The organism is Hathewaya proteolytica DSM 3090 (assembly GCF_900142225.1).
GTDB classification, from domain to species: Bacteria; Bacillota; Clostridia; order Clostridiales; family Clostridiaceae; genus Hathewaya; species Hathewaya proteolytica.
The window spans coordinates 1-57,671 of the sequence record NZ_FRAD01000006.1; the positions used below are offsets into that span (position 1 = coordinate 1).

General features: G+C 31.9%; 46 protein-coding genes and 1 pseudogene (1 of these 47 running past the window's edge). 4 read left to right on the forward strand and 43 right to left on the reverse strand.

The window, feature by feature from the left end; genetic code table 11:
- Nucleotides 1–254, forward strand: a pseudogene (locus BUA73_RS14015) (ISLre2 family transposase); the annotation flags it as partial.
- Between the two features lie 126 nt (nucleotides 255–380).
- Here the strand turns inward: BUA73_RS14015 and BUA73_RS03815 are convergent.
- The 9 genes from BUA73_RS03815 to BUA73_RS03855 all read right to left on the reverse strand — a co-directional run bounded on the left by BUA73_RS03815 (nucleotide 381) and on the right by BUA73_RS03855 (nucleotide 7,883).
- Nucleotides 381–1,028 (reverse strand): uroporphyrinogen decarboxylase family protein, encoded by a 648-nt coding sequence (locus BUA73_RS03815; RefSeq protein ID WP_072902551.1) that lies wholly within the window; start codon nucleotides 1,026–1,028, stop codon nucleotides 381–383.
- A gap of 437 nt (nucleotides 1,029–1,465) precedes the next feature.
- On the reverse strand, nucleotides 1,466–2,365 hold the full coding sequence (locus BUA73_RS03820; RefSeq protein ID WP_072902553.1) for a zf-HC2 domain-containing protein: 900 nt from the start codon (nucleotides 2,363–2,365) through the stop codon (nucleotides 1,466–1,468).
- A complete protein-coding gene (locus BUA73_RS03825; RefSeq protein WP_072902555.1) occupies nucleotides 2,355–2,867 on the reverse strand; it encodes an RNA polymerase sigma factor in 513 nt (170 codons plus the stop codon). The genes BUA73_RS03820 and BUA73_RS03825 overlap by 11 nt, the downstream gene beginning before the upstream one ends.
- A gap of 355 nt (nucleotides 2,868–3,222) precedes the next feature.
- Nucleotides 3,223–3,963, reverse strand: a complete 741-nt coding sequence (locus BUA73_RS03830) for a DUF169 domain-containing protein (protein ID WP_072902557.1) — start codon at nucleotides 3,961–3,963, stop codon at nucleotides 3,223–3,225.
- A 426-nt stretch (nucleotides 3,964–4,389) separates the two neighbouring features.
- Nucleotides 4,390–5,106 (reverse strand): Fic/DOC family protein, encoded by a 717-nt coding sequence (locus tag BUA73_RS03835; RefSeq protein WP_072902559.1) that lies wholly within the window; start codon nucleotides 5,104–5,106, stop codon nucleotides 4,390–4,392.
- 1 nt (nucleotide 5,107) lies between these two features.
- The gene (locus BUA73_RS03840; protein WP_072902561.1) at nucleotides 5,108–5,632 is read right to left on the reverse strand and encodes a DUF6788 family protein; all 525 of its coding nucleotides are present in this window, start codon (nucleotides 5,630–5,632) and stop codon (nucleotides 5,108–5,110) included.
- A gap of 102 nt (nucleotides 5,633–5,734) precedes the next feature.
- On the reverse strand, nucleotides 5,735–6,142 hold the full coding sequence (locus BUA73_RS03845) for a hypothetical protein (protein WP_072902564.1): 408 nt from the start codon (nucleotides 6,140–6,142) through the stop codon (nucleotides 5,735–5,737).
- Nucleotides 6,143–6,588: 446 nt separating this feature from the next.
- Entirely contained in the window at nucleotides 6,589–7,512 is a 924-nt protein-coding gene (locus BUA73_RS03850; RefSeq protein WP_072902566.1) for a recombinase family protein, read from the reverse strand.
- Nucleotides 7,513–7,559: 47 nt separating this feature from the next.
- Nucleotides 7,560–7,883, reverse strand: coding sequence for a multidrug transporter (locus tag BUA73_RS03855; protein WP_072902569.1), 324 nt, complete (start codon nucleotides 7,881–7,883; stop codon nucleotides 7,560–7,562).
- A gap of 103 nt (nucleotides 7,884–7,986) precedes the next feature.
- Here BUA73_RS03855 and BUA73_RS03860 point away from each other — a divergent pair, with 103 nt between their 5' ends.
- Complete coding sequence (locus BUA73_RS03860; RefSeq protein WP_072902572.1) at nucleotides 7,987–8,382, forward strand: hypothetical protein; 396 nt, start codon at nucleotides 7,987–7,989, stop codon at nucleotides 8,380–8,382.
- A 652-nt stretch (nucleotides 8,383–9,034) separates the two neighbouring features.
- Here BUA73_RS03860 and BUA73_RS03865 read toward each other — a convergent pair.
- From BUA73_RS03865 to BUA73_RS03925, 15 genes are all read right to left on the reverse strand, one after another.
- The gene (locus tag BUA73_RS03865) at nucleotides 9,035–9,973 is read right to left on the reverse strand and encodes a hypothetical protein (RefSeq protein WP_072902574.1); all 939 of its coding nucleotides are present in this window, start codon (nucleotides 9,971–9,973) and stop codon (nucleotides 9,035–9,037) included.
- Nucleotides 9,974–10,054: 81 nt separating this feature from the next.
- Entirely contained in the window at nucleotides 10,055–13,279 is a 3,225-nt protein-coding gene (locus BUA73_RS03870) for a hypothetical protein (protein ID WP_072902576.1), read from the reverse strand.
- 306 nt (nucleotides 13,280–13,585) lie between these two features.
- Nucleotides 13,586–13,708, reverse strand: coding sequence for a hypothetical protein (locus BUA73_RS14485; protein WP_278319399.1), 123 nt, complete (start codon nucleotides 13,706–13,708; stop codon nucleotides 13,586–13,588).
- A 149-nt stretch (nucleotides 13,709–13,857) separates the two neighbouring features.
- Nucleotides 13,858–14,166, reverse strand: a complete 309-nt coding sequence (locus tag BUA73_RS03875; protein WP_072902578.1) for a DUF6508 domain-containing protein — start codon at nucleotides 14,164–14,166, stop codon at nucleotides 13,858–13,860.
- Between the two features lie 18 nt (nucleotides 14,167–14,184).
- Nucleotides 14,185–15,015: a GIY-YIG nuclease family protein gene (locus tag BUA73_RS14290; RefSeq protein ID WP_072902580.1), complete on the reverse strand. Its 831-nt coding sequence runs from the start codon at nucleotides 15,013–15,015 to the stop codon at nucleotides 14,185–14,187.
- Between the two features lie 73 nt (nucleotides 15,016–15,088).
- The gene (locus BUA73_RS14295; RefSeq protein WP_242942324.1) at nucleotides 15,089–16,087 is read right to left on the reverse strand and encodes a hypothetical protein; all 999 of its coding nucleotides are present in this window, start codon (nucleotides 16,085–16,087) and stop codon (nucleotides 15,089–15,091) included.
- Nucleotides 16,088–16,117: 30 nt separating this feature from the next.
- Entirely contained in the window at nucleotides 16,118–16,357 is a 240-nt protein-coding gene (locus tag BUA73_RS03890) for a single-stranded DNA-binding protein (protein WP_072902582.1), read from the reverse strand.
- 229 nt (nucleotides 16,358–16,586) lie between these two features.
- Nucleotides 16,587–18,065 (reverse strand): hypothetical protein, encoded by a 1,479-nt coding sequence (locus tag BUA73_RS03895; RefSeq protein ID WP_072902584.1) that lies wholly within the window; start codon nucleotides 18,063–18,065, stop codon nucleotides 16,587–16,589.
- Between the two features lie 36 nt (nucleotides 18,066–18,101).
- A complete protein-coding gene (locus BUA73_RS03900; protein ID WP_072902586.1) occupies nucleotides 18,102–19,157 on the reverse strand; it encodes a nucleoid-associated protein in 1,056 nt (351 codons plus the stop codon).
- 880 nt (nucleotides 19,158–20,037) lie between these two features.
- Entirely contained in the window at nucleotides 20,038–21,699 is a 1,662-nt protein-coding gene (locus BUA73_RS03905; RefSeq protein ID WP_072902588.1) for a recombinase family protein, read from the reverse strand.
- 2 nt (nucleotides 21,700–21,701) lie between these two features.
- On the reverse strand, nucleotides 21,702–22,622 hold the full coding sequence (locus BUA73_RS03910; protein WP_072902590.1) for a recombinase family protein: 921 nt from the start codon (nucleotides 22,620–22,622) through the stop codon (nucleotides 21,702–21,704).
- A 10-nt stretch (nucleotides 22,623–22,632) separates the two neighbouring features.
- Nucleotides 22,633–24,222 (reverse strand): recombinase family protein, encoded by a 1,590-nt coding sequence (locus tag BUA73_RS03915; RefSeq protein ID WP_072902592.1) that lies wholly within the window; start codon nucleotides 24,220–24,222, stop codon nucleotides 22,633–22,635.
- Nucleotides 24,223–24,302: 80 nt separating this feature from the next.
- Nucleotides 24,303–24,464, reverse strand: a complete 162-nt coding sequence (locus tag BUA73_RS14020; RefSeq protein ID WP_178139218.1) for an SHOCT domain-containing protein — start codon at nucleotides 24,462–24,464, stop codon at nucleotides 24,303–24,305.
- 665 nt (nucleotides 24,465–25,129) lie between these two features.
- A complete protein-coding gene (locus tag BUA73_RS13865) occupies nucleotides 25,130–25,702 on the reverse strand; it encodes a sigma factor-like helix-turn-helix DNA-binding protein (protein ID WP_143146969.1) in 573 nt (190 codons plus the stop codon).
- 251 nt (nucleotides 25,703–25,953) lie between these two features.
- Entirely contained in the window at nucleotides 25,954–26,523 is a 570-nt protein-coding gene (locus tag BUA73_RS03925) for a hypothetical protein (protein WP_072902594.1), read from the reverse strand.
- 206 nt (nucleotides 26,524–26,729) lie between these two features.
- Between BUA73_RS03925 and BUA73_RS03930 the strand changes: the two genes are divergently transcribed.
- Both BUA73_RS03930 and BUA73_RS03935 read left to right on the forward strand, forming a co-directional pair.
- A complete protein-coding gene (locus BUA73_RS03930) occupies nucleotides 26,730–27,152 on the forward strand; it encodes a helix-turn-helix transcriptional regulator (protein WP_072902597.1) in 423 nt (140 codons plus the stop codon).
- Nucleotides 27,153–27,210: 58 nt separating this feature from the next.
- Entirely contained in the window at nucleotides 27,211–27,729 is a 519-nt protein-coding gene (locus tag BUA73_RS03935) for an ImmA/IrrE family metallo-endopeptidase (protein WP_072902599.1), read from the forward strand.
- Nucleotides 27,730–27,960: 231 nt separating this feature from the next.
- Here BUA73_RS03935 and BUA73_RS14490 read toward each other — a convergent pair whose 3' ends face one another.
- From BUA73_RS14490 to BUA73_RS04025, 19 genes are all read right to left on the reverse strand, one after another.
- Entirely contained in the window at nucleotides 27,961–28,083 is a 123-nt protein-coding gene (locus BUA73_RS14490; protein WP_278319400.1) for a hypothetical protein, read from the reverse strand.
- Nucleotides 28,084–28,120: 37 nt separating this feature from the next.
- Entirely contained in the window at nucleotides 28,121–29,263 is a 1,143-nt protein-coding gene (locus BUA73_RS14300; RefSeq protein WP_242942325.1) for an HNH endonuclease domain-containing protein, read from the reverse strand.
- Nucleotides 29,264–29,290: 27 nt separating this feature from the next.
- Nucleotides 29,291–30,442: a cysteine desulfurase family protein gene (locus BUA73_RS03945; protein ID WP_072902602.1), complete on the reverse strand. Its 1,152-nt coding sequence runs from the start codon at nucleotides 30,440–30,442 to the stop codon at nucleotides 29,291–29,293.
- 3 nt (nucleotides 30,443–30,445) lie between these two features.
- Nucleotides 30,446–30,829 (reverse strand): DNA sulfur modification protein DndE, encoded by a 384-nt coding sequence (gene dndE / locus BUA73_RS03950; protein ID WP_072902604.1) that lies wholly within the window; start codon nucleotides 30,827–30,829, stop codon nucleotides 30,446–30,448.
- The gene (gene dndD, locus BUA73_RS03955) at nucleotides 30,823–32,778 is read right to left on the reverse strand and encodes a DNA sulfur modification protein DndD (protein WP_072902607.1); all 1,956 of its coding nucleotides are present in this window, start codon (nucleotides 32,776–32,778) and stop codon (nucleotides 30,823–30,825) included. Before dndD ends, dndE begins: the two co-directional genes overlap by 7 nt.
- The gene (gene dndC, locus BUA73_RS03960; RefSeq protein ID WP_084672036.1) at nucleotides 32,778–34,313 is read right to left on the reverse strand and encodes a DNA phosphorothioation system sulfurtransferase DndC; all 1,536 of its coding nucleotides are present in this window, start codon (nucleotides 34,311–34,313) and stop codon (nucleotides 32,778–32,780) included. The genes dndD and dndC overlap by 1 nt, the downstream gene beginning before the upstream one ends.
- A gap of 2 nt (nucleotides 34,314–34,315) precedes the next feature.
- Nucleotides 34,316–35,392, reverse strand: a complete 1,077-nt coding sequence (gene dndB, locus BUA73_RS03965) for a DNA sulfur modification protein DndB (protein ID WP_072902611.1) — start codon at nucleotides 35,390–35,392, stop codon at nucleotides 34,316–34,318.
- Nucleotides 35,393–35,469: 77 nt separating this feature from the next.
- Complete coding sequence (locus tag BUA73_RS03970) at nucleotides 35,470–36,126, reverse strand: hypothetical protein (RefSeq protein WP_072902613.1); 657 nt, start codon at nucleotides 36,124–36,126, stop codon at nucleotides 35,470–35,472.
- A 1-nt stretch (nucleotide 36,127) separates the two neighbouring features.
- Nucleotides 36,128–39,307: a hypothetical protein gene (locus BUA73_RS03975; RefSeq protein WP_072902616.1), complete on the reverse strand. Its 3,180-nt coding sequence runs from the start codon at nucleotides 39,305–39,307 to the stop codon at nucleotides 36,128–36,130.
- Nucleotides 39,304–40,119: a hypothetical protein gene (locus BUA73_RS03980; RefSeq protein ID WP_072902618.1), complete on the reverse strand. Its 816-nt coding sequence runs from the start codon at nucleotides 40,117–40,119 to the stop codon at nucleotides 39,304–39,306. The genes BUA73_RS03975 and BUA73_RS03980 overlap by 4 nt, the downstream gene beginning before the upstream one ends.
- Nucleotides 40,120–40,142: 23 nt before the next feature.
- Nucleotides 40,143–42,572: a DEAD/DEAH box helicase gene (locus BUA73_RS03985; RefSeq protein ID WP_072902621.1), complete on the reverse strand. Its 2,430-nt coding sequence runs from the start codon at nucleotides 42,570–42,572 to the stop codon at nucleotides 40,143–40,145.
- Nucleotides 42,565–45,822 (reverse strand): SNF2-related protein, encoded by a 3,258-nt coding sequence (locus BUA73_RS03990; protein ID WP_072902623.1) that lies wholly within the window; start codon nucleotides 45,820–45,822, stop codon nucleotides 42,565–42,567. The genes BUA73_RS03985 and BUA73_RS03990 overlap by 8 nt, the downstream gene beginning before the upstream one ends.
- A 2-nt stretch (nucleotides 45,823–45,824) precedes the next feature.
- On the reverse strand, nucleotides 45,825–48,461 hold the full coding sequence (locus BUA73_RS03995; RefSeq protein WP_072902625.1) for a hypothetical protein: 2,637 nt from the start codon (nucleotides 48,459–48,461) through the stop codon (nucleotides 45,825–45,827).
- A 1-nt stretch (nucleotide 48,462) separates the two neighbouring features.
- Complete coding sequence (locus BUA73_RS04000; protein WP_072902627.1) at nucleotides 48,463–51,576, reverse strand: UvrD-helicase domain-containing protein; 3,114 nt, start codon at nucleotides 51,574–51,576, stop codon at nucleotides 48,463–48,465.
- Between the two features lie 6 nt (nucleotides 51,577–51,582).
- Entirely contained in the window at nucleotides 51,583–51,828 is a 246-nt protein-coding gene (locus tag BUA73_RS04005) for a helix-turn-helix domain-containing protein (protein WP_072902629.1), read from the reverse strand.
- Between the two features lie 395 nt (nucleotides 51,829–52,223).
- Complete coding sequence (locus BUA73_RS04010; protein WP_072902631.1) at nucleotides 52,224–52,484, reverse strand: helix-turn-helix domain-containing protein; 261 nt, start codon at nucleotides 52,482–52,484, stop codon at nucleotides 52,224–52,226.
- Nucleotides 52,485–52,496: 12 nt separating this feature from the next.
- Nucleotides 52,497–54,344, reverse strand: a complete 1,848-nt coding sequence (locus BUA73_RS04015) for a VirD4-like conjugal transfer protein, CD1115 family (protein ID WP_072902633.1) — start codon at nucleotides 54,342–54,344, stop codon at nucleotides 52,497–52,499.
- 56 nt (nucleotides 54,345–54,400) lie between these two features.
- The gene (locus BUA73_RS04020) at nucleotides 54,401–55,810 is read right to left on the reverse strand and encodes a DUF3991 and toprim domain-containing protein (protein ID WP_072902635.1); all 1,410 of its coding nucleotides are present in this window, start codon (nucleotides 55,808–55,810) and stop codon (nucleotides 54,401–54,403) included.
- Between the two features lie 406 nt (nucleotides 55,811–56,216).
- On the reverse strand, nucleotides 56,217–57,671 hold the 3' portion of the coding sequence (locus BUA73_RS04025; RefSeq protein WP_084672038.1) for a DUF4365 domain-containing protein. It continues 417 nt past the right edge of the window; the window shows 1,455 of its 1,872 coding nt (coding positions 418–1,872); the start codon falls outside the window, past its right edge; the stop codon is at nucleotides 56,217–56,219.

A 57,671-nucleotide genomic window follows, 5' to 3' on the forward strand; every position in this document is an offset into this window, starting at 1 on the left:
AAAAAGCAAGTAAAAGAATATACAATTTAATAAATGAAGTATGCTCAGGCATTGTTACAAATGAGAAACTAGAAACAATAACAGAGATGATTACTTTAACGGCGTCAGATGTAAATAAGAAGGTAAAGAAAAGTAAGTATTATCCTATACAACAAGCAAGAATACCATTTACAGGCTACGCCATAACTAATGGACGAAAAGCTATACAAGATTTTTTTAAGGAAAGAAGTTTTAGTGAGCTTATTTATAGATAGTATGAGAATTTTAGCTAAAAATTGACGGGATAAGTGTTCCCCTTTTAGGCTTCAATCGAAACTCTTCGGGGGTAAAAATTTAACTGAACTTATAATGGGGAAATTAGGAATACAAAATTGCCCACTTTAACTTGACACAAACTTCTTTCCCACTAAACTTGATGAAGTAACAGGATCAGCTATTGAAACTCCAACGCCCAAATTAGCTAATTCTTTTATGTACCTATTATTAGATTCAGTCACTAGCTCCATGAGTTGCTTTACTTTTTCAGGATATTTAATAATCCACCTTAATAAATTTTCAGCACCTACCAAACATGTAGCAACGCTAAAAGGACCAGCGATTCCCCCACCAACACTCACTTCATTGCCAATGGCATCCATAGTCATCCTTAAAGCTTTTAGACACAAAGGTAATCTGCCATCTTTCTGTGGATCAGCTATTTTTAACTTATCTATATCATTAATCTCTTTAACTGCTGGTTCCTCAACATATGGAATAGAATTTTTAGGATACTTGATTTTAGAACCCATGGCTTCCCCCATTCCACGTAACGTTGTAGCTATGGATTCAGAATCCGAACCAAATTCTCTAAAAGAGTTAATTGCTACATTTGCCATTATCTCAGCTGAATTGCTGTATTCATCTAAACCATATCCAAATGAAGGTGCTATTGCTTCACCTAGCGAAAGAGAAATAGGAATTCTGTCAATTTTTTCGCCTTTGCTAAATGCAATCATTCTCTCTTTGTGTGTCATTTGATCTTTAAACATTTTTACTCCCCCTTTAAACTTTTTAACTTTACTCCTTGTAGCTTTAGCTACCTATAAATCGATAGCTTGTATCAATAAAATAAAATTAAATTAGACAAAATTAAATCAGTCTTAAAGATTTCATTAAGTTATATTTCTAGTATTTTATTCAATATTTTGTCATTTTACTAGTATATCATTTAAACTTATGGTAGTCCAATCGATTATATCTATTGTTATTTGTAAAGCTATATTTTTTTGTAATTTATAATTGGGTATATAAATTGTAAAGTACACTCAGTTAAGTTAGGCAAAGAAGGTTTAACCAAGGATTCATAGTGACAAAACCTTTATGAATAATCATATCTATACACTGAAACACCTCAAAAAAGGTGCTTTGTTTAAACATTGGCGCTTTAAATTATCTACTGTACTTCATCCTTATTATATTGACTACCCTATTTTTTAGGATTTCTCCTTTTGGCTTTGTAAAGAATTTCTCCTGTCAACATAGCAAAATAAAATACTATAGCCACAAGCATGATAATACAAAAATCCCGTTGAGATGAATAAGTCGTAAAGTCAATTCCTTTTATGCAAAGATGAGCTGCCATGTAGGAAATTGGAAACAATATAGTTCTATCAATCCACACAATTATAACTGACTTATTTTTCAATAAGAATCGTGCCATTGCCAGTACAACAAAGGCAAGAAAGGCTAATATAAAATACGGCATTAAAATTAGTCTTGGCAATGTTACAGTATTCTCACCAGCATTTTCATTCACCCCATAAATTAGTACATCTTCGGAACCATCGTTTTGAGCATAGAAAATTTGGATTTTATTTTCACTGCTAAAAGGTATAACCATATTTTGTTTTCCATGATTAGATGAATATAAGTCCCAAGTTGTAGTCCATGCATTTATGCGATAAACCTCTGTTTCTGTCTCACTATTAAACTCTTTGATACAGCTATAGCCTGTCACCTTATCATCAAAGCCTATGATAATCTTTCCCTTATGGTTATCAATAATATCCAATAAACTATTAGAATAAGGGAAAAATTTAGGTGTTGTCAAAACTCCAAAAACGACGACTACTATAGAACACACTAGCGTTACTGTAAAAAAAATAGTCTGTAGGAGTTTGATAAATAACTCCTTTTTTATTCTCTTTAACGGAGCAATGTCAGTATCAGGGATAAATTCTGTAGTTTTTCTCATATGCTCAAATTCCTCATGACATTCTTCACAATGTTCAAGATGATCACTGACGAATTCTCGTGTCTCCGCACTTACCATGTCTTCTACATAAAGTGGAAGGATGTCTTTAATTAAATTACATTTATTGCTCATCATGGTCCTCCATTTGTTTTAATATTTTATTTCTTGCTCGGTGATAAGTGACGCAAGCCCAGTTCTCTGTTTTTTGAAAAATATCTGCAATTTGTTTGAAACTTAACTCCCCAAAAACCCGCAGCATAAAAATTTCTTTATATGGTTCAGCTAAGTTATGCAGCAATGTATGTATTTCTATAGCATCATATTGATTTAATATTTGTTCTTCAATATTATCTTTATGTTCTGGAAAATCAATAACATCAAGATCATCAATGTCCACAATGCGCTGCTGCTTTTTCAAATAAGAAAAGCAACAGTTTTTTGCAATTTGGCAAAGCCAAACCCGTATATCTGCTTCACCACGAAAATTATCTATTGAACGCATCGCTTTGAAAAAAGTTTCGCTTGTAATCTCCTCTGCAATGCCTTCATCTTTTGACAGCTTTTTGAGAAAAAGAAATACATCATTAAAGTATCTTATATAAATCTTCTCAAATTCTTTTCCGAACTCTGCCACCTTCTCACCCCCTCACCTATAAGACGTCCTTCCTTTAATAATCTTACAAGTTTTTTTATTTTCTTTTTTCTACCTCTATATAATCAAATATATCTAGGCATTCTGTAATTACTAATATATATATTATAGACCTTTGAGACAATAATAGTTGGTGCGTAAATATAAACTTTAAATCCCTTTAACTTAGCCGCCTTGTTAGGTGGATATATAAAAATACTAGAATAAAAAAAGCCGCTTACTCCTTTTATAGAAGAGTAAGTGGCTTAGTTATCGTGCCTTAAGTGTATTAAATTTTTACTCTATTTAAAGATGCATTTATGGCATTGAAAATATGTCCAACCTCATAGGTATTAATTTATTTTTTTAGATAATATGCAGTTCCAAAAGTTATTTCTGTATCCTCAATAATATTTGAACCATTCTTTTTAATTATTGTTTTCTTCATGTCATCCGGTTCAATGGTATTTATTGTTTTAATAAGCCCTTCTAAAATAGCGTCTGATATTTCCCACGATATTCCACACATCATCTCATTTTTTTCCCATTTAGCACTATGTCTAGTTCCTGCACAAAGCATACTTAAATCCATACTTTTCGTCATAATTGGCTTAGCTGTTGACTCATAACAAACAGCTTGGTTACCTGCTATGTCATAGTTCTGTTTTAATCCAAATTCATAAGAATAAGCCTGAGATAACCTCATAGCGTAATACGGTTCACAAACAATTATAATAACATCAGGATTTTCACCAACAAATTTGTTTAATGGTTTAGCGACTACACCATAGGTTTTCTCTTCAAATACTAGCATATCATTCATAACCTCTTTAGAAATCTCCATGCTTTTATGAAGACCAAATGTATATACCCACTCTCCATCATAAAATCCTTCTGGCAAATCATGATATCTAAAAGTAGTCCCTGAACCAGAACAAGCAAAATTTTCTCCTCTAATCTTTAATGATTTTCCTGTCATAGCAGATTTAATGAATACGCAATATATCATGTCTTTTTTTATATCTTGTGCATCTTGTTTTAAATACTCTTCCTCAGTCTTTAAGAACTTTACCCCTATTATCTCCCTGTTTAGAGACAAAACAGTATTCCATAAATCATATCTCTTTTATTAATTTTTCCCGAGATAGAACCAGTATATAAACTCACTGGACTGAGGGGAGGCTACTTATTCAAATCAAAATGCTGTATAACAGTATCAGAAAAACTTGTAGACACCCATTTGTCTACTTCCTCTGGTGTGTTAAACTCCCTAAACTCTTCCAAAAGCACAACTCCTCAAATTTAATTTTTATATATCTTTATTATACAACAAATTTCATTATATTTCCAATAGATTATGCATTATTATATAAGACACGAACTAATTTGACAGTTGATTTAACTTTATATCAAAAAATTAAATTTTCATGTCCCTATCTTTATAGCACAAAATACTGCATTGGTAAAAAGGCTAAGTTATGGATCATTAATTGACCTACAACTTAGCCTTCATACTATTACATATTTACTTCTCTTTCACATACTCATGTGGGCGCTCCACATAATCTTTAACCTTATACTCTCCAATGCTTTCATAGTTTCCAGCGACAGTAGTGGAAACATCATCCTCATTAAGGCTGTCGCCTAATATTGCATCGGAAAAGATTCTTTCAAGATATTCGTGTTTTGAGTACATTCCTTGAGATGCCCACACCAAGGCATTTCTCACATAAGCTGAATGAGTTTTAAAGAGCTCATGGTTTACCTCAAATCCGAGGTGTTTTGCCAGTAGCACAGCAAATACAATACAAGTTCTAGTGTTACCCTCTCTAAAAGGGTGTATCTGCCAGATTGTTGCTATAATTCTCTCTAAGCGAAACACGATATCCTTATCATTGCTGTCTGTTCTTTTCAGTTTCTTTACTTCCTTCATTACAGCATCAAGCTCTTTCTTAATCTGTTTCGGGAAAGTATATCTAACCGTATCTCCTCCCAGTACATCTTCATATTTAGCAATTTGAATTGTACGGAACTCACCAGCCCAATCGTATATTTGTCCAAAAATATTTGAGTGAATATCTTGCAATGTTTTTGTATCAAAAACTTTATAAGATTGGTTATAGACGGCAAGCATAGATAAGTTTGTTATATCTGCCTCGGCTCTACTTAATAAATCATGGTCTTTGATATTGGCGAGATTTTTTAATATATCTACATCATCATATAAATAAGGATCCCTCATCTTACACCTCCGCTGTAAAGCCGTACATATTTAATGTGGATTGAAATATAGAAATGAAGGATTCATCGCCAACCTTCCATTTAGCAATATTCCGCTCTGTAGTTTCACTAGCATATACACCCTCAATGGCATTTAGTGCGTTGGCAAAAGATGCACTACGTTCTTTTTGCACATCATTTAGTGAATCCATTCCACAAGATAATTTAAGGAGGGTAAGGTGTCTGGCAATATTTTTATCAATCAATTTGGCTGCCTGTTCCAGCTGTTTTAAGCGTGCTTCAATTTTAGGAAGTTCAGCTTTATATTTCTGGCAAAGCTCAACTTGTTCTTTTATAGTATCAACTTCATTTTCTTTTAGATACTTGCTTACTATTTTTCCATTTACTCTATTTTGTATATAGTAATATTGTTTTTCTTTAATGGTTTTCGTAGAAATATATCCCTCAGGAAGAGAAGGGAGTGTTTTCTCAATTTCATTTTTCTTTAATAAAAGCTCTTGGTATTCATTTATAATAATAGCTGACATTCCTTATCACCTCACTATTTAGTATAATTATTATATCATATATTAACCTAATTATCAACATTGTATTCATTTGTAGGTTAACCAGTGCGTGATATTTTTTAGCTACGACTGGGAAATAATATTGCCATTTTTAATTAGAATACAATCTTTAATACAATAAGTAGGAATACCACTTTTAAAAATCGATTTTTCAATACTATCGATAGTATCTTCATATCTATCCAAATCGCTTTTAGATTTACAGATAAGTAAATCAAGCTTATCTTGGTTATGCAAATCAAAGATTTTTCTCATTCTATGACTTCCTCTTTGAAAACTTTTTTCGTTTGTAAAGAAACCAACTAAATCGAAAAACTTCATTCGACTTAGAACCTTATCTGTGGAATGTATGACGAGATTACTGAAGTTGTTTGGGATAAAAAATGCTACTTTAATGTTTCTTCTTTTTATCCCAAGGCTACTTTGAAATTTAAACACCGTGGGAATAACAGTTATACTTTTGCAGCTCATAGTAACCCTCCTTGCTATGCTCATATTTTTTTATAAAAAGACTTGATATTTTAAAACTAACATTTGTGAAATATCTAGGCAGAAAAAATAGTCAGAGGATCATTATAGAATCCGCTGACTATTTGACTATTTCCTATTCAGTTTTATGGGTGAAATCTCGAAAGTTACCTATGTCATCTATATTTTTGCTTAATTTTAGCCCTCAAACAGATGACATTTTCACCCGTTTTTTCGCTCCAAAATCGGTCGAAAACCACTATATATTGTGGTATAACCCTCGTTTTTTGCCTTGTCACCACAATACGTCATCATTATTATCGCTTCCACGTGAAATTGTTAGGCTATTTCACACTTTTATAAAATACAGAAAAAACCTAGTGTTGTTAAGGTTTTAAGTCCATATTATCTACTCGACCTACTCTTTTTGATTAGGCTATTTTGAAAATTCACTGTTTCGAACTATATTTTTTACTTTTTCTCTGTAATCCATTTTCGCCTTTAATGACATTGCTTCTTTTAGTTTTTTCTATCTGCACAGCTTGAAATGTTTCCTTAGAAATAATTGCTGGGTTGTTATCCTCACTTAAATAAACCGCTTCATGTTTTCCATTATCTAACAATTTTACACTATCCGTATATTTTTCGTTGCTAAGCATCACATCAATTGTACGCTTGCTCCACTTATCTTTTCCAGTAGGAGATTTAACACCCAAATATTCCAACTCAGTAACTATATCAATAACACTTTTACCATGGAGGTACATCTCAAATATTTTCGTTACATTTTTAGCCTCATCGTCTTTAATAATCAGGTTGCCTTCTTTATCATGTACATATCCATAACATTTTCTGTTATATAGCTTTGAGGTACCTTGTGCGGCACGTTGTTTTATTCCCCATTTAATGTTTTCACTTCTAGATTCATTTTCTGCCTGTGCAATAGCTTCAATAATAGATACCATAAGATCAGTGTCAGTATCGGCAGTATCCAGACTCTCCTGTTCAAATATAACACGAACACCTAATGTCTTTAATTGATTCAAGGCACCAAGCGTATCAACCGTATCCCTACCAAATCTACTAATACTCTTGGTGAGTATTATTTCTAGATTATGGAACTTACAATCGTCCAGCATCCTTTCAAACTCTCTACGAGAAGAACCTGTTTTACTTGATGCAATATCCATATATACATCTACTAATAACCACTGCGGTGTAGCCGCTGTTAATCTTGTTAGTGCTGATACTTGTGCTGTTAGGCTTTTTAATTGGTCTACGCTATTTGTACTTACACAGCAATAAATACCAACCCGTTTTTCTCTTTTTAGAGGTTTCGCTGGTATGTAATTAACTTTTTTATTCTCTGACACATTGCACATCCTAAATAATTCTAATCCAAAACTTAATTTAATTTATACTATCTCTCTATAAATCTATTTACAGTTTCCTTCAGCTCATCACTGAACTCTTCGAGATTCTCAAAACTAATCGCACTATCACTTATAAGAGAAATAATGTTATTAATAAGGTTTGAACGACTAATTTCTAATTGAACACCAGTCTTTTTCCTATCTTCCTTTATTCTCTTATCCAGCTTCCAAAACTTTTCTGATGGATTAGTATCTTCACTTAGTAAGTTTATATACTCTTTATTTAGCCTATCCATATATGATTCTTGCCAATCAGCAACTTTGTTTTTAAAAAGTGTCCAGTCTCTTTTTGTAAATCCCTGCTCTTGCAAAACCCAAAACCTCCCTTTAAATTCCTACTTAGTTGTTCAATATACATCTTGATAATATCGGTCTTTAGAGTTAATATGTGACACTACCAAAGGAGGTATCATCATGAATAAAAAACTAATATTACACGTTTCCATTTGCTTTGAAAGTTGTTCATCAGTAGTAAGGAAAGAACTAAAAAAGCAATTAGCCAATTATGCTCAGCAACAAGATCGACGCATCACTTATGCAGATATTTGCATTGATGCTCTTCATTTTCAGGAAGAAAAAAGATTGCAACAGGAAATGCTTTATGATGCTGTCGTAACAAGTGAAATCATAAGAACATTAGCTAATGCTAAGCAAATATATACCTTCGCCGCCCTACTAATCAGCCTTACTTTACAGCGATTATATAAAGATAACCCCGATTATAAAAGCGAAGATTGGATGTTGATATCTTTTACTCCATCAAAAGAGAATCCAAATATCTATAACATTGGGTGTTCAATCGGTCTGTAATTCCTTCAAGACTAATCATCATTTTGATGATTTTATTATATGATAATTAGCCTATTTTTACAACATTTCTGTCTACTCAACCCGCCCAAAAGTAATCTTGTCAACTCAACTATCCGTCTTTTTGTCGTTGGATATATTCCCACAGAGTAGCCATTTTACAAAGGGTTCTGCCATTCTGAAAATCATCAAAACACGCAGAACCCCTTATTTTCTATACTTTCAAGCCTTCTATTTTTCTTTTCTTGACATCTTTTTTAATCAGTGTTTTGTTCTAAGCCTCAGCAGTAGTTTGCGCCAATCACCTTTCGCTTTGCTCGGGTTCTTGAGCAAACCTTGCATGGGTGGTTGTATATCTGCTCTCACTTCGCTACACTCGTGACAGCAGAACAACCGCCTCAACATGCCTTGAGAGTACAATAATGATGTCGTAAGGAGATGGTACCCCCTTGGTGGAAGGGCATATTTCTAAAAGGACATAGTAACATCCTGCCTTACTAGCATACATTCCATCAAATTATAATAAAAACTATCATCTTAATTTGAATCAAAATAATAGTTGAGTACTATTTACCTGTGAGATAAATTGAACCCAATAAAGCTTTCAAATAATTGTGCCTTATTTGAAAGCTTTATTCGGCACAATTATATTTTGTTATTGTTCTTCTATAGTAATATCTACATTAATAATATCTTCTTGAGTACATGCAAAGTGATCCAAACTCGCAATATTTATATAGTTTATCTTGTCTGTTTCTTTTATAGTCCCTAATACAAAACAGTGTGTTTTCTTATCTAAAAATCGCTCTATCATATTTAATCCACCTGTACGACTATGTGTATTGTCTATAACTTCTTGCTTGATTACACATTTAACACTTTTGGTTGATTCTTTAAACATGCTATTAAAATTTATCCAATATTCTCCGCTATTACCTTTGCTTATAATTGCCTGTCCATAATATACTTTTGTTTTCCAGCTTAAGTCATCAGTATATTTTATTTCTTTTATATCTAGGAAAAGTGTTTTTATTGAATACTGATATGGTTTGCCTGAAATCGCTAAAGTTATCGTTGTGCACTCTATCCTTTTTTCTTTTATACTTCTTATGTATTTTGACACCAGTGTACTTAACAGAAATAAGTTGGACTTTCTTGCACCAGACATCTTCTTTTCTGCTGAATTATTTTTTCCTCTTTCTTTTTTTTCGCTACCATTATCATCATAGGTTTCTTCCACTTTATCAACTTCATTATGCTTTTTAGGTCGAGTCATATTAAATGTTATATCTTCTCCAATTTCAGGTGCACTTTTTGCATTTTCTTCTGTTTTTTTCTTAGCAACATTGTTATAATTCATTATTTCTTTGCATTCTTTACTGTGCTCTCCAAACACTTTAAAATGCTCTCTCATTTTCATTTGATGTTGCTGTTTATCCATATTGACACATGTTATTTGTGCATTGCAATTTTTATCTATGCACTCGAAAGCAGTTTTGTCATGTAAATCTCCAATTATCCAAGATTCATGTGCTTCGGATGCTGTTAATTCTCGCTTCTGTTCTAAACTCCAAGCATAATCAATTTTCGCCATAAATATCCATCCCTAACTCATATTATTTGCGCCGTATTTCCAAGTTCCAATTCTAATCATATATAACTCATACCAATGTTTCTATATTTTTTGTTTTTCTTTAATTAATTTCTCAGCATACAATTCTTTGCCTGTATTATTTAATGGTTTATCAAAAGGTGTTAAACCATTAATAATAAATCCATCATTTTCTTCAATTTCTTTTATATCTTTAATTATAATACTATTGCTCTTTTTAATAAGTGATAATTCAGTTCTGAGTTTTTGAGTCTTTAAATCTTTCACTAAAATCGGTAAAAAATTAAATGTTTTGTGTTTTGAAATAACTTGCTTTATTAAATTTATATTAAAATGATCTTTTGCTTGCATGGTATGTAGCCTTGTCATCTGATTAATAATTTCTGGATCACTATCTCTTTTATTAAAGTTAGTATTAAGCATATTCTCGCCTATAACAATTCTATACCAATAAGGATTATACTTATTAATTCCTGTGATAATACCAATAGTAACTTTATCAGCTTTAGATTCCATTTTCCACTTCTTAAAAATATCCAATCCTTCTTTGTTATCAAATATTAACCCTACATAAGGTGGATATTCAAAATCTTGGTCTGCCCAAACAAAAAGTCCTTTCCATCCCGCCTTGTCCCATAATGGCAGATAAATAACATCACTTATTTGAATTTTATTATGATGTACTTTTGAAAAATCAATTTCTTTTGGTAATCCTCCGTAATGTATTTTTCTAATACCATCCATACTTACATGATTTGTTTGAGTTTTTGATTCTTTATGCTGAGAGATACTTTCATTCCTAATATTCTTATACGCTTTTGCTTCCTTTGTTATTGTATCCTTAAAAGAAATATCTTCCTCAAAAACAACAAAAGTATCCAAAGTACTAGAGCAATTAAGCGTTCTAAACATAGCCTCTTCTTCTTCAATAGATTTTTTTATTTTTACTAATTCATTTGAAAAAGGTACCATTTGAGAAATAAACATTGCCATAACAATATTTAGTTTTTCTGAAACTAGGCCTCTATTTATATATTCAGTTAATTCTGCAATTTTTGAAACATAAATATAAATTGTATTATCGTTTTGTATAACTTCAATATCAAATTGACTTTCTTCAATTTCTTCTATGTTAACAGTAAAATCTGAAAGCATGGGAATAATTTGATTTGAAATTGATGTAGCAAATATGTTCTCAAACATTGCTAATATAGTTGCTCCTAGCTCTCTTTGAAAACTATTTCTGCTTGTGTTGACGATTACATTACAACCAACAATTTTTGTTTTTAGTTTTATTTTTTCATCTAAAAGATCTACATTTAATATTTCCTGAAAATCATTTGAAGCAGGTTGTTTAAATAAGTCTTTCATAAAGACATCTAATGCTTCTTCCGATCCCATTGCCTGAACATAATCTTCATCATAATAACCCAAACTATACTTTAATGCTGCAGATGACGTCTCTAATCCTTTTTCTTTTAAATAATCTGGGAATCTTTCAAATTGCTCATTATTATTCCTTGTTAAACTTAATAATACAATTGCTAGTAAAGCATCATAATGTAAATATTTTTCCCATTCCTCTTCTTCATCAGTAATATATGGATATAAATTTAATCCTAATAATTCTAATTCATTAAATCGTAGTGAATGGTCAATTCGTCCTAAACGTAATTCTAAATACTTAAGTGATCTCATTGATAAAAACAAACCTGGAATTGCATTTCCTTCATCAAAATATAAATTGAGTGAATCCATAAATGCTCTTATATAGTAACTCCTAGCACTCCAAAACAATCCAATTTGCTCAAAAGTTCCACCTAGTTTCATTAAAGTTTTTATTAAATCAATTTTCGAGTTTTCATTATACAATTTAGTTAATGCTCTACTATAAAATTTAATAGATTTATATACATTAATCTCTAGGTAGTCATCACCTCTATTTAATAGTAATTGTGATGATTCAATATTTCTGGATTGTTCACCTAATAAATTAATCAGAAGTTCAAACAACTCATCATATTTGGGACATTTTTTCAAAATGGGAAGTTCCATTATTCTTTTCAATTGATATAAATCGATATCATTATTAAAATGCATATCTTTAAGTATTTCAAGATATATTTTAACTACATCATTCCACATCTCAGGATCTTGTAATCTCATCATTTGATAATCATATTTAGCTAATTTTGCTCTCCTTGGATTTTCGTGGTCTTGAATAAATTTATCGAATGAATCTATTAACAATTGTGTATGAGTCTTCATATTTGCAATCACCTTTTTTCCTTGATTGTGATTGGAATATAGAGTAATCCAGAGAGTACTCAAATCTTTTAAAATTGGGTAATTATTGGTATTTTCTTTATAAAGATTTTCAACTTTAACATACATCTCATAGTATATGTCACGATCCTCATACCACCATATCATTGTCCAACAGTAGTCATATAAGGCATCTGCATAATTTTTTATATCACCATATTTTTTAGCGAATCTAATGTTTCTTTCCAAGGCATTAATAATTGTTGATTTATCAACTTCTAATTCTCTTAATAATTCTATATATTCTTTTGATATTTTTACAATTCTTGCAGGTTTTAATTGTTCTAAATTTTGTAATTCCATCTCAATTTCATCTAGCAACTTTTTACGCTCTTTATCTTTTGAACCTTCATCAATTACATCAATTAATTCATCTGACATATTGAAAGCACTAATTGCAAGTTTCTGATTATCATTTTTATATGTATTGTCCAGTAGCCAAGTCCTATCTAAAATACGTATATCTAATTTATATTCTTTTCTTAATTCATCTTCTGCTTCTGCCCTTTTTTTATCGGAAACAAATTGATTTGTAATAAAAAAAATCCTTGTGTATCCCCTATTACTTTCTTCATTAGTTGCAACAATCTTTTTAACATCAGATTTTAACTTTGGTTTCCAGTCTTTCTTTGCACTAATAGCAAAAGCCCATCTTTCATTATGAGCAGCATCATTATATCCATATAGCCAGCTTTCTGCTATTGTTTCAGAAACTGGAAAAGTTTCTGAATCTACTTTGCTATCACCACCTCCAGTTGGTCCTGTTTGAGGAAGTAAATTAGGGCAAATAGTTGTTTCAACTATACTACGGCAAAAATTTTCAAATTCTTTCTCTCTGCTCTGACTTGTCAATGAGTCTAAAAAATAAGAAAAAAATTCCATTGAAAGTTTCCCTGTTTTAACAATTTTAGAATCTGAGAATAAATTGGGATGGATTTTTTTATAAAATGTTTTTTCACTCATTTGAGATCTTGCCTCCCTTTGGTGTTTTTTCATTACCTAAAAAGTTTAAAAAGATAAAATTGATAACTTAGCCTATATGAGACTCTCTAACAATTTTATAAGGTAAAAATATTTCCTTGCTAGCATCATAGCTTCCTTTATAAAGCGATTGTATGCATTACCTTTTTATCCATAAATATCCAACTATTACTGTGATGCATTTTATTTGTTGAACTTTTATTTTCGCCTTAGTAGATATAATTTTGACTTGACCATTATAAAGAATCGCGTCTAATTGAGTGAGTGAGCGATTCATAATTCTTGTTTTCAATATAGCATATTCGCTTTGGAAGAACCCCCAGAGATGCTTAGACTAATAAATCCAAATTTAATTGAAATACCTGAAATACAAATATTTTTTATAAGTTCTTTCATGCCTTTTTTAATCATGAGACATCCCTCCTTTAAAACATCGACTGGGTTTGGCTGGTGGTTCTGCCAAGGACCGCAAGGGTAGTCTTTCCAAAACGAATATGTTGATTTAAAATCTATATATCGGTTATTTTACAACAAGTATTCTTTACTATATGGCTCATTTCTTAGAGTAATTCTATCATACGTTCCACAATGGCGGTGACTTGCCCATCTCGATATCTTCTTTCAAATGCTCCATTGCTAAAATGGTCTTCTCTTAAAAGCATGGTTAGAAATGCTACACACAAATCATAATCTGCACCCGATAAACGCTTTAACTCTGTTTCCACATCTATTGGAGCTGTTGTCATATAGTCATTATAATTTGTTTTAAGATCATCCATTTCTTCCAAACAAGTATAATAAGATTCTTCTCTTCCTGTATTCTTTGCCAATAGGATTTGAAGTTTTTCCTTCTTTTCAATATTAGTCATTGAGCTTCCTCCACTGGTTTAATTGCTGTTATATCCATACTTTCTTGTCTGCAAGGTTTCTTTCCACCATGACTCTCTTTCTAAGATAATATGGTCATCAACCCTTGCATTATAGTTCTCAAGGATAGAATATTGGAAATTAACTTTTATATACTCATATCCTTTTTCATTAACTATCTCAACTAATTCTTTATTCCCACCGTGTCCATTTGCAACATAACTTCTCCATCTTTGAAGTAGCATTCCATAGTCACTTGTTGCAGAACCAACATACATCTTTCCATTCTCTTTATCGGTAATTAAATATACTGCTTTTTGATTCTCAAGAGCTGCAATCCAATCTCTCTTCCCACGATTTAATACCGACTCTAACTGTATATACGAAAGTCTGACTTTATCATATCCAGGAAAATCATCTCCATCAAATACTGTTGGGAGTATTTGTTGCACCTCTAAGTCATCACATATTTCACCATAATATCTACCTTGTTGCTGAAAGGTCTTATGGTACTTAATAACAACTCGTCCAAAGTAAGATTTATACTGTTCTAATTCCTCACCTTCGTAATTGATACCATCATAAACATTAAGTTCTTTAGTAACCTTTTTAATTGTGGTAAGCAACCATGTATCATATGATAATTTTAAGAAGCATATAGCTATTTGTCCTACATAAAAATAACGTTGCTTACTTCTCCAAAACAGCCATTGATTATTAACAATATCTGGATTACCTTGATATAATTCCATAGGATCTTCATAACCATTTGATTGGTTAAATTTTATTTTGATATTCCCATAATCCGCTTGATTAAAATGGAGCAAGTTATTCAAATATATCTTTTCCATAAGCCACCTCTTTTACATTATCTTTTGTTCCAATATTAATCGCACCCTACTTCTAACAACTAATCAATACAAATCAATACTTTTTGGGGAATTTTTCTTTTCCTAGTTGCCATAAATATTTATCAATATCTTTAAGGTTATAAGTTGTAAGAGAATAGAAACTACCAAATTCTAATAATATATTTTTGAATTTTACATAATTCTTTAGGTCATCATTACTGAACTTATAAAAACCATCTACATCCCTGAAATATCGGAGCAACTTGTCCACATAACTGTCATAGATAGGGAAATCAATAGGTTTATGATGACTACAATATTTTGTTGCAAAAGAATAAAAGTTTTTCACCTTCCCATTGTCCATAGTTACTTTGGCTATATCATTTACTAACGTAACATCTCCAGCTTGGAGTCTATCATCTATATCTAAATTAATGATATGCTTTGCTACCTGAAAAGGAGAAAAAATATTTGTACTATAGAAGTCATTTAAAGCTGATACCTTTATGAGAACATCGTCAATATCATTGTTCAGAGGATAAGCCCTATAAAACAACTTATCTAATGCACTTTCTTGTAATGCATAGTTTTCCAATTGATCCCACGACAATAGATAATTAGCAACTTCATCAGAACATGGCCTTGGAACATCCAGTCTTGATTCTTTCTTTTTTCTTTTAATTGTAGTTTCTCTTTTAATGGCAACATATTCAAGTTCTTTTGGCTTATTTGTTAAAGCATACTCTACGTATTCTGCCACACCTCCATAGGTGTTATCAAGAAAACTCTTAAATATCTTAAAGGTACGCATATAACCATAGGAATTTCTTTTAGGATCTTTATGAGACTTCTCATTTATAAACCTAATTTCTAATAACTGACGAGCCTTTCTTAAAGAGTCTTCATCAATAAACACATCCCAAAATTCAATTCCTATATCATTTCGATAAGGATAAAAGGCATCACTAAAAATAACACCTTTATCTTTCAAATGACTGTAATTAACATTGAGGAATTGTTTGAATTGCTCCTTAAGAGCTTTTATATGTAAATCATTGATTTTATCAATCATTAGTACCTCCTCCTGCTCATGGTTTATAAATTAATAATTTTCCTTCTTATATTTCTGCTGTCCTGATGATGTCTTTTCAATCGGAACGATTCCTATATCAGTTGATTTAATATAATTGATGAATAAGGTGCCAAGCAACAATCGGTTACTCATAGATATTCTATTCCACTCATAACCTTTGAATAAATCACGTACTAAAAATATTTCTTCAGAATTTAAGTTTTTTAGTTCTTCCTTTGCAATTTCCAACAATTCATTTGTATTTAACACTTTTATTCCTCCCAATGAGAACAATCATATAAACAACATTGTTGTAATAATTGTATCTCTAAGAGAGCTTTTTTACAAGATAATTGTGTATAATATTCCAAATTTTTACATCAACCAATTAACGTAATATAATTCTCAACTACCATCACTATCTGCCAACAATAAAATCCTCAACTTATTTGAGGATTTTAATCTTAGCAGTTTTTTCTTCAGTCTTACTCATAACCGCCTATGGGACAGGTGGTTGCGGAATTACAACATTCACTTGTCCCGCATGGTTAACAAAACAATAAATAACAATCAGGAAACCAATCCATACAACACCAATCACAACAGCTGCAGTAATTATCTTAGTTTTAGCTTCTTTTATCACTTTGTCCTGCTCAAATGCATTCTCCATGTCCCTTTTATCGAGGATTTCCTTATAATTGGACTTTAACTGATTATAACTCATTCTAAAGAACCACCATTTAACAATCATAGCTACAAACGTAACTAGAAGATACGCCACAGATGCTGTAATGAATATCTTGGTTACAAACATCAAGTCTTGACTCAAACTTCCAGTTTTCAGAAAGTCATCCCAATCAACAGAATCCGTAAGAATGATTGTGATTAGGAACATAATAACCGCTATAAAATTATTTTTTAAACCGTCAATTAAATCATGTATCATTTCTTGTAATTGTTTTGAAGAATCAATAATGAATGTTGAAATCTGGTTTTTCATTTCAATATACTGTTCCGTCGTTTTCCTCTGATACAACACATAATTCGATTTTATTGAACTCCAGATATCTTCACCAATTGCAGAAATTTGATCTGATTTTTTGCAGTTGAGGCAAATAACATTTCTAGTAATACCCGCACGCTCTACTGTATTATCACCTTCAAACGCCCATTTAAAGAGTTGACAAATATGTCGATTATCAATAATTGTATTTATTTCATAATCAAACCCACCTTGTTCAGGTGAAAATTGAAGAACCATCTTACCATTTACAACATATGAGCTGTTTGCTAAATAAAGATATGAAAACATCGTTTCTAGCTTATTAAAAAGCAATACCGTTTTCTGATCCTTATCTTCAACATCTCCAAGAAGTTCAAAATCATATGGTGTCAGAGGTAGTTCAATGCGGTTCAGAAACAAACTGGCATTCTCGCACTTTTTTAGATACTCTTGTCTGGCAATATCTAATTGAGGCCAACACTCATCCTCTTGGCAAAAACCAATGCTGTGTGTGTAAAGTCCAACTACTTTATCTAAAACCTCAAAGCGTAAATAGGAGTGATTAGAAAAGGCAGATACAAAAAACTTCAATAACTCATCTACAGGCAAACCTCTATAGTATTTCATAAATTCATCAAAGCAATAAATTGACAGAGCATTATTTTCATCATATTTTTTTTCAATGTGGATGCTAATTTCAACCTCATCTTCTGCATCCCCATCAGAAAGGAATTTATTGTATGCATCTTGCCATACCAATTTATCTTGTGATCGGTAAGTAAAATCTGTACACGCCCTCATAGTAATTTCAATGTCATCACGTTCTTTAAAATTTTCGAGGTAGGCATCAAAACAATTCTCATCGGGTAACGCATCAATTATTGCTGTAAATTCAGCATTAACTTCAGCAGCAGCTTCATAATATGACTTTAATGTTCCTATCACTTGTTTAGAACTACTCAAAAAATCAAACACTACTGCCACCTCCCTTAAATTAATATTAAAATATGATTAATTCCTTTCGCGAAACAACTCGTATGTACTATTCTCACGACATGCAATTTGAAGATATCTAGCTCCGTGCTCATCAGTCTTTGCAGTAATGGAATCTCGATAATTTTCTGTATCCTCAGAAATACTTAATTCGATTCCCGTGGTTATAGGGAATTTCAATCTACGTCGCTTCTTAATAGCATCAGGAACCGTATTGAATTGCCGATCAAAATTCTTTTTCTCCGGCAACTCAAGTAATGCAGTTTGCAACTGTGCCATGTTAAGAACAGGCTCATCAGGCTGGTAAGCACCTACCAATGTATTAACAAACTCTGGATAATTAACTTGTTGAGGTGTCTTCATGCTATGAATCAGAGTATTTCTTAAATTATAGTAATCTCTTTCGGAATGTTTTTTTACCTTCCTCTTTAGTTCCATTTCTATTGCATTAAATGCAGCACTAGTGTTGGTTTGGTCGCTACGCTCCGCAGTAAGTTCAAGGAACTGAACCGCCCAATACTTTGCATCATTATCAGTATATACTCGTACTGTATCAAATGTAACCTCATCATCTATGAAAAGAGGGAACACAGCCGATTTCCATACATTTTTCTTCTCGCTTGGAAATCCAAAATTCTTTTGTAAACTCTCTCCATCATACCATTCAGAATGCTCGACCTTTGCTATGATGTACATATATTCATCCGCATCGTTCTTAATAAATGCCTGAATCAAACTGCCTTTCTTAATTTGTTTACCAGTAGCCGCAATTCGCTCTTGAGCCTGCTGTTCTTCTCTCAACAGTTTATTCGCAATACTATGTGAATATGAATCCAACTCACCCTCTTGTTCTTCAGTCAGTGCATCAGAACTGAGTGTGATATTAACAATTCTATCGATACAGTTAACTACAGTCGTATTAATATCAGGTATCGTATACAATTTGATACTATCATTCTGAGTAGCAAACCGAATGTATTCATCCACAAACGTATTAAAATCCTCTGGCATCTCCTTACGAATTAGCATACCACTGCCAACATCAATATTATGAAATGACTTATAAATTATCATTTATTTTACCCTCCCCTGGTATAATGGTGTATCAATAAAATGGTAATTGGTCAATATAGATAGTTTAATACCATTTTAAGATTTTTGCATCTGAAAGTACCCTATTACTCTTATTTAATAAAATTTAGCTGATCTTTTTTTATAATAGAATTATAGATTCCATATGTGTTATTGCCGTAATTCTGATGATCACCGCACTCATTGCTCTCTTGACACCAAGATATATTTTTAATTAAGATATAAAACATAATCTCTTATTATTCTTTTGAATCTTCACTTTAAACAAAACATGAATATGTAAAAAGCGCCACAGGTTGTGAAACCTTTTACTCCAGCTCCTTCTCAATTTCTTAAATCTTTTTCTTCATCCCACGTTACATGAAACTTTTTATTTTATTTCAAATTAATAATGTTAGTTGCTATTTTTCCGAATGTACGTTCTTTTATTGTACTATGATTTGAAAAATTATGCAATGTGAAATATAAGAAAGCAACGTAAGAAAATTAAGCTTTATCTTACTTCATTTTTTATAATTATTTGTTCATAGAAATTTTCGTATATTTTTAATGCAATTAATTACTACCATTCATTCTCCAATAACTCATTTGCATTTAACACTTTTATTCCTCCCAATGAGAACAATCATATAAACAACATTGTTATAACAATTGTATCTCTAAGAGAGCTTTTTTACAAGATAATTGTGTATAATATTCTAAATTTTGACACCTTCCGATTTACGGAATTATAATCTCAACCCTCATCACTATCTACCAACAATAAAACCCTCAGCTTTCTGAGGATTTTAGTCTTAACAGATTCTCCTTATACTAAGAGCAGTAACCCCTTTATCTATCCTAGCTACTGCTCCTACTCTTTCTAATCATAGTAATCTACCAACTGCTCCATCACTATGCCTGATTCAAACTGTATTTCCAGTCTCTCACCCTTATTCACTTTAATGGTCTTTATTAATCTTCTGACTAAGTCCTCATCAAACTCTCTTACCTGTGGTCTTACAGTCTTTAGGGTACTGTCCATTTCCGTTAGTTTCTGTTTATAGTTCTCAGCCTGTTTCTTCTCCCTTACAAGCTTTAATTTTGCCTGTTTAAGCTCATTTATGTGTTCAGATATCCTTTTGTACTCATTATCAAAATCTTCTGCTACAGCTCCTTGTTTTGCATTTTCTTCGATTAAGGCTAGCATCTCCTTTTGCAGGGATTCGATCTGCCCATCATATTCAGTAGGTATATCTTTAGTGGAGTATCCTCCAATGACTCTAATGACATTTTCTCTGAAAGCTCCTATAAAATCCCCATTGTTTTCTACCACATTATTAATAGCTGTCATAATGGCATTATGTAGTGGTTCTTCCTTTAGCGTAGGTGAGTGCTTGCAAGATGCCTTTGTACCATTCTTTAACCTGTTCTCGCATCTCCATACTGCACTTTTCTGTCCGTATTTTGACCATGTCTGCCTACGATATGGATGTCCACATTCGGCACATACTAAGATTTCAGTTAGTGCGTATTTGGAGCTAAATTTGCTCTTTTCCTTTTTTAGCTTATTTGCCTTTCTTGTAACTGCAGCTTTATTCAGGCTGGCTCTCCTAGCCTTTTCTTCCTGTACCTTATAAAATAATTCCTTTGGAATAATGGCCTCATGGTTATCTTCTATATAATACTGAGGTACAATTCCGTTATTCTTCACTCGTTTCTTTGTCAGGAAGTCTACGGTATATGTCTTCTGCATCAGGGCATCTCCCATATATTTTTCATTGACTAACATTTTTTCTATTACACCAGGATGCCATGTTTCCTTTCCTGTGACTGTTTTGATTTTATCTGCCTCTAGAGCTTTAATAACCTCTCCTATACTACTTCCTTCTAAATACATTCTAAAAATTCGTCTCACTATCTCTGCTTGTTCAGGTACTATAACCAGCTCTCCAGTTTCTTTATCTTTGGTATATCCCATAAATTTCTTGTGATTGACTGATATGATTCCATTTTCATATCTTCTTACAATTCCCCATTTTGTATTTTCACTTAGGTTTCTGCTTTCTTCCTGTGCTTGACTGCTTAAGATAGTAATCAGTAATTCTCCTGTGCTTTCTAGGGTATTCACACCCTCTTTTTCAAAAAATATAGCGATATTCTTTTCTTTAAGTTTTCTTATGGTCTGGAGCGAGTCTACTGTATTTCTTGCAAATCTGCTGACTGATTTTGTTATGACCATGTCTATTTTCCCAGCCATACAGTCATCAATCATGGCATTAAAATCATCTCTCTTTTTTGTATTAGTGGCTGACTTTCCATCATCTGCATAAATTCCAGCACACTTCCAATTTGGGTTGCTTTTTATTTTCTCTGTGTAGTAGGATATTTGAGCCTCATAACTGCCTTCCTGTTGTTCTAAGGTGGTACTAACTCTACAGTAAGCTGCTACTCTTAGGGTTTTTAGCTCCACCCTTACATTCCTGTCATATATGGTTTGTGCCGGTATAAATGCAACATTCTTTTTTGCTACTGCTACTGCCATTGTTATTCATCCTCTCTTATTTTCTCATGATCTTCCTCCATAGTTATGCCATTGATAAATTCTACTAGGATTCTTCCTTCTTTATAAATAACTATCTGCTTTATTATGTTTATAAATATATCTTCCTCAAACTCTATTAGCTGTTCTTTATCAGACAGTGATAGTTTTATTTTCTCGGTGTTGTAATCATAATCATCAATTTTAGCGATTTTATAATATGCCTTTGCTCTTTTAAAGATTAGCTCTGATAGTTCCTTAGACGAGAAATGTTCTTCTTCCTCTAGATCTTTTATTCGTTCTTCCAACTTTCTAATTTCTAAGGTGATCCTTGGAGGTTCTTTTTTCTTACCTTTATCTAGCATCCACTTTCTTGATAAGACTTTATTGGTTGCTGATATAAATGTAGTTACTATCTCTTTTTCAGTTAAAAATATATTTCTGCAGTGTACTCTATTTTGGTAGATGTACCTCTTACACTTCCAGTTACCCTTCTCAGATGGTCTGCCAGCATGTTCAATGTATTTGCGGTAAACATCACCACATTCTCCACATATTAATTTATTACTATATAAACTTTGATTTTTCATGCTATTAGGTTGTAGGGTTCTTCCTAGAGCTTGCTCTTTTTTCTTTCTTCTTTTCTGTACAGATTCAAAGGTTTCCTTATCTATTATCTGAGGATAAAATTCATCTCCTAAGTATTTGATATTTTCAAGTATCTTTCCTACGGATCCATGATTCCAATTCGGTTTGTTATTAGCATTAAGAACTCCTGTAGCTGTTAGTTCTTTTGCTATGGCATGTAGGGAGGAACCTTTATGGTAATCTTCAAATATCTTTTTAATCACTGCTACCTTTTCTTCATCGAATATTACTTTCCCATCCACTATCTTATAGCCAAGTGGTATATGCCTTTGCATCATCCACCTCACCTCACTTTCCATAATGCTCTGTCAGTTCCAAGTTATTAATTAGCTTGAAGGTAATCTCTTGATTTTCTCCGATAATGATATTTTCCACTGTATGGAGAAATAGGTTTTCGTCATACTCTTCCATAATCTCTGGATTATACCTTATGATTTCTAGTAATCTTACTGTTCCTGTAATCTCTTTTTCATAGCCGTTATCATCAAGACACCTATTCCTCATTTTCTTGATGGCTTCAAGTTCTACAGTCAGAGCATTTTGTCTTTCTATAAAAATAGCAGAGTCAATATACCCTTTCGATAAGACTCTACTAAGGATATGACTCTGCTCTGTTAATTCCATAATTCTATTATTTAGTTTTTTAATTTCTTCTTCCTGCTCATGATCTATTCTTAAATTCTTTAATGATTCCAGTAAGGGATAAAGGATATCTGTATGATTGCTTACCAGCTTATTCCACATTGTTAGAAAGGCATCTTTTATAATATCCTCCCTTACAGCTTTCATACTACATTTACTTATATCTTTTATATGCAAGTTACAGCACCATTGAATTTTCTCATAAGGTTTCCCGATATAAATCTTTTGTCTCCTAAAGGTGCTACCACATTCCTTACAGATGATTTTGCTGCTAAATTCATATCTGTTTTGGTATTTTCCAGTATCATCTACTCCCATTTGATTTCTTCGATATTCATAAATCTCTCGGACCATCTGACCTTCTTCTCTTGTAATAATAGGTTCATGATTGTTTTCAATAAAATACTGAGGCAGTTCCCCTTTATTTATTTTTCTTTCAAAGGGAAGTACCTCAGTTGTATATGTCTTTTGTAATAATAAGTCTCCCTCGTAGATGGAATTTTGTAAGATTTCTTTTACTACACTGTCCTGCCATTCTTCTGCTGAGCGTATGGTTGGGACATTATCGTCATTTAAATACCTTGCTATTACATACGAGCCTTTGCCATTTAGATATTCATGAAAAATTCTACGGACAATCTTTGCTTCATCTTCTTTTATTATGAGATTTCCATCTTCATCCTTGGTATATCCATAAGCAGGATCACTAAGCTTAAATGTTCCATCTTGAAATCTCTTTTTAACTGCCCATTTGTTATTAGTGGAGATGCTTTCTGCCTCTCCTTGTGCAAGGGAGCTTAGTATGGTAATCATCTGCTCACTTTTTTCTGATAGGGTATTCATATGCTCTTTTTCAAAGTATACCCCGATACCAAGTGCTTTTAGCTTTCTGATTGCCTCAATACTGTCTACTGTATTTCTAGCAAACCTTGTGACGGATTTTGTAATGATCATATCAATTTTGCCGTCTTCACAGTCTTTTATCATTCGTAGAAATTCATCACGTTTTTTTACTTGTGTTCCACTTTTGGCTTCATCAGCATAAATTCCTGTGTATTCCCAGTCATCTCTTTTTCCGATAAAAGTCTTGTAATATTCTACTTGTGCAGAAAAGGAATTCTGTTGTTCTCTTGAATCAGTACTTACTCTGCAGTAGGCACAAACTCGTTTTTTAGGTTGTAATTCTAAGATTACCTTTTGCTTTACAGGTTCTATTTTTCTTACTTTCTTTGCCATGGTCTTCCTCCTTTCTTTTAGAACTTTAGTTCCTGTTAGCAACACACATTACCACAAGAATTTGAATATAGCTAGTGTTATTACACATATACTTCCCGAAGTTCTGGAGAAAAGGTCTGACGGTTTAATTCATCAATTTCTACATATTCTTCATCCGTTATAATTCCCCTAGAAAGTAAGATTTTCAGCAGTTTTAAAGCCATTTTATATTCTACTTCTTTTATTGATTGCTCCTTTGTCATCGCCATCCCTCCAATTCTTATAAATTTTACTAATAGATACTTATGTATTTTCATTGTCTTATTACCATATAAATTTAATATCACAAAAATAGGGATCGCCATCTTAAAAAAATCTATAAATAGACTCTTGCCTATTTTAAGCGATCCCCATTGCTTCTAATATTAAAAATAATATTTTTTATGATTTTGTGTTGTACTTAGACACTACCTTCCCCAACACACAAAGCCTTCAAAAAGACTTATAGGGCGATTACATAAACTGCAATTGGTTTTAACTGCTTTAACAGTTATTGCATCATAGGACTCTCACCTCCACCGGGATCTCCGCTGGCTGCCCCCATTGCGATGTCTGTGGCTGGGCAGAAGTATCATTATAGGCTGATGAGGTTATTGCGAACAATCTACCATAGATTGTTTCTTGGGACGGATGGGTATCGCTTTGCACCTTACTTTGCCGACTTTAATAAAAACAGAGATTAAAATATCTGCTCTTACAGGTGGTCTTGGCGCATCCTCCATTGTCGCTTTTCCATTTCTGGCTCATCAACTAACGTATTTATGTAATCGGATATTTAGTTTTCAAAGTACAAGACAGGGAATAAAAAAGATCCCCTCAATGTGTAGGCAACGAGAAGACCTTTTTGACAACCATTTTTGAAAATATTTTATTTTTCTTTTAAAATTCTTTTTATTTTGATTAATCTTTTGGATATGGCATTTTGTGAACAGTGCATTTTCCTTGCAATTTCACGCTGCGTATAACCTTCTAAAGCCAATAAAGTTAAAAGCTCTAATTCATAATCACTTAAATCTCTTAGTTTTCTTGAAAGTGCATCATCAGAAATAGTATCTATCCAAGCGTAACGTCCTGAAAGCTCCATTTCATCAAAACTTGTAGATAATGATGTGAATCTTTGAAACAGATTAGAGCGTGTTTCAGCATTTTGCTCATCTATATTTTCTTCCGGGATAGCTTGTACACGATTTTCGTAATTCCTTCTCATGCGAAACCAGCTCCAATCAAAATCATATAGTTCCTGTATTGCTTCCTCACTCATTCCTGCCTTTTTATATTGCTCATGTAACTTCTCCCATTCTCTATCAAATATCATCTTTTCTCTGCTATAATTAAAACCCATTCTAATTCCTCCGTTTTCTGATTTTTTAAAGTGAAAGTAATCATCAGAAAACGGAGGAGAACGACATTTCGTATATAGACTAGACTTTGGCTTTCCCATATTTCCCCCTGTTTTTGGGTAAAGAAAAAGCCCGGAACAACATTAATTTGTTATTCCAGGCTTCTTCAGCACCATATATTTGCAGAAATGGGCATAAAAATAACCCCGACATAAATGCCGAGGTTCTTGATTGTTATTTTATTTTAGGCCATTACTTCCCCATAATACAGAGTATAGGCTACCTACAATTCAAAGTCAGTACGTAGATGGTTCGTATCTAGTTCAACTTTCGTTCACACTTAGTGCGCATTTTATTTTTCTTCAAAGAAATATAGTAACTCATTTTCTTCTATATTACTTGTCCCATTAAATATAGCTTGATATTTTGGCAAGGAATATCCCCAAAGTGCAATTCCAAATAATTTTATTGCCTCTTTCTTTTTTGTATAGAAACTTGTCCGCTCTATAGAAAGATATTCCAGTATTTCTGTTTCTGTCATTGGATATGCTGTAATATAGCATTTTGACAATATTTCATGATACAGCTTTCCATTTGTATGATAATTATAAATTTTAATCATTGCTGTATCTACAAGATCTATCATCCATTTAGTCTCAAAAATACAGGAAACTTTATCACTAAACTTGTCCTTCTTTTCAGTAGGTGCAAAATCATTTAAATATGTTAAAGCTGTAGCAAGTTCATTGCTATAATATGACTCACATGCTTCCCTTACATAATTAGCTTCTTGAATGGTTCTCCATACTACATCCCTGTATATAGCAAGAACAAGTTTTGATTTGTGGAAAACCTGTTCCTCATCAAGGTTCATCCCCTCATACATCTTTGAAATATTCTTCATGTTTCTTGTAAGTCTCATCCCATACCTCCGTTGTTTTAGGGGTATTTTATTTACATGTTATATTCCCCACCCCATATTTTTATTGACTATTGACAAAATGTGAAGATTTGTGTACTATATTATGTGTAGTTATTCTTCACATTTATATTATATGAAGATAACCATCATATGTCAATAGTAAAATACGTTTTATGAAATATAACTTCATATTCAAGGAGGATATTATGAAATTTGGAGAAAAACTTAGAGACTTACGGAAAGGTAAAGATATGACCCAGACTGACTTGGCAAAAGAAATCGGTGTTTCGCTACGCACAATTATTAGCTATGAAAATAGTAACAGCTATCCAAAGAAACGAGAAGTTTATTCCAAATTAGCTGCATTTTTTAATGTAGATATTAATTATCTTTTAACAGAAGACGAGGAATTTATCACAAAGGCCAAAGCTAAATATGGTAATCGTGGTGCAAGACAAGCTGAAGACTTAGTTGCTGAAATTGGTGGGTTATTTGCAGGTGGTGAATTATCAGAAGCAGATAAAGATGCTGTTATGCGTTCTTTACAACAAGCTTATTGGGATTCTAAAGAGGAAAACAAAAAGTACACTCCTAGAAAATATAGATTAGATGACGATAATAATAAATAAGTGCAACTTTTTTTTATATTAACCGGGGAATAGTAGATTCTATACAGGGGGTGCTGCTTTGATTGACTCTTTCAGAATATATAAGAAAGCAAATGCTCTTGTCAACCGTATAGGGACAAGGGATACCAGACAGATTGCCAATGAACTTGGTATTAAAATTTATTATGAGAATTATGGTGACCTACTTGGCATGTATACCTATCGTTGGAAGCAACGTATAATCTTTATTAATAATAATTTAGATGACCACATGCGCCAGATGGTATTAGCACATGAAATCGGCCATGATATTTTTCATAGAAATTTAGCTAGTAATGGTCTTAAGGAATTTGAGCTTTTCGATATGAAAAATACTACTGAATACGAAGCCAATATCTTTGGTTCTCATTTGTTAATTGACAATGATGAGGTATTAGCACTAGCACGAGATGGTTATGATATTGTGCAGATTTCAAGTATGTTAAATTCACACATTAATCTGCTACTGATAAAGATGCAGGAAATGAATAAAATGGGTTATGATTTTAATGTGCCTTATCGTCCTGAAGGTGATTTTTTGAAGAAAATAAAAGTGTGAAAGCTCCTGCTGTTTGTTTCCATGGACAATAGGAGCTTTTTATTATCCTAAAAATAATTTTTAAAAAGATGTATCATAGATCCCACTATACTTTAATTTACATTCAGCACCTGTCGGACTAGAATAAACCCACATACCAAAATTTACATATGGATTTATTCCAGATGTTGATTTTCCTAATATAATCAAAACAAATTTTAAAATTGTTTCAATTATTGACAGTGCTATCAATCATAACGCCACGCCAATTATTGTATCAGATATTGTAGTTTCTCTATTTCCAGCAAATAAATTATATCCAAGAAACACTGCTCCTACAAAAATCATACTTGCAATTATCATTGTATTACTCATTTACTCCTCCCAACTACTAAACAATATTACACATAAACTAGGCGCTCCATATATTATAACCTTGCATTCTGGCAGAATCGTAAATAGGTCTTAAATTCTTTTCAAGCACACTGATAAAAACTTCTTCTTGCTGTCCCTGCAGATACAATTCTTCTAGTGACCACGGCATTACTAAATTATCTCTCTGACACTTTAAAAATATTGTCTTTACACTCCCATTTGATAAAACCAGTTGGTTCATAATAAATTGATTGTGAGCAAACAACTTAAAATACCTATCCCATTTAGGAAGATTATTACTCTTGCTTGAATTTAATGAACTATTCATTGGCATTAGATTCCAAAGTTCATCATTTGCTATATATGACCAAGGTATAAAATGATCAACATCAAATACATTCTTCTTTATGGGCTTGTCCGTATAAATATCAATAATTGGAACAATTTCCGAAATAGAATTCCAAAGTTCTCTAACATATTTCAGTTTTCGCTGTTTTTCTTTCTGCGGCTCCAACTTAAAAATAAGGCCTGGAACACCCGGATTTCTGTTCTGAAGATATTTAACTTTTTTCATTTCAATCCATCCAGCTATTGTCACATAATTATCCTTAAGAAACATCTGCCATTCCGGTGATATAACCACTTTCTTATTTAGTCCAATACCATCTATAATTTTGTATGGAATAGATTCTTTTTTATTCAATGCATCAATATATGCTATCATTCGCTTTCGCTGATCCCATAGTTTATCATTACCGCCTATTTCGGGCATAAACGAAGAAAGTAATCTATATGGTACATTCAATACCAATTGCTTCTTTTCATCTAGTATTTCTTTTTCATGTGCCTGAATATTTTCAATAATTGAAGGTTCATCTGCATCACCTGGTAATCCCGATACTTGAGCCAATTTTATGGCTGCTCGTTCTAAGCTATTCATTATTTTTCCAGATGCATTTTTAGGTCCTAGATGCAGATGGTATTCAACTACTGAATACCATGCATCTACAATCATTTTATTAAGCACATCATCGAAATTAATCTCAGATTTTCCTAAAGAAAATATATTTAACAATGCGTCTAACCAGTAAAATTTGTAACACTCTGTGGGGTCATCGAGCATATGTATAAAACTCTCAGTATTAAGTTCATTAATGTACTTTAATTGTTCTATCTCCATTCTCCATTTATCCTTCCCCATTAACTCTTACCAGATTAAATCTTTTGCAATACCTAATAGCTGATTAAAATTTTCTTTTGCTTCATCCAAATCAGTATTAGCTCCCCAACTTATCCTTATTGCACCTTCTACAAGTTCCTGTTGCAAACCCATTTCCATTAGAACAAAACTTGGACTGTATGTACTTGAATTGCATGCTGATCCATTCGAAATACCACAAAAGTTTTTAGATGACAACATAAGTGCTTCAGATGACACACCTTCAATACTAATATTTAATGTATTGCAAACACTTCTTTCCAAAGAACCGTTTACACTATATTTTAATCCAGACTGTTCAATAAGACTTAGCATCACATCTTTGATTTCCAAACAATGTTTTGTATTATCATCATGCTCTAATAAGGCAATCTCACAGGCTTTACCAAATCCTGCAATTAATGCCACCGGCAGTGTACCTGGTCTAATACCATGTTCCTGTGAACCACCATATGTAATCGCTTGAACAGGAGGCAATTTATATCTTTTTTTCTTAAGCACTAACACACCAATACCCTGTGGGCCACTCATTTTATGAGCGCAAAATGACATCATATCGTATGACAAATCTTTCAACTCATCAACTAACTTTCCAGCGCTTTGCGTTGCATCAGTATGAAAAAGCACATCTTTATCTGCTAGGTAATCTCCAATTTCTTTAATCGGTTGTATCACACCTGTTTCATTATTAACATGCATAATACTGACAAGTAACGTATCGTTTGTTACAAGAGATAAAACATCTTCCGCTCTAATCATTCCCTCAGAATCTGGTTTTACATAATCCACTCTAAATCCCTCTCTAGATAGGGCTTTTACGGATTCTAGTATTGCTTTATGTTCAATTGACGAGGTAATTATGTGCTTTTTCCCAGATTCCTCTGCATATTTTTTTAATCCTAAAACTGCAATATTATTGCTTTCTGTTGAACCACTGGTGAAGAAAATTTCATCTTTATTTCTTCCAATTAAGTTAGCTACCTGAGCTCTAGCATTTTCTACAACTTTTCTTGCACTATCACCATAATCATGTGTTCTACTATCAGCATTGCCGTAAGAATTTTTATATATATCATTCATACATTCCAAAACTCTTAAATCTATTGGTGATGATGCATTATAATCCAAATAAATTCCCATTTATTATTCATCTCCTACCGCCAAAAGCAATAAATCATTAATTGACTTAATAAAATTTGTTCCACTTAAATAAGATATACCTCTTTCTAAGTGTAATTTAAAATACTTAGCTACAGTATCATGATCCAATGGAATATCTTTTGACTTGCACCATGCAACAACTAGTGCTTCATATAAATCACTATCTTCTCCACCAAATGTATACCATGACATTTCCAGATTACTATCTTGATTTATTTGTATATCTGTTGGAATAGAATCTTCTTTAAGCGAATAACATAATGCCCATCTACATAATACATTCCAGTTCTTAATTCCAGTTTTTCCTTTTAATCTAGACAACTTATCTTTAGCCTGATTTGATAATCGTATCTGCTTAACTAACATATTTTTCCCTCCACAAAATATCCTTTACGAATTGATGTAGATTTTGAATTATCGTCATAGATCAATGTGAATTCATCACCAACATTCTCTTTCATCATAATATAATATTCATCCGTAATCTCTGTATCAGTAGATAAAATAATAGTCTGTTCACTAGCATTTGGGAAATAACTAGTAATCAATGTTTCTCTATGATTTGAATCTAATCTAGATAATGGTGTATCAATAATTACTGGTAACTTACGTTTTGAACAGATTGCAATCGCCCATAAAAGAGATATTACCATTAACTGTTTTTCACCTGCTGAAAGAGATGATTTTTGAACTTCATTTCCATCAATATTAATGTATTTTAGATCTAGTGTTTCTTCATCCATTACAATATGACTAATTAAATTCTTTTTATTAGCCAGTTTCTTATAGCATGATGTCATTGTTTCAGCAACAACACTAACTTTCCTTTTTTGCAATCTTACCTTATAGACATCTAAGATATTGGTTATGATTTGAGAATACTTCATGATTCTATCAGTATCATCTCCTAATTCAACATGTTCCAAGTATGATTCTACTTTTCTTTTAAACTCCGCATTAACAGTAATAAATTGACTATTTGTACTTCTATATTTTTCTTCAAGAAGATCAAGTTCAACATCAATAGAGTTGATTTTCTCTTCAACAAGTTTTATATTCTTATAAATTCTTGAAATTGCCTTTTCATCAATATCAACAGACAAATAACTTTCTAACTGCGAAGACTCTTTAATGCATCTATTTAAATGTATTAAATGTTTTAGCGTATCATTTACTTTGGCTTCCAATCCCTCAGCCAGCAATTTCTGCAATCTAAATATATTTGTATCTGACAATCTATATATTTCTTTTACATCGCCTGAATCCGCATTTACCCTTATGTAATCGATAAAATCTGATGCAGTATCTGATTTTTCAGGACACTCTTCTTCGAATCTTTTTAACATATATTTCATTTGATAAAGAGTCATTTCCAGCATCTTTTTTTCTTGCTCAAGCAAAGATTGATCTTCAATTTCAAGTAATAAATTCTTAACCATAAATAATGGTAACTCTGATGCAGCATCATTTATTAAAACATCTTTCGATTGATTAATTTTCGTAGTCAATGCAATTTTCTTCTGATATAAATCTTCTCTTTGCTTTACAACATCGCCACCTTTAGATCTGTATTCACTCTGCAGTGCATCAAGCTCTTTAATTTTATCTTCTAATTCAACCTTCTTACCTACAATGGATAACTCAACTGTTTTTAATTCCCTTTCAAGATTATCCTTGTTATCTCTTAACAATTCGATTTCCATGAGATTTTGGTTGTTCTCATTTTTTTTACTTAATTTTGATATGATTCTTCCTAAATCATTACTTAATACATCTAATACAGATATACCTAGTAACGCTCTAATAGAATCCTTCATTTGTGTATCTGTATCCTCAACTGCCAACTCCGCTATTTTTTCACCGTCAAAGAAAAAGAAGTTAGACAATCTACTTGGAAGAATATTATCAATAAACATTGGCCAATTTTCAGTTAAAAACGAATTATATTCATCATTTTTATAAACTGAAATCTCTTCCTTAATTCTTTGGTTATTTCCATTCCAAATTCTTTTTATTCTGTAATTTTCGCTTTCCGAAGCATCTATTGAGAAGAAAAGCTCTAGGCTGGCTTCATTACTTCCATCTGCAATATTTATATATGACTTTAAGTATTGACCATAAGATCTCATTTTACTTTCATGATAAGCAAATGAATTTTGTCCATATAATGAAAGTAAAATAGCTTCAAGAAAAGTAGTTTTTCCACGTCCATTCATTCCACCCACAAGTACAACAGGTTGGTTTGATGTAAATTCAAAAATGTTGTCGCCCGCATAGACACCAAAATTATGTAGTTTTAATTCCTTAATTACCATTATTCTGTCACCTCATTCTGCTCTTCATCTTCAAATTCCTCATTGCCACCTTTAAAGTGCACAAAGAATTTCTCATTATATTTACCACCTAAATCTTTCTTTCTCTCTAACTGGCTTCTATAATAGTTTGTGGCATCCTCTTCATCTGAATAGAATGTTTTTCTAATACATGATTCTAACGAATTCAAAATTCCTTTTCTTTCATTTACTGAATTAATTCTTGCTTCAGTATCTATCAAACTATACATCATTTCAAATGACAACTCTTCATCCGGATACAACTCCTCACATACCTGTTTAAGTATATCCCATTCATCTTTGCCAAAAGATTCATTTTGTATCCAATCTGGGTCCTCAAACTCTTTGCCAAAAACCTCCTTATATATCCTTGGCAATGAATCATCAAATTCATGTTTTTCATTTACCCAGATTCTTCTTATACATCTCAATTCATCATTAGAGATTAATTCGAAATCATAAAATTCTTCTGGTCCATTCTCCATAATTTCTAACTGAATTTCTAATAATTTTTTTAGCCATTCTTCACGGATTTCCTTCAAATATGGTCCATGATGAAGCCTTTCATATGTTCCAGTAAGATAACCCTGCATTTTTCTAAAGCTTCTTCTATCGCGATCTTTTTCTTCGTCTCCAAAATAATTTCTAAATTCAAGAAGTGGTGTCATCCAAACCTTCTCATCATCATTTGCAATCATCGCTTCCATTGATTTGTCTTTTTCAACCATAGTACATACCCAGCAACCAAATCTACTTTTACCACAACTTGGCAAGTTTTTTTCTATCATCATCGGACACTCCTTGTCCTCTGTCGCACTCATGTACAATGTCTGTAGCTCATGATTTGAAAATCCCCATGGATTCTTATATTGCATTAAGAAAACCCATACATCGTTATCACTCCAATCTTCAAGAGGTGAAAATACTAATTCATTAGCCAATGTAGGATTTGGACTTAATAACTCTCTAACCCTTAATTTTTCATATTTTGCCATAGTTCTAGCACGATTAGAACTCTCCGCTTTTCTAGTTCCTATAACAAGAATTATTTCTCCATGTTCAGCTATTTTGTTTTTTATAAAATTGTTAACCGGCTGAATCTTTAATCTGTCTGTACACCAACGTAACTTTTTTCTAGGGAATGGATAACCACGTCCAATAAGATTAACCCAAAAAGTATTATTCGTTTCTGGAGTTAATCTATGAGTAATAAATGGTAACTTTTGCTCATTAGCGGCATTTTGCATTATTACTAAAGAATTTTCGACCCACTTAGAAATAACTGGTGATTCAACTAATGTATCAGTATTAACAATATGTACTGGCTTTGTTAATTTACCGGCAGATAATTCTTTCAATGCTAACCATACTAGCTGTAATGTTGCTGTGCTATCCTTACCACCTGAATATCCAATTACCCATGGAATATCATCTGCCAAATATAAATTACGTATAGTTTCTTTTAAACCTTCAATTACTTCTTTAGTAATTGATATTCTTGAATTATTTGTTTCCATGTTTATCCTCTATTCTTTAGATTATTCAACAATTCTTCCTCAGCTTTCAATTCTGAATCAGATAATATCAAATCCAAGCTTTTCTTAATCATATTAGTAGCTAATATAATTGCTTTCTCATTATTGATCATTCTTCCATTTTCCTTTACAACCCTTAAAAACCAAACATCAGCACTTCGCTTCCAATTTATTTTTTGCAAATCAACAAGTATGTTTTGCATATTTAGATTTTGATTACTGTAAAAGTAATTTCCTAATCTTCCAAATGCTTGAATAATTACAGACTGGACTGCTAAATACTGCTCGCGAAGTTCTTTTTTGCTTAATTCTTTGCACTGTAATTCTGTCCATGGCAACATATTTTTAGCGATTAGCTGCCAATACGAAATACAGAATCTTTCAAATTCTATATCACATTCTTTTTTCCCAAGTATTCTTTTATTAGCTGTATAAATAGTATTCAAAGTAAATAATGCTGATGAAAATTTTCCGAGAATATCTTTTTCTTTGTCCACATAATCATTAAAAAATGCAACATTCTCAACGATTTTTCTTGTAACAACAGCTAACTCATCTCTTGAATCATATAACTCCGCAATAGAATTAGAAGTTTTCACTGCATGTTTATTTAAATCAGTAAATATTTGCTGGCTATTCTTTAATCCTTGATCTTCGTAAAAAACAATTGAAATTGTCTCCTCGCCTATTTCAGGTCGTTCATTAATTGCTTCGGCAATTGCTGCTTTCCTATGTTGTCCATCATTAATTAAAAACCTAGCATCTAATGATATTTCTAAAATGCCAAGACCTGCATTGCCTTCTGGAACAAATTCAAATTCTCCATCAATAGATGCTGCTAACGCAGAAAAAACATAACTATCTTTATTGTCTAGAATATAATTCTTGATAGTCGGTATCCTTGATTCATTAATTCTTCTTTGAGCCCTATATTCAGGTAGAACAAATTCATTTTCTTCTGGGAACAAACGATTTAGCATTTTTAAAGGAACCATTGCAATATAATACTCTTTTCCAGCTTGTACCCCTTTGACCACGGGAAATTTATAACAAAAATTCATATTTTCCTCCAAAAAAAATATACTTAAGTAGATTGTTCAACCTACTTAAGTATATTTGTAATTTTGTAAAAAGTCAATTAGTTTTTGATGCTTAATATTATATTTCCTGATAATTCTTCTCTTCGAATCCAATCAATTATCGAATCTGTCAAATCAAGTAATGAGGCTTCCTTATCTTTAACTTTTTTCAGAAAATTGGCAATTTCAACATCGAACTCCATTTTCGATAAAATCTCATTAGCTTTCTCATTAGCGGTTTCGTATTGAGAAGAAACCGCTTCATCAACAGGCCAATTAGAAAAATTATTCATACAAGCTAATATCTTTTGTATTTCCTGTTTCTCATTGCTTACAAGCTTAAGTATTCCTAATTCTTCTTTAATTCCGGCTAAATAATCATCAGTCTGACTCTTCCATTCCGATTGAATTTTTTCACTTAATTTCTTTACACCGTCTTGATATTTAGCAGGATTAATTACTGTTTTCTGTTCAAAAGTTTTCTTTGAATAATCAATATACTTACTCAGTTCATCAATAGTTTTATCCGTAAAACTCACATGTGAGTACTTTTTACAAACAGCATATCCTTTGACAATAGGCAGAAAATAGTTCTTATATGTGTCAAAAAAAGTATTGTTTCTTTTAACTACATTTTGATGCTCATTATCTTTCTGTTTATTTTGCGACACTTCTGCCATCAAAACACGACATTCATTCAATTTTTCTTGTAGCATACTAATCCTCCAATAAACTCATTAAATCATCGAATGCAGATTTATTCTCGTCAAATCTTGGATCTACATCATTTGACCAGTTACCACTCCTAGTTAGTGCTTCTTTCGCAGCTAACATCTCACTATGAACATTACATCTGTCTTCATCTACCTTCTTTAGGAATCCTATAAACTGTTTTATTATCTGCATAGGATTTTTTGAATATAGAATAATCTTTTCCAAGGTTCTCATATCAGTTGTATCTGCACTCAAAATAGCAAAGGCTTTTGATATATCGGCACCTTTATCTTTGAATGACGTAGCTTCATTTGTTTTCAGCGACACATTAACACCATTCGTTTCAGTATCCTTATAAAACTCTATAACTTCATTCATTAAATCTTTAATATCATCCGTCTCAATTTCCGAATCTTCCGGAAACCCAAAAAAAGTTAATGCTTCTTCATATAAAGTTTTACCCTCCAAACACTCTACTGAGACAACCTTATCTACTCTTGACACAATCTTCTTCAAATAGTCCTTTGAGTCATTTCTTGCCTTTATTTTGTCTGTTTCCAAATTCTCTAAGTCAATATCAAATGAATTACTTCTCAAGTCCTTAAAAATCAATTCTAGCAAGTTATAATTGATTATTTTTCTCTTTGCATTCTTTTGATTACCTTGAATCAAATTGAAATATCTCTGTGTTAAATCAATATTATTCTCCGCAGCACTATTAGCATAAACAATATTATTAACTAAATCACACCATTCTTGGGAATGGCCATTTAGTTCGCTCTTCTTTCTCAAATTATTTTCTTTAATATAAGTATCTACTCTTATATCTGATACTCTGCTAACTTGCTGATCTCCATTTAACAATCCCCTATATACTTCCGCTATCATCGAACACTTTAAATAATCAGGGCATTTTTCTTTTTGGTCGAAAGCTTTAACTATATCAACAAACGTTTTTTTATGCTTTTCCAGCCAACTTGTAGCTACTCTTATACTTGATGTTGAACCATCAAAATCCCAAGAAGCATACTCTGTATTTCCTTCTCTCTTTTTACCAAGATACCAACTCTTTCCGATTGCAAGCAATAACTGATATGTTTCATCATTATCTTCTAACAAAACAAGCCCTTTATCCACTTTCTTATCCTGTCGTTCTATCTCAACTAGGTCAAAACTTGATTTTTCCACCATTTGAACAGATACCAATGGAACACCTTCTTGCTGCCACGAAATATTGGCAAAAATAAACTTACTAATCTCATCTCTTACCTGATAAGCTTTTGTAAAGCTTTTTTTGTCATAATGCCACTCTGAAAGAATTTTTGCGAAATCTTCAAATGCCTTATTAACTACTGGTTTTGGCTCTGGTATCGGAGTTGATATAGGCTCTGGAGCTGGTGGTTCCGTATTTCCACCTTGATCATTGTTTCCACTATCTGTTATATCTTCTGGCTCAATTACAAATTTCTCACCATCAACCTTATATCCAAGAATTTTTTCTACAAAAGAACTTAATCCAAATTCAGCAAATACATTGACGTTAACTGCACCTAAATAGCCCTTTTTACTTGTATCAAGAGTACAATTGCCCCAATAACTTAAAATCGCTAATAAACGTTGTGTCATAACAGCCTTTTCTTCTTCATTATTAGGCATATTTGTAATTGTACTCTTAACACGATCAACTATTTCAAAGCTAAGATTAGGCTTTTTTGATAATAAAAACTTAGGAAACATTTTTTTATCTTGAATTATACTATCAACAGCTGGTTCAATTATTTTTCTAATAATATATCGTGGTGTTTTATGTACATCTATCCCATTATAAAGATTTACAATCGCTCTCTTCGTAAATGGATATAAGCTAATTCTCTTCCCAATATATGTATAATATTCCCAATTATTTACCTCGGTTTCTTTATGAACAGGATACTCGGAATCCAACGCACCATCTTTATGCCATTTTTTAATATCTTCCTCGCTAACTGACATTACATTCAAATACTTTGCAACAAACTGTATTAAATCATCCTGATTATTTCCAATAGAACCATCCTCAATCGTAACCATAGTAGTAATTCTATCTAAATAATTCGATCTAAATTCTTTAAAATACTCTGTTGTAGTACCTATTACTGAAACCAGTCTACACATATTATCTTTGGCATTTTCACCAGTATGATTTACAATCAATGCATCCAATAAATCTCTATTGATACCAGTACATGATGTAATATCCTCAATTAATAAAATAAGATTTTTTTCCTGCAAAAATAATTCTTGTCTAATTTCCTTAAAAATCTGCTGAAAATCTCCAGGTTCGATCCCCGCACAAGCCTTTATTACTGGTTCAACCTTAGAATTCATATATTCAACTAGTATTTCCGGATTACATTCATCGTCAGGAAAACTACCATCTGTCTCAGGCAATAATTTATTGGCCATTTTTACAGCTTTTTTACTGGCATTATTTTTCAATTTCATGTTGAAATCATAATCTAGCGTAAAGTCTTCTATTTCAAATAATGCAAGAACATCCTCGTCATTTGTAGTATTACTATCGACAATTTTGCTATAAATACGCTCTATTGGACCACCAGCCATCAGCATTCTTTCCTCAAACTCTGAACTCGAAAGAAGCTCTCTGAAATTTCTCTGATCACTTGAAGAAAGGCTTGAATCTTTGCCATCCACTATTTCAACCAAAAACTTGTGATAAATTTCATACTTAAATTTCTGTTCACTTACATTTTGATTTGCTCTGACTAATCTTTCATAAATATCTTTATTTTTAATATTTTTAACTTCATCAATATTAAGAAACTGCTTAATTGTGCCTTTTAGTGTATTGTCACTTCTTCTAATCATCAATACAACATCATTTTGTACATCTAGTGCTGAAAGCCTAGCTTCAATCCATCTAATAAAATGTGATTTTCCTGAGCCACTTGAACCGTCCACTACAATTAGCTGATGTTCATTATACACATCAGAATTATTAAAATATTTACTGAACACCTCATCCTCTGATATATAATCAGATACAGGTGTTCCAGATAAATCATTTGTTACTGTAATTTTTCTAAATGGTACATGAGTAGAAAGGAAGTCAGCTTGTGTACTATTAATTGAATCAACATTCAATACATCTTTTAATCTTTTCAATGCAATTTGCTTATTCATCCTCTTTTTACTCCTTTATAAACTATGTGTGTAAATTCATCTGTAAACTCATGCGTACTATCTAAAAATAGCTTCCATTTTTCTTTACTATCAAGATTTTTTTTCAAAACAACTTCTTTTCTATCATGCATCTGCCTTAATGCATTGGACATCGCTGCATTGAACTCTTTTTTCTCTTCAGCACTCTCTAATGCAACTGAAGCGTATTTGTGAAGTTGTTCAACAAATTCACCTACAGAATATTCTTTATTCTTTTCCAATTCTGCCAACTCACAATAATCTTGTAATGCTACATGCATATTAGGTAAAAAATACATTGCATATCCCTCTTGGATATATCCAAAACCTAAAAATGAAATCCAGAATCGACTTCCCAACATCATTTGTTCATTTACCAGTTGGATTCCTGCTTTTTCCTGTACTTCTCGGCGAATATTTACATCAGTTAAAGTTTTATACTTTAACCACGTATTATTTGCTTCTAAATAGCATTTAGTAATCTTATAGAAATATGAATCCTTATTATTAAAAACGATAGAATTACAATACATCCTAAATGTTTCTAAGCTCTTTATAACCGTCTTATCTCCAATGAATTTTAATGTATCATTATCCTTCTCGATAAGCTTCAATTCTTGTACACATACTTCTCTTATACTCGGATAGTAAGAAGTAGAACCTGAAGGATTTATTCCTTTTGGCTCCATCCTTTCTCTTGCGACATTATCATCAATATCACCTTTAGAAACCATTTTGCATAGCTCATAAACTCTTTCAGGTATAGGTTCCGTCTTTATATTATTATCAAACATTACAAAATATCTCCTTCCAAATTCTATTCCTGTCTACAATGCTGAATTATCGGTAGCTCAGATAAATGTTTGTTTTTACTTCTTATTTCATAATCTTTTTCAGAAAATAACAAATATCTAATATCATATTTTTTTATACTATTCTCAATAATGTTTACTATTCTATTCTGTATAGATACATGATCTGGAATACATATTCCGATAACACCTGATATAAAATATCTATTTACCGACACTAACTCTATGAAATCTGTAAAATTACAGTACAAAAGGCTCTTATCATATACTTGCTGAAATCCTTTTAATTTATCTAGTTCCTCATTTGTAGAAACCAATACATTGATTCCCTTCGACAAGAAGTCTTCTAATTCATTATTGTAATATGAGTTAATAATAAGCATACATCTTGCACCATACATTTTTTCATCAAACTCTGGCATTACTTCCACCAAAGGAACTTCAATATCTATTTTCAAAGTTTTTGTGTCTTCAAAATCTGTAATTTCTATATGTTCATTACATCCAGCACAATAATCATGTGTTTTCCTATATATCTTCGTAAACATATCTGACCAACAACTTTTTCCAACTTTATCAAGATTACTTTTCATCAACGAAAACTCTCGCTCCGTATTTTCCCATTCCTTGTCTCTTATTTCGTCAATCATCAAAACAGTAGAATTATTATCAGTCAAAATTTTTCTTTCGATTACTGTAATATAAAACACATATTTATTGTTTATATACTGTATATCGTCAATCGAAATCAGCCCATTTCGTCTTAAAAATAATATTACATTCACATTCCAATTAATATCCTGATTACTAATAGAATCTATAAATTCTTCATCCTCATTGTAATCTGGTTTAACATATGTATCTATCATATATTTTGAATTAAGTAAAGGCTGCGTTTTACTACTGTTAAGCATGCTGAACCATCTACCTTTAAGCTTTTGCGTTGTAATAACCTTACTCACAAAATTAAAAGCTGAATCTACATCTTGATTTGTATATATCATGCTACTAAGACATGGAAGTCCATCACGACCACCTCTTCCAGCCTCTTGATAATACTTATTAGGATTTTCAGGTACATACGTGTGTAAAACAGTTCGAACATTCTTTTTATCAACACCAACTCCAAAAGCACATGTAGCAATCATCAAGTCAAATTGCCCATCTTTCCATTTTTCAATCAGAGTTAATCTTTGCTCATTATTTGTTTTTCCAGTAAATGTATTTAAATTATTGTATCCACGTCCATTTAACCGTTCTTTTAACTTTTCTGCCTCATCAGGTGATTTCACGTATACAATCATAGGTCTTGGCAGTAAATCAATAGCTTCTAATATCTTATTATTCTTTTCACCATAATTATCGCAATGAATAATATCAAACCTTGTTTCATGCCTTAATTTCTCACATCTTATCTCGATCCATTTATCATCACTAGTATAAAACATCTTTAATTGACGTATTGTTTCATCACTATATGTAGCCGACAACAAATATGTTTTCAATGTATTATTTGACTGCAAGAAATTCTTACGCAGTGTATCCAAACATTGAAAATCAATTCTAAATAACGACCCCCACTCAATAATGATGTGCGCCTCATCTACAACTAAATTCTTTAAATACTTTTCGTTATTAGCCTTTTCTATCTTTTCTCTTAATTCTTTGTTCTTAATTAAGCTTTCTGGCGAAATAAATAATATTTTTGCAGTCTTATTTTCAAGACATTTATAAAACTTCTGTAATGAACTCCCACTATGATGATAAAAAATCTCATTTTCCACGTCAGAATTAATAATATCTTTCGCATTTTTATACTGATCCATCATCAATGACACTGTAGGAACAATAACAATCGTAAGTCCTGATTCTTGATATGCTATAGTTTGAGTTATCAAACTCTTTCCGCCACCTGTAGTCATTGATACTAAACAAGAATAACCGTAAGGTACACGAAGTGCTCCTGTTACAGCAAGTTTTTGTTCATTACTTTTAAAACACTCGAAACCAGTAAGTCCTTCAACATAGGGATTAGTTTTCAGATTATGGATATTATCTATTTTTCTTTCTCTAATATCCTGCATATACAACTGTTTTACCAGTTCTACATTGGAAAAGTCAGGCAATAACATACTTGTCCACATTTTTCCAGTATTCAAATCAATCTGAAGTCCAAATTCCTTTAGTCTGCTTGAAGGTACATAATTTTTTATCACTATAGACTTTTTTACTAACAGTAGATAGTTTCGCAATGCACATTCAAAATCCACTTTGTAATTCTCATCATCTTTACACATAAGCCATAACAAACTAAGACTTCTTGCAGTGCTATAAATATATTCCTCTCTGTCATTAGAAAAAGAATCTATCTTTTCAAGTAAATTACCTATATGTATTGCGTTTTCTAATAAAGCATGTAGTTCATTATCATTCATAAAACATCCTCACATAACACACCGAATCCAAAACCATTCTTGGTTTGCTAAAACACTTATAAATTGTCTCATTTAATTTTTCATAATCCTCAATCGCAGTTTTGTTATAGAAACTTGAAGTTGCCTTTTCAGCACCACTATTCTTCAATAACTCCGCTTTTAATAACGCTAACTGCTTTCTTAATTTCGCACCAATTTTCTTTTTTACCAAATCTGAAGCTTTACTATATCCATCATTTGTTAATTCATTCCATTTCTCATTTGGATACATATTCATAAAAGCTTCAATATTTGGGTTCAATCCAGATCTTGAGCCAAGGTGAATGAATTTTTTGTGATCAACTTTTTCTGATGACATCAGATAATTGAACATTTTTAATACATCCTCTTCAGGTATTATGCAGTTTTCAGATAATGATACCGCACATTGAAATTGCTCTATCGGCATGAATCCTCTATATTTATCTATCAAATGAACAGAAATACCTTTTTCCAATAATACGGTTTCATCAGGATATAATGCCCATGTAAAAACAAACCCATTCCAATCCATACTTGTTTTACAAGCAAATGCAGCACAAGTACCCTTATAAGAATTTATTGCATTGCTTACAATACTGTCAAAGATTGCATCTCCTGGAGCAAAAAAATGAATATAATCATTTTCTATTCCATTTTTTCTGTCAAATGTACCTTGTACATAATTCACATCGGAATGCACCATTTTATCACCATTTAATGAACGTACTCTATTTTGCAATTGGTTAATTCTATCACCAATCATCAGTCGGATATCTGGTGGTACAAAAAGCGAATTGTATGCTGATTTTAAAGAAAATGATGACGCATCAAATCGAATTGTTGACTCTTCTTGATGTCTTCCCTTAAATCCAGATAACAAAGACCACCTCATCATAGAATTTGCAAACAACTCTCTTTCATTAGCAACATACATTTCTCTTGTATCATCCATAATTCTATTTAGAGCCTGATATTTATACTCTGCAACATCAAAATATCGTTCCCTCTTAATAGTTTCTTTTAATGCATCTAACTCCTTTTCAACTTCTTCAATAATACTAACTAAACCATATTTGAAGTCATCACAAACAGCCTTAATTATTTTTTCGTCCATTGAATTCATAATAATTTCAAGACCACTTTGTGATTTTGTAAAAATACCGATTCCCTGGTTCCAAAATTTAAATAAATCTTCTTCCAATGAATCTTTTGAGTAACAAACTACTGAAACTACCGGTTTATCTTCTTCTCTTCCAATTCTATCTAATCTACCTATTCTTTGCTCCAAGTCATTAGCACTCCATGGAATATCAATGTGAACTAAAATATCTGCATTTTGAAAATTTCGTCCTTCACCACCAGACTCATCTGAAAGTAAAATCCAATAATCATCATCTGTTTCGAATCTATATGCACCCAACTCACGCTCATCCGTCTCTATATATTTTGAAAAGAATGCACAATGTCCCTTACCGAAATAATTTTCCAAAATTTCTTTATATAATTGAAAAGTCTCATCAAAATTTGTAAATATTAAAACTTTTTTCCCATAAGCTTCCTGATCAATATAATCAATTATATTGTTAATTCTAGACATATAATCAGTAGGATCTTCCATATAATTATTAATCTTTTTACAATTATTTTGTTCTTCTTTTCTCCATTGTTTTGCTACCTCCAATAATGATATCGGAACATCTAAAGTGCTTCTCATTAATTCACTTTCAAGAGCACATGCTGAACTGTAAAATGAAGCTACAATTCTTTTGTATTTTTCAATGTAAATATCATAGTTCAATTCTTGAGTTTCAATCCATTCAGCCAATTCCCTATATACGTTATATTCTGTATTATTAAAGTTCGTCTGCATATCATAAGGAATCTCTTGCAATTGTCGAATATTGTAATCTTCATCCTCGCTTCTTCTGTTTCTAATAATTGATTTTTCAAACTGATAATTCTCGCAAACATATGCTAATGCACCCTGAATACCCTCAATCCCGAAGTCATCACTGTCATAATCTATATCTGCATACATCTTCTTAAAGGAATCATCATTAATCAACTTATTTATTTTTTTCATACTGTCTATTACATCATCAAATGCATCTTCTGTATCCTCTGTATGTTGATTATCGCTTTCTTCAATTTCTTCCAGATATGAATCTAAATCTTCTAGAGACTCGTGTACTCGTCTTACAACATCACCCTGTAATTCCAACAATTCTTCAAATTTTTCATCAGACATTGAAGTATATTTACTTGGTTGTATTAACTGTAATAATTTCTTGTACTCTTCTTTTCTTCGTTGAACTGGTGTAGCACTTAACATTAAAATATTTTTTGTTCGTCTACTAAGCGTAAGCAAATTTAAATACATCGCCTTATCTTGCAAGTACTTATGTACTTCATCTGCAATTACAAAATCATACTCATTTAGATAGTTTTCTATTTCGCTCATACCAGCTAAACATATGTCATTATTATTTACATCCAAACCCTCTAATATTTTAAACTTGTATGCGAGTTCAGTCCTCCATTGTTCAACTAAAGCATCCGGAACAACAATTAATACCTTAGCATTATGATTGTCATGCAAATAAACTTTCAAAACACCTAATGCTTCTATCGTTTTTCCCATTCCAACTTCATCTGCAATCATGTTTCTGCATACTCCATCTTGCAAACATCTCATAATTGTTCTTAATTGGTGTGTTTTCAAATATATTTTACAACCTGCAATTTCACTAAACCCATATAGCGAGTTATTAATGATGTGCATTGTTTTACTTACTACGCTTCTACCAGTGAACCACATCGGATTCTGAAACTCATATTGTTTTAATTGTTCCAAAGGCCAAACGTATCCGTCATTATATGAGCATTCAAGCATGTTTTCTGGTAAATACTCAATCACATCATCCGGCGATTGAACATAATAGTAATATAATCCATCTTTTGTGTTTTTCTTACACGCTTTTATTTCATATATTTTTCGCTTATACTGTACCTGCGCACCAATCCTTATTTTGCAACGAGAAACACTATTAACACCATATTTTCCATTTTCCGGTTTTGAATAAAAAACTCCTACCCCTGTTACATCAAAAAATTCAACATCCATCAATTCAGAAAAATCATCCACTGATTTTATTTTTCCGATTGCATAATCACGAGAATATTTTTCATTATCAATTGCACATCTAACAAACATTCCACGCGTTATCATAACTACTCACCTCCTGCGTTTGCTCCAAACTCAAGACAAATATCTTTACTTGCACAATACATACAATGTTTACCATGTATGCAATAAAACTTCCTATCTACTATAGCTTTCTTTATATCATCATCTGTAACTTCTTCGTTTACTTTTTTTAATGATATATTAAGAAAATACTCTCTTAATCTCATTTCTTGTGACATATTAGTTGTTATGATAGGAAATGCTTTTTTGTTCTTATTGTACTTTTTCATATAGTTTATAAATCCATATATATCTTTATAAACTGCCGAAATTATTTGTGTTTTTTCAAGTTCGTCTGATATACGAAATCTCGTTTCGATGATATCATATTGCTCTTGAATTACCTTTTTAATTATCTGATCATTGTATAGCTTACCATTTAACTCCTTTTTTGTTCTGTTACTAATAAGCATTTTTAAGTAAGTGTGAATTAAAAAACGATCTCTAAAAATTGTACGTCCCTGCCCCAATCCTTCAAGCGCAAATCTATATGGACATAATTTCAATTTTTTACGTTCCTCATCACTTATAGCATCAATTACCTCTTCAATTTCCTTTTCATCTGATTCAATTGACAAATGTTCCAAATATGTATTCGAATTAAATGATGAATATTTCCTTACTTTAACACCTAACAAAGTAAGCATGTAAAACAAATCATTATCCTTATTATCTTCAGTTCGAACATAACTTAATTTACAACCTACTCTATTAAACTCAAGACCATACAGTAATGCATATCTCTTAAAATTACGATATTCCATTTTAGATTTAAGAAATACCTGATATTTCCATTCAAGAGCCTGATAGCTATATTCAAAAAATTTAATATCTAATGGCCAAGGCAATCTTTCATCCTTATTTGAACATATATCCTTATCGCTTAAACAACAAAAATGATATGTCACTTTTTGAGGATCTTGTACAGCACTTCTGAGAATATCTCCATCTATTTGATCAAAGTTCCTTACAATCCAATGGGCTCCTCTTGCTGCATTTTCATCTTGACTTAAATAGTAACTCATTGTTTGCTTCAAAGAATTAAATGTTCCAGTATCTGGTAAATCCGACTGTTCTAGTCGATCTAATAATCGCCCAATAACATTGTGCATTTCATCATCTAAGTCTTTAATATCATTCATCCTAGAAATAATAAATTTTCTTATTTTCTTATAAAACCTGCTAAAATTATCACTTCCCGAATCAAAACTTTCAAAAAATGAATTGATAATCTTTTCCAACTCAGTCAGTGCATTTTTTAATTCTATAAGTAGATCTAAATCAACTGTAAAATACCCTACCTTATCTTTGTCTTCATGTTTTTTATTTGCATTTTTTATCAACTGACCTATTTTATAAAGAATACCTGTTATTGTATTCTCTTTTTCAATATACGGTTCAATCATATTAAATGTACTAACTAACTGTCCTGGGGTAGTTTCAGCAATAATACCGGAATTTAAACATTCCTTTATATCAGAAAAATTATCTATTTTCACACATTTGCTTTCACTGTCCCACATATTAGTAGTAGCTATAAAAAAATGACCTATCGGATAATCCAGGAAATGTCGTTCTCCAAATTGCTCTGGAAAATATGCTCTTAAAATATCATTTACTTTACCTGATGCAGAATACAACTGTTCTCCCATAAAAGCTAACGGAGTTTTAGGTTTATCACCTTTGTTATTAACAGTTTTTGCCTTATCAAAAAGCATTGCCACATAGTTCGCAAATTCTGTTGTATTACTAAACTCTATAACCTCTAAATCATTTAAAATCTTATTCTTATCTATAAACTCTCCATTTGACAAATGTCCAATATAATCAGCCAAAACATTTGACTTGTAAGAATTAATAAGCAATGGCATCGGTGTAAACTGATTCACGCTTTGATTATTAATTGGTAAGTCAAAAATAGAATATATATTCATCCAGGTATCATAAATTGATGCATACTGTTTTTGATAATTAAATAAAAGTATGACATCCTTATATTCGCTAATATCCTCTATCGCACATAACATAGCAGGCGTAAATTGATGTATTCCATGAATTACAATTCTATCTCTTTCAATAAGTGATAAATCAACATTATCCTTATGGTATTTCAAAGCTTCATCAATAGCTTTTTCAATTATTGATTTTGATTTCACTCTCTCGAAGTCAAAAGATGATTTATCCTTCTTGTCAATTATTTTATATAGTTCCACCAAATATCTTTGATCAATGTTTAATTTATCGCTGCTCATTTTATCTGAGTTAATACTTAGTTCCTTGAACATCCTTATACACGAAACTATTGACCTAGTATTAAATAATAGGGAGCGCTTTACATTCTCTAAACTAGCAGTTTGTAGATTCAATTCACTAATTGCATTATCTACTTCCATTATTTGACGAACATTTGTATTTATATCGTCCCAATTTTCATATAAGCTATTTACAAGAGTTCTAATCGTAGCAGTTGCTTGTCTGGTTTTAAGTAGTGGATATGTCTGGTTCATACCATTAACCATTGTTTGTGATACACAAAAATGGGCACAATCCTTTATTTCATTCCAAAATGGTTCACAGTCAATTTCATATGGATTTGAATAAGTATATATTTTTAATCCCATTTTACATTTCCTCCAATAGTTTTCCCCACGTATTTCCCTTAGAATCAGTCTTATCAAACCAACAGAACTTGTTTATAGCTCTTGTTAGTGCAACATAAAGAATACGTGCTTCTTCCATCTCTATTTCATCTAACTCATCTTCAGTATAGAAATATTCATTAGCCATAGATTCACCATCGACACTAATACAATATCCAACCTTACCCTCAACGTAAGTAACATCTAAACCATTTCTATGCATCGTATCTATCGAATCTGTTGTTATAGGCATAATTACAGTGTCATATTCAAGTCCTTTTGATTTATGCACAGTTGTACAAATAATTTTTACATAATCTCCGCCATCGGAAACCGAACGTGAAGTTTTTTCAGAACCCATATTAATCAAAATATGAAGTGATTCATTTATAGAATCCAATGTTAGATAACTATATTTTCCTTCCTTTGATAAATCTTCAAATACTAAATCATAGTTACTTCTGTAATGAGCTTGTTTAGCTTCATCTAACGAATATTTTTTCCACGGTTTCGTAGCATCGTAGATTTTTCTCATTACCATCAAAACTGGCTTACTTTGAATTTCAAATACTAACTGCGCCCAAGTTAATCCTAAAGTATTCAAATAGAACTGATCTAAGCAGTTTACTAAATAATCCATTTTTTCTTGTTCATTTAATTTCACTAATTTTTCTACAGGAAACTTAATATTTACATTATTCGATAATAACAAGTCAAATAAGTATACTGGGTTTCTTGGATTTGATAATGCTGACGTTAACTTACATAAATCTATGCTAGATTGAAGTTTATATAAATCGCCATTCGAATCACTTTCGATCACAATATCTTCCTGATTTCTTGCTTTACGTAAAATCGACGCAATTTGATAATTAGTTCTTACCAATACTGCAATAGTCTTTTCTGCATTTGAAAGTTTATCGAATGATTCACTAGACTCAATAACACTTTTTCGTTCCTTGATGATTTCAAAAAGCTTTTTGTATACAACATCTTCTTTTTCATCGTCTTTCGTATATTGATAAACCTCTATTAAATCACAATTACCCATAGAAGTATTTTCGTTTACACCAACTAAACGGTCACCAGGTTCAACATATGGTATCAATTTTTTATCTCCCAATGAATTAAACAATACCGCGAATTTATCAAGAAGCCTTCTGTCTGTTCTATAATTAATATTTAATGTATAATCCCTCCATTCATCAGAATCACAACCCATTTTTTTAAATGCGTCCATTGTAGCGCCCCTGAATCTATAAATACACTGTTTCAAATCGCCAACAATAAAGAATTTAAATTCAAGTTTCTTTTGCATTTCTAAAAAAGCAACTATCTGTGAGTCATCTACATCCTGAAATTCATCAATAAATATAAATTTATATTGATACAAATTCTTATTGAATGAGTCATCATTTACACATTTGTTCAGATACAACATATATTCAACAAGGCTAACTGAATTATTCTCATATAAATACTCTGAGTATTCCTTTTCAGTTGCAATAATTACATCCTGAATAATTTCCTTCATATACGGTATTTCAGAAACTGGGCTACCAAAAACATCTTCCGTAGCATCTTTAATGTCATAACCTTTGTTGTACAACATATCAGAAAACCTTAACAACAGTTTTCTAAATTCATACATACTGCCAGGTATTGTGCCAAAAAACATAGCTTCTTCATCATTTTTCTTTTTCAAATATTCATTGAAGTATTTGTCAAATATTTTTTGTTTTTGAAAATTCCCACTAACAGTAGCAAAATCAACACCTATGCCAAGTGGCAGAGATGTATCTTTTATTACAAGATTTGAGAAACTATGGATTGTTGAAATACGCATATTTTCAATGCCAGAAATCATTTCAAGATATTTCTTTTCTCTTGTAAGAACAAAATAATTCATGAATGCTTGTTTAAGTCTACTTTTCATATTAGTTGCTGCTTCTGTAGTAAAAGTTAACATTGCAATTTCATTTTTTACATCAAGAATATTTGCCCCACTAGATTGATGACAAATATACGATATTCTGGAAATCATTGAATAAGTCTTTCCAGTTCCTGCTCCTGCTTTTACAACTATATTTTTTTCAATCGGTGCATGCTCTACCAAATATTGCTGAAGATTAAACTTTGATTTGTCTGCAATTAGAGAAACGATTTTAATCTCATCGTCTGAAAATTTTCCATTTTCAATTACTATATTGCCATCAACACAATCTTTAAGATTTTCAATATAGAAGACTTCGAAATTGAAAAATCCTATATACTCCTCAAAATTCTTTATCTTATTTTCTTGATTTGAGTTAATAATAAAATTTCTACCCTTAAGGTAAATCCCATCAGAATTAAACTTAGAGTAAATATTCTGAGCTATCTGTTGTACACCTTCTTTATTACAAAGAAATACCGTCTGTTTTACACCCTTAAAATATGCTTTAATTATCTCATCAATATCAGTTATTCCAATATCGCTTCCATATACTCGAAGTTCTGAATAAGGATCTATATTCGCGTCTTCCTGTTGTTCAATAGATGATTCGAAGTGTAATCTACAAGTCTTATATACTTCTCCAACTAATTTATCATAAACTGGTTGATTCGTTTTTTGATAAACTCCAGCAATCTTCATTGCAAACTTAGTTGGATTTTCTATATCATCTCTAAATAATGTAAATTCCAGCTCTGACACCACTTTTAAGCCACATTGTTTATAATCAGCCTCCGATAAAAATGGATAACATACCATATCCATAATTAGTGGATTTACGTTATATTTATTATTAAATGTATTTAGTAACGCAAATTTATAACTTCTAGCTTGTTTTTTAGGCGATGAAACAGGTTCATCATATAATGTTGTTTCAATACAATCAGGATTATGAACTTTAATAATATTCGAAAGATGCCATCCCTTTACTTCGATTACAAGCACACCCATATGCTCCATCATCAAACAGAAATCAAATTGCTTTCCATTAATCTCACGATTGTAATAGCATACAATTTCATCTGGTAAATTAGATTCTATACATTCATATACCTTTTGTTCGCCCTTGTATGTTTCATCTTTAATATCCATCATCATAGCCATAGTAAGTTACCTCTGTTCTCCATCCTGAATTATTTCATCACTAATTTCATCATCTGGAACATATTCCATTATTTGTCCATAATCAGCATCTAATGCCTTACAAATTCTACTTAAAATTGCCATAGCAACATATTCATTTTTTCTCAATTTTGTCATTGTATTTGGTGCAATGTCCGCTTTTTTTCGTAAGTCTGCTTTACTCATTTCATAATCAACCAATAGTTTCCATAATCTTTTATAAGATACTGCCATAAGAACCTCCACATTAAGCAAAATATCATTAATAAGTTATTCTAATTTCACTATCATAGATTATATCACGATAGTATCAAAATCGCAATCAATATTCGCAAGTTTTTGCGATACATTAAATACATTTCTACATATCTTCTCGAGTTGTGAACCGTATTAAATCAAACTATATTTTAAGGGACATATATTTTAAAACAGAAAATAAAGGAAAATATTTATATTAGCTATTGTACTTATTATCACTTGTTCTTTTTCTGATGTTAAATATATTCTTAAAGTGAGTCCTTCTGGTAGGTTCACTATGAACCTCACCTCAATCCACAAAAAACACGTAATTTCCCCTTGGTGGGAAATACGTGTTTTTTCATGCTCCTTAATCTATATATTATTAAAAATTACCCTATAATTAAAAAATATCTATTAGAGGAATTACTTCCATTCTCCCTATAACGTGACTCTTTTCTAAGCAAGCCACAACGAATTAAGTCAGCTATGGCTCTCTTTACTGTACTCCTTGACATCGATGTGTCTTTTGCAATAGTATTAATTGCTGGCCAGCACTCACCCTTTGCATCACACCTATCTTTTAGATACATATACACACACTTAGCACGAGATGGAAGTTCCTCTTTATAAATACTTCCAAAAAAGCTCAATGAAATACCCCCTTATGTCCTTAGTATTGGTTTACGTTTTGGATCTACTTTACTTCCATCTGTTTGTTCATGCCCAGGAGTATGAAGTATACCTCCTTGTCTCTTTACCGTGGATTCGGTAGTTTCTTCTTCATCTATTGCATCAGTCATATGCTGACAAAGAACATTTTCTTCTAAGGTCTGCTTGTCGGCATAGCGTACCTTACGATGGGACTTTTCCTCCATCTCATATGGCTTGTCAAAAGTGATGCCCCAATCCAAAAACAATCGAAGTTTTGTTTGCATTGGATGTACACCTGTTTTCATAATTACAAAGTTTCCTTTAGGCAAGGATTTTAACTCATCTGCCGTAAGTAGTGGTCGCTCAATCATCTGTAAACTTTGAGAGGGATCATTTTTCCCTCTGCTGATGCTTCCACTCATAACTGTTCTACTGCCAAGTGCTTTAGATAACACCTGAGCTGTTTCTGAATTTGGTGCAAACCCTCCAAATATAGTGAGTTGACAGTTATCAGTTATAATCTCACTACCTTCTTTTCCATAGTTTTTATCAAGCTGTGCAAAGGATTGAATGATTGGTACAATAGAAATTCTTCTTGATCTCCCTGCACTAAGCATCATTTCGAAGGATTCTATCTTTGGGATAGTACCTATTTCATCTGCATATATCATCACACGATTAGGAAGTTTACCACCATTTTCATCCGCTACTGTTAACATTTCACGGTAGAACTGTTGCAAAAATAAACTGACCATGAAATACTTTGTATTATCTTCTTCCGGGAGTATAAGAAAGATTGCAGACTTTTCGTAGCAGAAAGTTTCCGCATCAATTGTTGTATCAAAGCACAATATCTGCTCCATTTCAGAATCAAGAAATGCATTGAGTCTTGATAGTACTGTAGAAAGAACAGAAGCCATTGCCTGCTCTGCTGAATTAAGAGCTGCACCAGCAAACCATCTAGCTTTATGATCAGGAGGAAGTTTATCCATCAATAATTGAAACTGGCTTTTCCCTTTCACCTTGCTTGGTGCCATTAAATCCTGAACCAATTTAAACACACTTATGATATGTCTTGTATCTATTATATGTCCATCTTCCTCAGTAGGTGGGAGATATTCTGCTACAAGCAAAATAACTGCTGTCAGAAGTCCTTCTGCAGCATCATAGAAGAATGCATTTTGTCCATAAGTTGAACTGTCACCACCCGAATTTATGATTGTCTTTGAAATTATCTTTGCATATTTTTCTGCTTTGGCTCTTGCAGATAGATTATTGTTGTTTTTTCGATAAGCATCCATATATTTATTAACTAAATGCAGAAGATTATTTCCATCACTACGTGTGGGATTTCTTAAATCAATAACTGCAACTTTATATCCATAATTCTCTTTTGTTATCGTTCCATAGTTTCTAGCTAAATCTCCCTTTGTATCAGTGGTTATAAAACTCATCCCACTCGCACATGCATATTCTAGGTTTGGATATAGAAAAAAGGCTGTTTTACCAACTCCTGCTGCACCAATCATAAGACAGTGAACATCTCCTGTATCTACAAGTCCTACAATATCTCCTTTATTTCCTTTACATCCAACCACTAATCCCTGTATCAAATTACCACTCTCATCACGTGGAAGATTCTTACCCTTTCTCCATTGTGATACTTTAAAAGGAATATGCTCATATGTTTTAATAATTTCCTTTTGCGTAGCAAAGCGAGCAACTCCATGTTGGCCATCACCTACTGTTTTTGATTTGATTCCATTTAAGGTATAGTAACTGGCAATTAAAGACAACCCACCAATAACTAAAAACATTAAAGAACCAACTCCTATCAATAAAAATACCTGTGATTGCATTACATTAACCTCCATTTCTAAAATGTCTTAGGTAAATTAAAACTGTCCAATAGATTTTATGACATCATCATTAACTGTTTTTGCTCTTGCTTTTGTTGCTGCATTACAATAGTAATAATTGTTTTTAAGCAATATCCAGCAATAGTTTCATATCTGCTGGCAATATCTTTCTTATCATTTTCGCAAATAACGCCCTGCTTTTTTCCAACTTGCTCAAGTTCTTTTTGAATATCTAATAAACGATTATTAAGTTTGCTACGATTTTCATATGCCTTGAATCCGTCATGTAATCCTGTAAGCAATTTGTCCGTTTCTGAAGGATAACCCATCTGTCTGTATTCATCGGATGCAAGGCATAAGGAAAGAGCAGACAGTTGTTTTAAATTTTCAACTATCTGCTCTGTATCATCAGTATTACATTTTTTAAATAAGGTATTTAGTTTTGAAGGTGAATTGTCATTCTTATCAGTTTCAATAATATATTTTTGAATTTCAGAGCAAACCTCATCACGAATAATATATTGTGGGTGTTCCTCGGATGGAATTGCTGAGAGGTTGAAGCTTTCTTTAATATCTTCATTCCAGTCCTTGCATTTAGAAAGCAATCTACTACATTTAATTCCTTTCTTAGAAAGTAAATCATGAAATTTTTCACTTGCTTCAATACCGGCTGCGTCATGGTCTAAACATAATAGAACATGATTTAAATTAGAATTAATTTCGAGTATTTTAAGCATTGCTTGTTCCGATACTCCACACAATGCGACATAGCTGTGTTTCTGCCAATTGGTATTTTTATTTATTGTAATGAAAGACATCATATCAATAGGTGCTTCAAATACATAAAGCCTATTACTTGTTCCTGTGTAATGAAAGCTATAACAAGGATTGCTGTTCTCAACATTACCTTTAAAACTTTGACCATTAGAATAGATTCCACGTTTGTGAGCGTGGCAAGGGACTCCATTTTCATCATAACCTACAAATACTGCATTATGATATTCTTTTGTCTTATCTGCTGATTGTTCACAGCTTTCATAGAGTAATTTTTGTTTAGCAAAGAAACTGACTACATTACGTTCAATATAACGATTTTTAATAAGATATGCAAAAACTCTTCGCATATCTGAATTCTTTGGTGGCAGTTCAAAGGGTTTTTGTTCCGTTTGCTTTATTTCTTTTGCCTTACTGTATACTTCACCTTGCTCACCTCCAAGAAGCTTCATTACCGCCTCTGGAAAAGATAAACCATAAAAGCTTTGTACAAAATCAATAGCAAGACCACCCTGTTCTAATGCATGATCATACCATTCATTACCTCTAATTGTTATACTATTGTCACTTGCAAGCCTTTTTTCTCTACCTGATGGCAAAAGTTTCTCACCTTGTCTTTGTAAAAATGCTACAAGGTCAACTGAATTGGCTCTTTGTTTTTGTTCTTCTGTAAAATGAATATAAGTACCCATGTCCATCTCCTTTTTTAATTTCTTATTTTCAATTACCAAATCCCTCATTTTATAATTTTAGACATAAAAAACAGCCTTTCATTTGAAAGGCCGTCGTTTATATGTACTATTTATTATTAATTACCTTACTCTCCTGATTTAAATTATAATTTGTCAACTTCGCTTTATAAACATAATGGGAAATTCAAAACTCCACCACAAAGTTTGATTATATGGATAATACGTAGTTGACTGTATCGATAGGTATAAATACCATAAAAGTTTTTCATATCCTAAATGATTTTCTTGAAAAGCATTTCCGTTTATACTGAGTAAGCAATCTTTGAAGATCATAATAATTACTTTCGCAAAGGAGATTTTTATTTTTATTGGCAAAATAACGATGCAGAGCTTTTTATCAATGCTCTTATTCGTTTATGATGTTAATAAAATGTTGAAGTTGAGATTCCAAAGTGGAATACAAAATTTTTAATAATGGATAGTCCCTAAATAGTGTATCAATTGTTCCGCTTGATGTACTTACAATCTTATATCTTACTCCTCGATAGACTACCTCTTGCTCTACACCAATACCGCTAGCAGCTTTTTTCGTATATTCTATATAATCAATTATTTTTTCGCCTATGACGGTTTGCTTTTCGACAGGTTCTAAAGCAGTAAGGTAAAAAATGTGTTGCGTAGGTGAATCGTTATCAGTATAAACATCTAATAAATCGTATTCAATTACTACCAAATCGAACCAACTATAATATAATAATTCTGGTCGAGTATCGCCGAAATTTATTCGAACAAACTCATCATACACTTTCGGCAGACAGGAATATATTATTTTTATCTTATTTTCAAGCTGTTTGGAAGAAAGCAAATTAAACACATAGTTACCGTTTTTAGCACACCGTTCGTAATCAAATTCCGGATAGAGAAATTTAATATTTGTTATCTTTTCTGTGCGTAGAAAGCCATATGCGAGATGTATAGGGTGGCTTTTGCTTCCGATTTGTCTGTGTTTTGGCATCGCTTTACGTTCTATAAGCTGATCTACTTTGTGTTTTACAGTAGCTTTATCTATTATTTGCATTGCTAAAAATTGCGGATCAAAATAGTTGCTCTTGTTCAGTCCACTTTTATATTTACAGTCGTCTTCTGTTTTTATCTCATTAATATTGTTGCTTACTAAATGTTCAATTGCGACATCTAACCAAAGTGGCATGTAATAGTCAAAAGCAAATTGCAATTCACTATAAGTATACTCTAATTTATTTTCCAAGCCTAATGGATGCCTGTAATTTTTAATTAGACTTGCAAAAATATCTTGTGTTAATATTTCGGATGTTGGTAAGTTTAACAAGTATTTGGGAATTGACTCTTTGAACAGTTGCATGCAAGCTTGTAATGCAAACTTAAGTGGATTTTTTATTAAAGGGTTATCTGCAAGATATTTAATAATTGGATATTGATTATACACATATAAGCTCTTATATGTGGCTTCATCGATGAATTTAATCTGCACATCATTTGTATCATAAAAAATAGGGTACAGCAAATATCCCAATTGATTAGACTCAAAGGTCGTCAAAACGATTCCAATTTTCCACGCATTCGGATATGATACTCTCTTTATGGGCTCAAACAAAGTTGAAAAATAATGATCCATATAATCTAAAGCAATATGAACCGGAATAAAATAATTTGCAGTGTGACCGATTGCTGAGTTTTGATGCTTAGTTAGATGTTGCACTAGCGCTCTTTGTGAATCGTATTCACGTATTTTGGTCTGATATTCACTGATAATGGATTCCCATTCCTCGAAATAGGTTTTATGCTGTTCCGAGATAATATTCTCTTTGGAAAATTTAATTCG

Excerpts from the sequence above, each read along its gene's own strand:
- BUA73_RS03835 (WP_072902559.1), bottom strand. The coding sequence starts at position 5,106 with ATGAGGGATCCTTATTTATATGATGATGTAGATATATTAAAAAATCTC.
- BUA73_RS03845 (WP_072902564.1), bottom strand. The coding sequence starts at position 6,142 with ATGAGCTGCAAAAGTATAACTGTTATTCCCACGGTGTTTAAATTTCAA.
- BUA73_RS04000 (WP_072902627.1), bottom strand. The coding sequence starts at position 51,576 with ATGGCTATGATGATGGATATTAAAGATGAAACATACAAGGGCGAACAA.
- BUA73_RS03870 (WP_072902576.1), bottom strand. The coding sequence starts at position 13,279 with ATGAGTGAAAAAACATTTTATAAAAAAATCCATCCCAATTTATTCTCA.
- BUA73_RS14295 (WP_242942324.1), bottom strand. The coding sequence starts at position 16,087 with ATGATTGATAAAATCAATGATTTACATATAAAAGCTCTTAAGGAGCAA.
- BUA73_RS04020 (WP_072902635.1), bottom strand. The coding sequence starts at position 55,810 with ATGGGTACTTATATTCATTTTACAGAAGAACAAAAACAAAGAGCCAAT.
- BUA73_RS03840 (WP_072902561.1), bottom strand. The coding sequence starts at position 5,632 with ATGTCAGCTATTATTATAAATGAATACCAAGAGCTTTTATTAAAGAAA.
- BUA73_RS03975 (WP_072902616.1), bottom strand. The coding sequence starts at position 39,307 with ATGAATAAGCAAATTGCATTGAAAAGATTAAAAGATGTATTGAATGTT.
- BUA73_RS03985 (WP_072902621.1), bottom strand. The coding sequence starts at position 42,572 with ATGAATGATAATGAACTACATGCTTTATTAGAAAACGCAATACATATA.
- BUA73_RS03930 (WP_072902597.1), top strand. The coding sequence starts at position 26,730 with ATGAAATTTGGAGAAAAACTTAGAGACTTACGGAAAGGTAAAGATATG.
- BUA73_RS04015 (WP_072902633.1), bottom strand. The coding sequence starts at position 54,344 with ATGCAATCACAGGTATTTTTATTGATAGGAGTTGGTTCTTTAATGTTT.
- BUA73_RS03900 (WP_072902586.1), bottom strand. The coding sequence starts at position 19,157 with ATGATAATTTATAAGTCATTTCATAATATTGATGTTGGCAGTGGTATG.
- BUA73_RS13865 (WP_143146969.1), bottom strand. The coding sequence starts at position 25,702 with ATGGGAAAGCCAAAGTCTAGTCTATATACGAAATGTCGTTCTCCTCCG.
- BUA73_RS03815 (WP_072902551.1), bottom strand. The coding sequence starts at position 1,028 with ATGTTTAAAGATCAAATGACACACAAAGAGAGAATGATTGCATTTAGC.
- BUA73_RS14300 (WP_242942325.1), bottom strand. The coding sequence starts at position 29,263 with ATGGAGATAGAACAATTAAAGTACATTAATGAACTTAATACTGAGAGT.
- BUA73_RS14290 (WP_072902580.1), bottom strand. The coding sequence starts at position 15,015 with ATGGAAAAGATATATTTGAATAACTTGCTCCATTTTAATCAAGCGGAT.
- BUA73_RS03910 (WP_072902590.1), bottom strand. The coding sequence starts at position 22,622 with ATGATGCAAAGGCATATACCACTTGGCTATAAGATAGTGGATGGGAAA.
- dndC (WP_084672036.1), bottom strand. The coding sequence starts at position 34,313 with ATGGAAACAAATAATTCAAGAATATCAATTACTAAAGAAGTAATTGAA.
- BUA73_RS03990 (WP_072902623.1), bottom strand. The coding sequence starts at position 45,822 with ATGATAACGCGTGGAATGTTTGTTAGATGTGCAATTGATAATGAAAAA.
- BUA73_RS03860 (WP_072902572.1), top strand. The coding sequence starts at position 7,987 with ATGAATAAAAAACTAATATTACACGTTTCCATTTGCTTTGAAAGTTGT.
- BUA73_RS03865 (WP_072902574.1), bottom strand. The coding sequence starts at position 9,973 with ATGGCGAAAATTGATTATGCTTGGAGTTTAGAACAGAAGCGAGAATTA.
- BUA73_RS03905 (WP_072902588.1), bottom strand. The coding sequence starts at position 21,699 with ATGGCAGTAGCAGTAGCAAAAAAGAATGTTGCATTTATACCGGCACAA.
- BUA73_RS03970 (WP_072902613.1), bottom strand. The coding sequence starts at position 36,126 with ATGCTACAAGAAAAATTGAATGAATGTCGTGTTTTGATGGCAGAAGTG.
- dndE (WP_072902604.1), bottom strand. The coding sequence starts at position 30,829 with ATGTTAGTTAAGCAGATACGATTATCAAATCAGGCTAAAGATAAGTTG.
- BUA73_RS03945 (WP_072902602.1), bottom strand. The coding sequence starts at position 30,442 with ATGGGAATTTATTTGGATTATAATGCATCATCACCAATAGATTTAAGA.
- BUA73_RS14490 (WP_278319400.1), bottom strand. The coding sequence starts at position 28,083 with ATGAGTAATACAATGATAATTGCAAGTATGATTTTTGTAGGAGCAGTG.
- BUA73_RS14020 (WP_178139218.1), bottom strand. The coding sequence starts at position 24,464 with ATGACAAAGGAGCAATCAATAAAAGAAGTAGAATATAAAATGGCTTTA.
- BUA73_RS03915 (WP_072902592.1), bottom strand. The coding sequence starts at position 24,222 with ATGGCAAAGAAAGTAAGAAAAATAGAACCTGTAAAGCAAAAGGTAATC.
- dndD (WP_072902607.1), bottom strand. The coding sequence starts at position 32,778 with ATGGTAATTAAGGAATTAAAACTACATAATTTTGGTGTCTATGCGGGC.
- BUA73_RS04005 (WP_072902629.1), bottom strand. The coding sequence starts at position 51,828 with ATGGCAGTATCTTATAAAAGATTATGGAAACTATTGGTTGATTATGAA.
- BUA73_RS03925 (WP_072902594.1), bottom strand. The coding sequence starts at position 26,523 with ATGAGACTTACAAGAAACATGAAGAATATTTCAAAGATGTATGAGGGG.
- BUA73_RS03875 (WP_072902578.1), bottom strand. The coding sequence starts at position 14,166 with ATGACTAATATTGAAAAGAAGGAAAAACTTCAAATCCTATTGGCAAAG.
- BUA73_RS03820 (WP_072902553.1), bottom strand. The coding sequence starts at position 2,365 with ATGAGCAATAAATGTAATTTAATTAAAGACATCCTTCCACTTTATGTA.
- BUA73_RS03980 (WP_072902618.1), bottom strand. The coding sequence starts at position 40,119 with ATGTTTGATAATAATATAAAGACGGAACCTATACCTGAAAGAGTTTAT.
- BUA73_RS03995 (WP_072902625.1), bottom strand. The coding sequence starts at position 48,461 with ATGGGATTAAAAATATATACTTATTCAAATCCATATGAAATTGACTGT.
- BUA73_RS14485 (WP_278319399.1), bottom strand. The coding sequence starts at position 13,708 with ATGATTAAAAAAGGCATGAAAGAACTTATAAAAAATATTTGTATTTCA.
- dndB (WP_072902611.1), bottom strand. The coding sequence starts at position 35,392 with ATGAATTTTTGTTATAAATTTCCCGTGGTCAAAGGGGTACAAGCTGGA.